The following is a 57671-nucleotide window of genomic DNA, read 5'->3' as shown; positions in this document are numbered from 1 at the left end:
TTCCCTACTAGCAGCGCCGCCAAGCTTATTGGCCCAGCAAGCTGAACCCCGGGTGAGCGACCTGGTGTTGATCGTGCCGTTTGAGAATACTTCCAGCGCCGCGGGCAGCGAGTGGATCAGTGAAGCTTTTCCTGAAGTCCTGGGCGCCCGGCTTGACTTGGGTCCGCTGTTTGTCTTCAGCCGCGATGACCGCCTCAGCGCCTTCGACCATCTGGGCCTTCCCGCCAGCGCCAAGCCGTCGCGGGCCACCGTTCTCCAGGTAGCGCAAGCCTTAGACGCCGACTTCGTGATCGTCGGCAGCTATCGCGTGGCGGGAACCACGCTCACCGCGCGCGCCCAGGTCATGGACGTCAACAATCTGCGCCTGAGTCCGGAGCTGTCCGAGTCCGGGCCGCTTGAAGATCTCGTCGCTTTGGAAACCGCGCTGGCCTGGGACGTGCTCGACCATCTCAAGCGGACGCGCAACGTTTCCAAAGCGCAGTTTGCCGCCCAGTTTCCGCCGATCCGCAAGGACGCCTTGGAAAGTTACGTTCGCGGCATCGTAGCCGGCAACCAGCAGGAAAAAATCGCAAGGCTGAAAGAGGCCGTTCGTCTCGATCCTGGTTACGCCCTCGCGCTTCTGCAGCTGGGCAAGACCTATTACAACGCCCGCGACTACGCGTCAGCCTCAACCTGGCTGGCCAAGATACCCGTCGCCCAGGCGCACGGCAATGAAGCCCAGTTCTATCTTGGCCTCGCGTCTTTTTACGCCGGCCAAATGGACGCCGCCCAAGCCGCGTTCAGTTCGCTGGCCTCCCGTTTGCCGCTCACGGAGGTCACCAACAACCTGGGCGTGGTGGCTGCCCGCCGTGGCGACCGCCGCGCGCGCGGTCATTTTGAAAAAGCCGTCCAGACCGATCCTAACGACCCCGACTATCACTTCAACCTGGCGGTGGAACTCTATCGCGAAGGCAACACCCAGGAATCTGCACGCGAGCTTCGCCAGGTATTGGCCGCTCAACCGGACCCTGAAGCCAACAGTTTTCTTGACGCCATCAACGCCGGCACGGCGCCGTCGCGGCTTCCTCTGGAACGCATCAAACGCAACTATGACGAATCCGGCTTTCGCCAACTCGCCCTGGAGATTGACAACGCCAATGAAGCCCGCCTGGAAAAAGCTGACGCCGTCACCCACGCCGCTTTTCATGTGCAGCGCGGCGCGGAACTGCTGGAACAGGGATTTTTAGGCGAAGCGGAAAAGCAGTTTCGCGAAGCCGTGATGCTGGATTCTTCCAACGCCGGGGCCCACGCCGGGCTGGCCCGCGTTCTGGAAAGTTTCCAGAATCCTTCCGCCGCCCGCAGTGAAGCGCTCATGTCGCTCAAGCTGAAGCCTTCGGCGGACGCTTATTTGCTGCTGGCGCGGCTGGATTTGGCGGAAAATGATCCAGCCGCCGCTGAACAGAATGTAAACCACGCTCTGCAACTCGAACCCGGGAGCGCCGCAGCCGCCGCGCTCAAGCGCGACATTGCCTCGGCACTGTCGAAATCGCCATCCCGGTAGCTGTGAGGTAACCACCATGCGCGTCCGTCTAACGTTGAAACTCGCTGCTCTTCTGGCCTTTAGTCTTGTCTCCCGCGCCGGCTTGGCCGACGTGCTGAAGATTGTGGTGGATGACACCATCCATCCCATCATGGCGGAGCACGTCGAACGCGCGGTGCAACAGGCGGTAAGCATCCACGCTGACGCGCTGCTGATTGAGATCAACACTCCCGGCGGCCTGATGAGTTCTATGGAAGCCATCGTGCACGCCATCCTCGATTCGCCCGTGCCGGTGATCATTTATGTAACGCCTTCCGGCGGCGGCGCCGCATCTGCCGGGTTCTTCATCCTGGAATCATCGGACGTTGCCGCCATGGCGCCCGGCACCAACACCGGAGCGGCCCATCCCGTTCGCGGTGACGGCCAGGCCATGGACCCGGTCATGAAGGAAAAGATTGAGAACTACGCAGCATCGCTCATGCGTTCCTATGTCACCAAGCGCGGACGCAACGTGGAAGTGGCGGAAAGCGCGGTGCGCCAGTCAAAGTCCTTCACTGCGGAAGAGGCGCTGAAAGATCATGTGATTGATTACATCGCCAAGAACCAGGCTGATCTGTTCCAGCAGATTGACGGCAAGACTATCACTCGCTTTGACGGAACCAAGGTGGTCTTGCACGTTGCCGGCAAACCGGTTCGCCTCTTCGAAATGACCGTGCGGCAGGAGATCCTGACCTTCCTGATGGACCCGAGCATTTCCTTCTTGCTGTTCGCCATAGGCGCCCTGTGCATCTACTTCGAATTCAACCACCCCGGCGCCGTCATCCCCGGAGTAGTGGGCTTCATTGCCATTCTGCTGGCGGTGTATGCGCTGAATATGCTGCCGTTCCGCTCCATCGCACTCGTGCTCATTCTGTCCGCCTTTGTGCTCTTCGCCCTGGAAGCCAAGTTTCATACTCATGGCGCGCTTACTACGGGCGGCATTGTAGTGATGGTGCTGGGCGCTCTGCTTCTGGTCGATGGCCCCATTCCCCAGATGCGCGTCAGCTGGTGGGCCGCGCTTTCTGTCAGCGTCCCGCTGGGATTCATCACCGCGTTCCTGATGACCATCGCCATCCGCGCCCGGCGCAACAAGTCCATCATGGGCGAGCGCGCGTTGATCGGAGAATTGGCCGTCGTCCGCTCTCCGCTCACGCCCTCCGGCAAAGTCTATCTGCACGGCGAACTCTGGGACGCCGTGGCCCCCACCAACGTTCATACGGGAGGCCATGTGGTTGTGCGCGACGTACACAATCTTGTTCTACAAGTAGAGGAAGAGCCGCCGCCCAGGTCGCGCGCGTGATATCGTTTTTCTTTACTTTTTTTCAAGTGGCTGCCCGGTGCCATTAGAATCCGGTGCGCAGGTTAACCTGATCGTGCGGAGGTCTCCGTGCCCTGGTATTTCATCGCGATTCCCATCGCTATTGTTCTATTGTACGTCCTCAACTGCATCAAGATCATGCGCGAATACGAACGCGCCGTGATCTTCCGCTTCGGGCACTTGCAACAGGAAGCCAAAGGCCCGGGCATCATCGTGGTGTTTGCGCCGGTAGACAAGATGGTCCGCGTGGACCTGCGCCAGCAGGCCCTGGAAGTTCCCCCGCAAGACATCATCACCCGCGACAACGTCACGCTGAAAGTAAACGCCGTCATCTACTGGCGCGTGCTGAACGCTCCTCAGGCCGTGGTCCAAGTACAGAATTACTACTGGCAGACCCAGCAGTTCGCGCAGACCACCCTGCGTTCCGTGCTGGGCGAAGTGGAGCTCGATGAACTTCTGGCCCATCGCGACAAGCTCAACGCCCGCATCCAGAGCATCCTTGACGGGCACACCGCGCCCTACGGCGTAAAGGTCTCCAACGTGGAAGTCAAGCAGGTTGATCTGCCGGAGTCCATGCTGCGCGCCATGGCCAAGCAGGCGGAAGCCGAGCGCGAAAAACGCGCCAAGATCATTCACGCCGAAGGCGAATTTGCCGCCTCCCAGCGCCTCATGGAAGCCGCCCACATCCTTTCCGGCGAGCCCATTGCCATTCAGCTCCGCTACCTGCAGACGCTCACCGAAATCGGCGTGGAGAAAAACACCACCATCGTATTCCCCCTGCCGGTGGATATTCTTACCGCCATTACCAAGGCCCTGGAGAGCGTCGCGAAAAAATAATTACCAGGCAAAATCGGATACACTGGGACAAATCTCTCTGGAGTGAAAATGGGCGATCAGGAAACCGATCAGGCGCAGGACACTGAAATCACATTGAGCACCGGAAAATTGCTGGGAATCTTCTTCGGCTTGGCGATAGTCTGCGGGCTGTTCTTTACTCTGGGATACATGCTGGGACACGCCAGCGCCGCCGGCGGCAAGACGGAAATCGTAGGCAGCGTCCCCACCGGTGGTAGTTCCGCGGGCAAACCCTCCGCCACCAATAAAGGCGACTCCAGCCAAAACCCGGCAGCATCAACCAGCACTCCGGCGCCCGCGCAGACTCCTCGCCCCGGCGCTTCCCCGTCGCCCAGCCCGGCCCAGGACGCGTCCAGCACAACCAGCGGGAGCTTTATGGTCCAGGTGGCGGCGGTTTCCAAACAAGAGGACGCGGAAATCCTGGTCAACGCGCTACGCAAGAAGCAATATCCGGTTTTCATCGCCAACGTGCCCGGCGACGCGCTCTTCCACGTCCAGGTCGGTCCCTTCAGTGACCAACGAGAAGCGGAAGCCATGCGCAGCCGTCTGGCTGGCGACGGATATAACCCGATCTTGAAGAAATAGCAGTCAGCAATTGGCAATCAGCGAGCGGAAAACTTTTGGACTAGGCTTTTTCTGAAACCCCGAGCGAAGCGAGGGGGCCCTATCACTACGACGCGCTCTCGGTAACCCATTCACAGGCGGCAAAAAGCTTGAAGTTGTTGGAGGCTATTCCGGCAATAGGGATCCCCCGCTTCGCTCGGGATTGCAGAAGACGCTCTGCAGTAGATCTTTGTGCTAATTGCCAATTGCTAGCTGCTAGTTGCTCAATCCGTATCAAACCTTTGTTCTTTGAACGGATCGCCATACATGTGATAGCCGTTCTGTTCCCAAAAGCCCGGAGCGTCGTGCTCCAGGAACTCAAACCCGCGCACCCACTTCACTGACTTCCACGCGTACAAGTGCGGGACAATCAGGCGCAGGGGATAACCATGATCGGCGGAGAGCGCTTCGCCATCGTGATGCGTCGCCAGGAGCACGCCGTCGCGGTCCAGGTCCGCCAGCGGGACGTTCGCCGTGAACCCCTGCTCGGCGTGGACCAGAACATACTTGGCTTCGGACTTGACTTGCGCCAGCTTCAGAACGTCTTTGAACGCCACTCCGTCCCACTCGTTGTCAAAACGGCTCCAGCGGGTGACACAATGAAAATCACTGCGGCTGTGATATCGCGGCAGCGTGTTGAAGTCATTCCAGGACAGTTTCACTGGGTTCGCCACCAGGCCCCACATGCGGAAGTCCCATCGCGCCGGATCAAAGCGCGGCACCGAGCCATAGTGCAGCACCGGCCACTTCAGCGTGAGCGACTGCCCCGCAGGCAGGCGGCCCGAATCCCGCATTTCCTGCTCTTTCTGCTTGCGTTCATTGCCGGAAAATATGCCCAGGTCGTCCATATCGTGTGCTCGATTGTATGGGATGCGGCGGACGAGGGAAAGATTCAGCCAGGGCAAGCCGCGTCTTTTTGCTGGCGATCAAAGACAAAGGACACCAAGCTCCACGAAGCTGATACTTTGCCTTCGTGTTCCTTCGTGTCCTTTGTGGTTAAGTTCCTGAAGCTCTAGTGCGTGACCGCCACAAACATCGGCGAATCCAGCAGCGCCTGGAAGCTCTTGTCATTGGCCTTGAAATGCACCACCAGCCTGCCGCCGTCGGAATCCACGGTGGTTCCGTCAATCGCTGACTGCTCTGTAGGGTTTGCGCCGGACTTCTTGAACATCAATCCTGCCTTCATGACCGACGAAAGCGAAGCCGCGGTGATATTGTCTGACGTGACTATGTTCAAGTTGAAGTCAATGCCGTGGTCAAAATCCACCGTGTAGCGTGAACCCACCAGGTGCTTCTTCAGCGTGTCATACTCCGCCAGGTCAGCGGCGGGGCCCAGGGCGTTTTTCAGCATGGTCTGCGTGCCTTCACGGTCCAGCACGCTCCACACCGTTCCCTGCTCCACGGAAGCGATCATGTCCGTGATGTCGGGGTTGGCGTTGAGGCTCATGCTGCTGTTGTCGCGTGCGTCCAGCGCGGCCTTGACCGCTGAACTCTCGCCGAACAACATGGTCCAGTCATCCAGAAAAACCATCTGCATGCCGCCGGGCATGGGATAGACAAACGATCCGTTCACTTTGTTGCTCTTGATCTTCTGTTTCACCAGGCGCAGGACAATCTTCTTGCGCGGGAACTGTCCCTGGGCAATGCCCACGATCTGGATGCCATGGTCCTTAAGGCGGAAGGACGCCAGGGTGATCTGTTCCATGTCGCGGTCCGGCACCACGCCAATGTCCTTCAGCGCGTCCTCAAACTGCTTCATGTTGGCCGGGATGAGTTTGGTCTTCATCTCCATGGCCGTGTCTGAATTCTTCATCCGCCGGTAGTCCACGTTGATGATCTGCTGCACTTCCACCGGGATGACCGACCGTGCGGCCGTGGCCAGCGAAGCGGCGCCCGCGGGCAAGCCGCTCAATACAAGAGCAAAAATAAGAACACACAAGCCTAAACGTTTCATAGTCCTTCTATTCTAATCCGTTTTACTCTGAATTCAGATGCTTCCTTAGGCCCACCAGGATGCAATCTTCGTTACTTTAAGGTATTCACCTCTGGATCTGGCCTACTTTAGAACGCATCTCCTTCACAAATGTTGCGTCTTTTAGCGTGGCCAGGTTGATTTCCACGTTGGAAACCGCCCCTTCGATCGCTGCCCTGGCCAGGGCCAGCGCCACCGTCAGGTCAGACGCCATGTTGGGACTGGTGATGGGCCGCAGTTTCTCCGCGATGTCCGCCACCTCGCGCACCTTTTGCGCCGTTTCAAAAGGGACTGTAGTTGCTCCCTTCATCGCCGATTCGATCATCAGGTCGCCGTCGGTTGCCGTCTTGGCGGCTTTGTAGGCAGCCATCACCTGGTTGTAGCTTTCCGCGTCGGCATCAATCGCGGCTTTCAACTCTTCGCGCAGTTGCGCCAGCCGTGCCAGCGCCTGGCTCAATTCGGCTTCATATTGAAGATAAGCTTTCTTGCCGCGTGACATCCCGGCGACCATGCTGGCCAGCGCCGCGGCCATGGCTCCCGCGGCTGCCGACGCGCTTCCTCCACCCGGTGTTGCTGTGGGCGCTGCCAACTGTTCGATGAACGGTTCAACTCCTGCGCGCAGTCCGCCGGCTGCGACCGTTCCGCTCATCACGCCGGCCAGCCGGTTTTCCAATATCAGCGACGAATCAAAGTTCTCCACCTGCAGAAACCACTCTGCAGCTTGCTCCAGCGCTTTTTTAGGAATCAGCCCGACAATCTCGCTGCTCAGCGGCGTCACGCCATAACGCGCCGCTTCCCGCTTCACGAACTCGAAGGCGCGGGCCACCGGTGTCTGCTCAAAATCGGTCAGGTTCATGGACACCTGGGCCAGCCCGCGGACCTCAAATCCCGCGGCTTTCACATAACGCAGCCCTCCGGAGGAAAACCGTATCGCCTTGGCAATCTTCTTGGCGATATCAACATTCGTCGTGTTGAGAAACACGTTGTACGCGATGAGCGCCTTGCGCGCACCCACCACCGTCGCGCCCGCCGTGGGATGCAGTTTGGCTTCGCCGAAGTCCGGATTGCGCGCCGGATTGACCTGTATATCGTCCCGCAGGCCTTCAAATTGGCCCCGACGAATGTTCTCCAGGTTCTGCCGCTCCGGGCTCGTCGCCGCCGCTTCGTAGAGATAGACAGGAATCTTGAAGCGCTTCCAGATTTCCTCTCCCACCTTGCGCGCGATGGCCGCGCAGTCTTCAATCGTCACGCCCTCAATGGGAATGAACGGAATCACGTCCGCCGCGCCGATGCGCGGATGCGCGCCCTGATGCTTGGTCAGGTCAATCAGCTCCGCCGCTTTGCCCACGCCGCGAATGGCCGCTTCGGCAATCGCCTCGCGATCGCCCACCAGCGTGATCACGCAGCGGTTGTGGTCGGAATCCATTTCGCGGTCGAGCAGATAGACGCCCGGCACTTTCATGGCGTCCACAATGGCGTCAACCACCGCTTTGTCGCGGCCTTCAGAGAAATTCGGAACACATTGAACCAGAGAAGACATAACTGGAGAGGATAGCAGAATTGCCAAAAGCGCCGGGATTGCCAAGATTGACAAATGCTGAGACAAGTATCGGCGTTCACGCACAGGCCCGTGTCACGACAGGCAAGTTCAGGTCTAGTTTCTGACCCATATCAATTGTCAATTTTGGCAATCTTGGCAATTCTGGCAATGGCTTCACTTAAACCAATTCATCCCCACCATAAACTGCACCGTGTTCACCCCCGGGTTAGGCACCGAGAGTCCGGCATTCGAAATGTGTTCATAGCGGACGCTTGCTGTAAAAGCCCGTTTCTGGCTGTTGAAGAAATGCACGCCCAGCGCTGCGTGCGTCAGAAAATTCACGTGCGAAGTGTTGAGCGGCACGTCATGACGGCTGAAAAGCACTCCTCCGCCCAGCTCCAGGTACGGGACCGTGCGTTCCCCACGGGTAAAGTTCCACTTGAGGTTTAGCGGGTTAAATGCTGCCCCATAAGCATCTTTAGCCGGATTTGGCTGCAGTACGTAATAGACCGGCATCAGGTCCGCCGACCACTCAAACTTCCCGCGCACGAACCCGGCAAGGTGATCGTCCGTCAGCACTTTGCCCAGGCGAACGCCGGCATCAAACACCTGCGTGTCTTTCGTCCCGCCGGGGACGCTGAATCCTCCGCTGGCCCACACGCCAATGTCCCAGGGCTGGCCGTCCAGCGGCCTGGAAGATTGCGCGCCAGCGATGCCTGCAGCCACCAACAGGAAGACAACCGCAGCAATTCCACCACGGAGACACGGAGACACGGAGAAAAATGATGACAATGGCCGCTTCAAGAACAAGGGACTCACCTCACAGAACTCAGACGGAAAAGACTACCAGCTTGTGCGTCAAAACCAAAAGGCGGCCCGCAGGCCGCCTCTGGCGAAAGCGTCTTGTCCTACCCCGCAACTTCTTCCAGCTGTTTCTGGTCCACGTCAAAATTGGAATACACGTTCTGTACGTCGTCGTGGTCTTCAATGGTCTCCAGCAGACGGATCATCTGGTTGGCGGCTGCGCCTTCCAGTTTCACGTACGTCTTCGGAATCATTCCCACTTGAGAATGCAGAACTTCAGCGCCTGACTTCTTCACCGCTTCCAGCACGGTCTCAAAAGCGCTGGGCGGAGTGATAATCTCCCAACTGTCGCCATCGTCGTTAAGGTCGTCCCCGCCCTGCTCCAGGACAATGTTCATCAAGTCGTCTTCTTTAGATTTGGCCTTGGAGACGATGATGGAGCCCTTCTTGTGGAACATCCAGGCCACGGAGCCGGATTCACCCAGGTTCCCGCCGCCCTTGGTAAACATGTGACGGATGTCGCTCACCGTGCGGTTGCGGTTGTCCGTGGTCACTTCCACCAGCAGTGCGACGCCGCCAGGGCCGTAGCCTTCGAACAGAATTTCTTCGTAGTTCACGCCTTCCAGCTCGCCGGTGCCGCGCTGGATGGCGCGTTTGATGTTGTCCGCCGGCATGTTCTCCGCCTTGGCCGCGGCCACCGCCCCACGCAGACGCGGGTTGCCTTCCACGTCACCGCCTCCGCTCTTGGCGGCCATGGTGATTTCCTTGATCAGACGGGTGAAAATCTTGCCGCGCTTGGCGTCCAGCGCGCCCTTTTTGTGCTTGATTGTGGCCCATTTTGAATGGCCAGACATGTGGATAACCTCAAAGAATCAAAGATTTATGCGGCCGACCAGGGGAGCGGCAGACGCTAACAAGCGCATGAAAACAAAGTAGATTATAGCATGGAGTCCGGCTATGATTCCGCCATGAAGTTGCAGGAATGGGAACGCGACATTATCAACCGGCAACGCAACATCGTGTTTCCTGATACCGTGCTGAATGATGCCCGCTTCTATCGGCACATTATCCGCTTCAAAATGAGCCTGAACCCGGTCCAGCGGTTGGGCGTGCTAGCGCTAAGCGTCTCGGCAATCATGGCGGGATGGTTCCTTCTTGTCAACGCCATCATCGCCTTTCGCGACTACAGAGAGTGGCTAGCCGGGTTCATGACGGGCGGCGTTTCGCTAGGGACCTTGATCCTTGGCTTTCTTCTTGCCTATCGCGGCCTCACCGCCGCTTCGGCTCCACGACCTCCTCGGTGGTGGCTCAAACAGCAATCAAGACGGCCCTGAATGCGCGCCGGTGGAATTGCTTTCTCCTGTCACCACAGTGTGTTTAAATAAAATTATGAAATTCGGCGTCATCATCTTCCCCGGCTCCAACTGCGACCAGGACAGCTACCACGCAGCCATCACTGCCACCGGACAGCAAGCAGCGTTCCTGTGGCACGAATCGCACAACCTGGAAAACTGTGACGCCATCATTGTCCCCGGCGGCTTCGCCTACGGCGACTACCTGCGCACCGGCGCCATCGCCAAATTCGCGCCCATCATGGACGAAGTCCAGAAATTCGCCGCCTCCGGCGGGCTGGTCATCGGCATCTGCAACGGCTTCCAGATCCTATGTGAAGCCGGACTGCTGCCCGGCGCGCTCATGCGCAACGCCGGGCTCAAATACATCTGCAAGTTCGTTGACCTCCGCGTGGAAAACGCTGAAACGCCGTTCACCAACGCCTGCAAACAAGGCGACGTCCTGCGTATCCCTATCGGCCACATGGAAGGCAACTACTATTGCGACGCGGCGACTCTGGACGCGCTCAAGCGCCAGAACCGCATCGTCTTCCGCTACGCCACTCCCGACGGCCGCATCACGGCGGAAGCCAATCCCAACGGGTCCTTAGATAATATTGCGGGCATCTGCAATGAAGGCCGCAACGTCCTGGGCATGATGCCCCATCCTGACCGTTGCAGCGAAGCGTTGCTCGGCTCCGACGACGGCGCCAAGATCTTTAAGTCGATGGCCAACGCGCTAGTGACAGCGCGCTAACGCAGCTCAGACCCTTAGCGATCCACGGAAGCCCCGGGCGGCATAGTAAGATTCCGCACCGTTGTGATACACGAAAACAGTGTTGTAGCGGCGATCACAAAAGATGGCGCCACCGAGTTTTCTGATATCAGAAGGCGTTTTCACCCAGCTCGACGTCTTCGTATCGAAATTTCCAAGCTTCTGCAACTCTCGATATTGTTCTTCCGTGAGGAGTTCAATGCCCATGGCCGTTGCCATATCAGTAGCGCTATCTTTTGGTTTATGTTCTTTCCTTGACGCCAGCGCTTCACGGTCGTAACAAACGCTTCTGCGATCTTTAGGACTTTCCGCTGAACAATCATAAAAAATGTATTCGCCCGTCTTTTTATCATGACCAACAACGTCCGGTTCACCGCCAGTTCTTTCCATTTCATGGAGCGACCACAGCTTTTCGGCGTTCGGCTCCAGCCTTGCCTGCACTTGAGCCCATGCAAGCCCTTTGTGGCGGTTCATGTTCTTCTCAAAACGGGCTTGCAATGTTCTGAGCAGTTCTTCACGTTGTTTTGGTGACAAGTCCTTTTTAGTGCTGTTACTGTTTCGCGCTCTTGTTGCTCTCATAGTTGTCGCTTCCCGCGTTTCTCATTTGTTCTTCCGCCGCGCCCAGCCACAGGGGATTCTTTCGCTTGTCTTTGCGCTTCGATCAATTCGCAGTTTCCAATAGGGTTCCGATCACCAGATCACGCGATCACCCGATCTCCTCAAATCCCTTCCCCATCGGCGCCCGATCCCGTCCACGCCTCTTTGTTCACAACGTACGGCATTCGCGTTCTGTCACCGCCGTAATTCCCTTCCAGGACATCCAGCAAGCCCTGGACGCACCGTCCCGCCATCCCTTTTTTCGGATCAACGGACAAGCGCGTAATCCTTCCCGCGCTAGCAAAGTGCGGATATAAGCGGCAGCGGTCTTCGATCTCCGGGTCTAGCAACGGCGATTCAGAAGACAGTGGCTCGTGTTCAAACACGTCCAGCGCCGCTCCGGCGATCCATCGCTCTTTTAGAGCTTTCGCCAGCGCAGCTTCATCAATCACCGGACCGCGCGCGGCATTGATCAAGTATGCGTCTTTGCGCATGAGCTTCAGCGTACGTTCGTTGATCAGGTGGTAGGTGGGCATTTTGCCTTCGCGAACCAACGGAACATGCAAGCTCACGTAGTCCGCTTCGCCCAGCGCCTCATCCAGGCTCACGTATTTGATCCAGTTCTTTTCCTTCACCATCCCAAGCTTGTGGCGCAGGTCCATCAATTCCTGCATATCCGCCGCAAACCGGTGGTTTTGGTATACCGGATCGTAGCAGAGGACGTTCATGTCAAAGCCGGTACACTTTTTGATCAGCGCCAGCCCGATTCTTCCAGTGCCAATGATGGCGATGGTCTTCCCCGTGATCTCATCGCCCAGGAATGGAAGAAACGGGTGCCACGCGCCCCATTTCCCTTCGCGCACCATCTTCTCGCTGTCCCACAAGCGGCGGGAGAGCGCTCCCATCATGAAGAAAGCAAATTCCGCGGTGGTGTCGTTTAGGACTTCCGGCGTGTTGGTAAAGGGAACGCGGTATCGATTGGCGTCCGCGCGGTTGATATTGTCGAACCCCACGGCTATCTGCGAGACCACTTTCAGCGTTCCTTCGCCGGCCTCAAAAACCTCGGCATCAATGGGATCGCGCAGCGTGGTGATCAGTCCGTCCACACCGCTGCGTACTTTCTCCACGATCACGCTCTTATGCGGCGCTTCCGGACCGGGATAGATTTCCAAGTCGCACCCTTTTTCGCGCAGAAGATTTTCGGCGGCATCGCCGATGTGGCAGGTGGCAAAGATTCTGAATGAATTTGACATGAAAGTTCTTCGCCGCTGATTTTCGCAGATGAACGCTGATTGAAGCAAAGCTTGGCCGCGAATGACGCGAAATCAAGCAGGCGGCGGAATTGCACTGATAACGCCCCTGCGAGGCCCACATAAAAGCAAAAGGGCAATTTGGAGCCGGATCCAAATTACCCAATTACCAACTTACTCAATTACCAATTTCCCTAGAGGTTTTTCTTCGCCCAGCCGCCGATGAGGTCCAGCGCCTTGTCCAGGTTCTCCATGGAGTTGGCGATGCTAAATCGCAGGTAGCCTTCGCCAAACACGCCGAACGCCGTGCCGGAAAGGCATGCCACGCCTGCCTCGTTGAGCATCGCGTCCGCCAGCTTTCGCGAATCCCATCCCGTCTTCTTGACGTTGGGGAACGCGTAGAACGCGCCGTGCGGCAGCTTGCAACTGAACCCGGGAATCTGGTTCAGTCCGGCGATGAACTTGTCCCGCCGCGCCTTGAACTGTGCGCACATATGCCTCACCGACGCCTGGTCGCCCTTGAGCGCTTCCATGCCCGCTATTTGTGTAAAGCCTGCGCTGCACGAGTTCACGTTGGTCATCAAGCGGCCAAAGTGTGCGGCCAGGTCTTTGCGCATCACGCCGTAACCCAGGCGCCAGCCGGTCATCGCGTAGGTTTTCGACCAGCCGTCCAGCATGATCACCCGGTCGCGCCATCCCGGCAGCGACATGAGCGAGTGGTGCTGGCCTTCAAAGATGAGGCGGCTGTAAATTTCGTCGGAGAGGACCATGATGTCGCGGTCGCCAATGGCCGCGGCAATGTCTTTCACGTCCTGCTCGGTGAGCACAGAGCCTGTGGGGTTGTGCGGCGAATTCAGCACAATCAGCTTGGTGCGGTCGGTGATCAGGTCGGCCAGCTCGTTCGGGTCCAGGCGGAAGTCCTTCTCTTCGCGCATCTGCAGCGGGACCGCCTTCGCGCCGGTAAAGTTGATCAGCGACTCGTAAATCGGAAATCCCGGATTGGGATAGATGACTTCATCGCCTTCTTCGACCAGTGCCGTGAACGTGAAATAGATCGTCGGCTTGCCGCCCGGGACGATGACCACTTCGTCCGCCGTGACCTTCACCCCGTGCGTGCGGGTAACTTCGTCGGCGACAGTCTGCCGCAGCTCCGGCATGCCGGCCGAAGGCGAGTAGTGCGTGTAGCCTTCGCGGATGGCGTTGATCCCGGCTTCCACCACGTTCGCCGGCGTATCGAAATCCGGCTCGCCGATTTCCAGGTGAATAATCTCTCTGCCCTGGGCCTCCAGGGCACGCGCCTTGGCGAGAACTTCAAAGGCGGTTTCTGATCCCAACCGCGACATGCGTTTGGCCAGTCGCAGCTCAGTTTGCGTGGAAAGTCCTGTGCTCATTTTTTGCTCGTATGATTTCCAGACTGTTGTTTAGATGTTATTCGTTAACGGCCTGTTCCTGGCTTTGCGACCGCAAAACGTGCGCCACCGTGTACGGTACGCGGCGGCTCGGCTCCTGGAAGTTGCGCACCTGAAGATCGCCCAAAAGACCCAGCGCCAGCATCTGCCCGCCGAAAACGATCAGCACCGCGGCTGAGATCAACAGCGGTCCGTGCTCGCCCATTACGCTCTGGTGCCAGACAAGTTTGGTCAGCATCAGCCACAGCGCAATGCCCATGCCGCTGAGCAGAGACAGCATGCCCACGCTGCCAAACAGGTGCAGAGGACGGTACATATATTTCAGCAGGAAGCGGATGGTGATCAGATCAAAGAACACGCGGACCGTGCGCGAAATCCCGTAGTGCGACGCGCCTTTGGGCCGGTTGATGTTCTTGATGGGAATTTCGCAGATGGAAGCGCCGTACCATGACGCCAGCGCGGGAATGAAACGGTGCAACTCGCCATACAGCGGCAACTGTTGAATAATTTCCCGGCGATACGCCTTGTACGTGGTGCCAAAGTCGTGGATGTCCACGCCGCTCAGCTTGGCCATGGCCCAGTTGGCAATGCGCGACGGGATCCGCCGCATCACAAAATTGTCCACACGCTCTTTGCGCCAGCCGCTTACCAGGTCGTAGCCCTGCTCCAGCATTTCCAGGAATTTTGGAATGTCGTCCGGATCGTGCTGCAGGTCGCCGTCCATGGCGATCAGATACTCGCCTTGCGCGTGCGCGAACCCCGCCGCCAGGGCCGAGGTCTGTCCGAAGTTGCGGCGCAATTTCACCACCACCACGCGGCTGTCAATGGTCACAATCTCGCGCAGCAGTTTGTAGGTGCGGTCCACACTGCCGTCGTCCACAAAGACCAGTTCAAAGGTCTCGCCCGTGGCTTCCATCACGGCCTTTAAGCGGTCGTAGAGAGCGGTCACGCTCTCCTGCTCATTGTGAAAAGGTACTATGATCGAGTACTTCGGCATCGAACCAGATTATACCTCGCTTAATTCCGCCCTGTGCAGCAAAAATAAGGGCGAAACAGCGCCTTTCCTTAACATTCAACCCGCCTTCTTTTGGTATTTGGCGCGAATTCGCACCGTACGGTTTAAATCGTCAAATACTTCCAAGACCTTGAGCTTCAAGTCTTTATCCAGGCTGGCCGACTGCAGGAATTCCTGGACTTGCGTCTGTGCTTCGGCTGATTGCTGCCCGCCAATGAACGCGTTCAGCCACGCCAGAACGAAGAAGATCTTTCGCTCCTTCTTCACCTGCGGCAAGGCCTCCAGCGCGGGCTTGAGAAATGGCAAAGTCAGTGACGATTGGTTCCACCAGTTGAACGCCCCCAGGCTCTGCTCCACCCAGTCTTCCGGGCGCGCTGCGTCATGCAGGTAGCCATCGAAGAACTCCTTTTTCGACTTTCCATCCGGACGCGCCGCCGCCGCGACGAATGCATACTTTCTTCCTTCACCCGACGGGTCGCGCTTCTCTTCCGCCACCAGCAACGCTTCCGACTCAGGATCATTCAGCGCCACCAGCCCGGTCACCATCTGCCAGCGGTCCAGCGGACGCACTTCCACTCCCGGCACCTCCAGCTTCCCCGCGAGGATCTGCTTGATCCAATCCCGCCCCTGCGGCGTCTCAGCGACGGCACGCAGCGCGCGGAACCAGACAATCCTCATGTCTTTCTGCGGCGCATGCAGCATCTGGTCGTACGCCAGGGCTTCTGCCTTCGGTACAATCAGCGCGCGCGCATCATCGCTGAGATACTTGTGCAGCGCAAAGATTGTCCGGCCGATCATGCTCTGCGCTAGTGCTTCGTCTTTTTCCGCGGGAAGCGACCTCAGCGCCAGCTCAACGTATTCCTGTGGATCCATCTCCGCCTCGCGCACTGAGTCCCACAACGATCCCCACAGCAGCGTACGCTCAAACACATCAGTAATCCCGCTCATCTGCTCCGTCACTGCTTTGCGGCTTTTCGCGTCCAGCAGAAAGCGGCCGTAAGCGTGGTCTCGGTCGTTGGCGAAGATCCACTGCGGACAAACTGCGCCGGCCTGCTCGAACTCTGTCTTCCCGCGTTGCCAGTCAGCACGGACGACCGACTCCGCGGCGCCATAGTTAAGCAGCACCTGCGTTGCTATGGGCCATGTTCCGCCTTCATTCAACGCGTCATGCTGCGTGAGAAACACGCGGGTCACGCCTTTCTTCGGATCGCACTTCCATTCCACATCCACCTGCGGCATGCCGCGCCGGCGGATGTACGCGTTCGCCCAGTCTCCCAGCTTCTTGCCGGAAACTTTTTCCAACGCTCCTACCAGGTCGCTCCACTCAGCGTTGGCGTAGGCGTGCTCTTTCAGATAGAGCCGCAAACCATCGCGAAACTTGTTTTCCCCCAGCACAAACGCCAGTTGCTTGAGCACGCCCGGCGCTTTGGAATAGACAATCGCGCCGTAGGCCGACTTGGCGTCCTTCAGGTTAGCGATCTCCTGGTAAATCGGCGTGGTCCCCGGCGTGGAATCAATCCCATACGCCGCCGGCTTGATCGCCTGATAGAACCGCTTCCAGATGTTGTCGGTCGGCTTCAGCGACGCCAGCGTCTGGTACGCCATATACTGCGCAAAACCTTCTTTCAGCCAAAGATCGTCAAACCAGCGCATGGTCACCAGGTCGCCGAACCACTGGTGCGTCAGTTCGTGCAGCAGCAGGATGTCGCGGTTCAAGCGGTCGCTGTGCGTTGGCGAGGTGCGAAACAGGATGGATTCTTCCCGCAGAAACGTTGCCCCGGCATGTTCCATACCGCCGTAGGCGAAGCCGGGCAGCAACACCATGTCATATTTGGGAAACGGAAACGGCTGCTGGAAATATTCCGAAAGATACCTCATGCCGTCTGAGGTAATCTGCTGGACCGCGTGGGCTTCCGCCTCCGCTTTGTCCAGCTTCGACTTGCGGACGTACAGCCCCGGCATTCCCGGAACTTCGTGGACTTTCTGGAACGGTCCTGCGGCAAACGCAAACAGATATGTGCTGATGGGCTTGGTTTCGGCAAATTCTGTCCGACGCAATCGCTCACCAACTCCGGCATTAGTTCTTTGCACCGCTCCATTGGAAATCACAATCCACTCTTCGGGCGCGGTCACCGTCAGCGTGAACTTGGCCTTCATGTCCGGCTGGTCAAAGCACGGAAACGCCATCTCGGCATCCATGGGCACAAACAGCGTGTAGATGTATTCGCTGCCGTCGTCCTTGTCTTCGAAACGCGTGAAGGCCTTCCCTGCCGGCGCTACCGGTGCGGTGAAATCAATCTCCACCACGTTTTCGCCCAGCTTAAGCAGCTTGGCCGGCAGCTCGACGTGTCCATTCTCCATCGCCGCCGGCGCCGCTTGCCCGTTCACGGTCAGGCTGCTGATGGCCCCTTCGCGGAAGTCGAGCAACTCCGGCAGGATACCGCGTGCGTCCGCATTCTGGACGAACCGCAGCTCCTCATGTCCGCTGACCGACGCCGCCTTCGGGACAAGCGTGTAGCTCAGCCGGTAGCGAACATCAGAAACCTGCTGCGCCCGCTGCCGCGCCAATTCTCGGGGAATCCCGTCCGGAGCACCAACAGCCTTGGCAGCCCAGCCCGTGAACAGGATGAGGAACAGGCTCCCAATCCTGGCAGTCTTGGCAGTTCTCGTCATCTCTCGCATCAAACCCCTGTCCTGTTTTCCGATTCCGGCGATCGCGTTGCGATGTCGGCGATCCCGGCGATGTGGCCGCTCCGCGGCCACCCCCTCCCCGTTCATCCCCGAAAAATAAGGACTTAGCTCCAAACATCCCCGGAGTCATCCCCTGGTCCCTCCCCGGCGACGGACTACCCATCCCCGGGGATACCTAAATCCCTATAAGGTGCTGTAAATAAAAGAGTTATTATACATCAGGAAGGACTTAACGTCAATCGCAAAAGGGTACATCGGCCTTTCCCTGCGAGCGGAGCTATGGCCCGCCAAGTTTCTACTTTGCAGTGTATCCGCAAGGAGACACAACCTACTTCATTGACTCCCGCCCCCGCATCTGTTTAAATCTACTGATTCAATATGCAGTCTTACTGCGCCAACCCGGCGTCCGCCTCCAACATGGCTATGGCCATGTGCATGTGTTGTTGTATGGGGCGAGCGACCGGTGACGCGTAATCTTTTCTAAGTTTCACGAGATTTCGAAAGTCAGGGGCCGCTCAAGCTGAGCGGCCTTCTTCTTTTCCGGCTGCTCATGCCAGATGCGGTCCTCAACCAATGAGGAAAGCATGTCCAAACAACCTATCGCGATTTACTACGAACATCCGCACTGGTTCAAGCCGCTGTTTGCTGAACTGGAACGCCGCGGGACGCCCTTCATCCGCGTCAACGCCGCTCAGCATCACTTTGACCCTGCGCAGCTCAACGGCGAAGGCAACTACTCGCTGATCTTCAACCGCATGAGCCCCTCTGCTTATCGCCGCGGCCACGGCCAGGGCATCTTCTACACGCTGTACTATCTCGCGCATCTGGAGCAGCGCGGCAAGCGCGTGGTGAACGGCCAGAAGGCTTTTCGTTACGAGACCTCCAAGGCCCTTCAGCTCTCGTTGCTGGAATCGCTCGGGCTTCCTTATCCCAAGACGCGCGTCATCAACTCCCCGGCCGACGCTCTGGAAGCCGCCGACGGTCTGCGCTTCCCCATCGTCGTCAAGCCCAACATCGGCGGCAGCGGCGCTGGCGTCAAGAAGTTCCAAACGCGTGAGCACCTGGAAGAATCCGTCCACGCCGATCCTGCCAGCCCAGCGGCCCTCGACCTCGGCCTCGACACCACGGCCCTTGTCCAGGAATTTATCCCGGCGCGCGGCGGGCACATCGTCCGCGTTGAAGTTGTTGATTGCAAGTTTCTCTACGGCATCAAAGTCCATCTCACCGGCGAGACCTTTGACCTCTGCCCGGCGGACATCTGCCGCACCACCGGCGGCCAGGAACTGAACCGCGCCGCTTGCCCCGTGGACGCCCCCAAGAGCGGCCTGAAAGTGGAAGGCTACACTCCGCCGGACGCAGCCATCCGTGGCGTGGAGCGCATCATGCGCGAATCCAACATCGAAGTCGGCGGCGTCGAGTACATCATTGACGACCGCGACGGCCAGCTCTACTTCTACGACGTCAACGCCCTCTCCAACTTCGTCGCCGACGGCCCCCGCGTCGTGGGCTTTGACCCCTTTGTCCGCCTCGTGGACTTCCTCGAATTCGAAGCAAGGGAGGCTGCATAATGCGCTACGGATATTGGCTCCCTGTTTTCGGCGGCTGGCTGCGCAACGTTGAAGATGAAAACATGCAGGCCACTTGGCCGTACATCAGCCGCCTCGCCCGCCGCAGTGAAGAAATCGGTTTTGATCTCACACTCATCGCCGAACTCAATCTCAATGACATCAAAGGCCCGGAAGAGCCCTCGCTTGACGCCTGGTCCACCGCTGCCGCTCTGGCCGCCGTCACCCATCGCCTTGAGCTGATGGTCGCCGTCCGGCCCACCTTCCACAACCCTGCGTTGCTGGCCAAGCAGGCCGCCAACATTGATCACATCAGCAACGGCCGCCTCTCCCTCAACGTTGTTTCTTCCTGGTGGGCGGAAGAAGCCCGCAAATACGGCGTGCAATTTGACCAGCACGATGACCGCTATGCCCGCACTTCCGAGTGGCTTGACGTGGTTGATCAATCGTGGAAGCAGGACCACTTCAGCTACCACGGCAAGTACTACCGCGTGGACGATCTCGTCCTGCAGCCCAAGCCGGTCTCGCGACCGCGTCCCGTGATCTACGCCGGCGGCGAATCGGAAGCCGCCAAGAACCTGATTGCCCAGAAGTGCGACGCATACGTCATGCACGGCGACCCGCCGGAGAAAATTCGCGAAAAAATCCGCGATCTCTCCGCCCGCCGCGAAAAACATGGCCTGCCACGCATGCAGTTCGGCGTGGCCGCCTACGCCATCGTCCGCGACAGCGAAGAAGAAGCCCAGCAGGAGCTGCGCCGCATTACTGACGTGAAGCAGAACGCCGCCGGCTACGGCAACTACCAGCAATGGCTGGCCAACACCCAACTGGAGCAGCGCGTTTCGCTCGAAGACTATTCCGTATCAAATCGCGGGCTCAGGTCCGGGCTGGTCGGCACTCCGGAGCAGGTGTCTGAGCGAATTGCTGAATTTGAAGAAGCCGGCGTGGACCTGCTGCTACTGCAATTCAGCCCGCAACTTGAAGAAATGGAGCGATTTTCCCAACAGGTGATTCGCCGCGGCGCCCGCCCCGCCGCCAAAGTGATTGATGACTTCGCGTCCCGCGAACTGAGAAGGGCGGCCATCGGTTGATCGAAAGGCCGTTTGCCGTCTTGCTCAGGCATTCTGGCAGGCTGAGAAGTTAGCTCCTTCCGGCCTGCCAGCGTGCAAAATGTTTTAGAACTATCAAATCATCATTAGACGCGTTGCGTAGGTGTTCGGTACTCGCGGCCCATCAATCACCCATGTCATCCTGAGCGCAGCGCCACAGAGATTTTTCTTTTTACGACGCTGACCGGCGCGGAGTCGAAGGACCTATGCATTTTCATTTCCGAGAAGGCTGCCTTCCAACCACCATCTTCAAGCGCCGGAGGCGCCAGATGAGTTAGCCCAGGCCGGAAGGCCTGGGTGACCAGCACAAATACAACGAAGCCCCATAGGGGCGGCACGCCTTACTGATTCCCAAACAGCCCTCTCAACTCATCCAGACTCACTTGTGTAAAATCCGTAACCACGCAATCTGCTCCAGCCTGCTTCAGCAGCGGCCCCCGGCCATTGGCGGCAATCGCCAGGCATTTCATCGCCGCCCTTTTTGCGCCTTCCACTCCCGCCACCGCATCCTCGCACACCAGGACGGACTCCGCCTTCACGCCCAGCTCGCGGGCCGCCAATTGAAACACCGCCGGATCAGGCTTGCTTGCGGCAACGTCATCGCCGGTCACCACCGTGCGAAAGCGCTTCGCGATCCCCAGTGCATTCAGCGTATGCTCAACGCGAGCTCGCCCCGCTGAGCTGGCCACCGCCATGGGCAATCCGGCTGCTTCCACGGCATCCATGAACCCTCCCAGCCCTGCAATGGTTTTGAGTTCCGTCGCTGTTTCGCGATAAAGCGTGGCCTTTCTTTCCCCGTACTCTTTCAACTCATCTGCGCCCAACTCGCCCAGAAAATGCCGCAGGATCGTGTCTCGCTTGTGCCCGTCCAGCACGAACGATAAATCACCGTCTGAAACCTTCTTCCCCAGGGACGCGAACAAAGTTTTCCACGCCATCACGTGCACCGGATGGCTGTCCACCACTACCCCGTCCAGATCGAAAATCACTCCCGCCAACTCCACTCTCGTCTTCCTCACAATCCCGGCCATGACTCTTGCGCTGCCCGGTAGTTCTCTAGCGTGCCAACATCCATCAGGTAGCTCGATATCCGGTATGCCGCCATTCGCCCTACAAGCCTTGGCAACACATCAAACCCAATATCCGCAGGACGCCGCCCTGGAATCGCGTCAAAAATCTCCTGGCTGGCGACCATCACGCCGCCGAACGCCCAGTTGCTCTCCGGATGAGACGGTTTCTCCACGAAGCCACGCACAATCCCGCTCTCATCCGCAGAAACGATCCCGCAACGCGAGGGATCTGCCACCTGGGTGATTCCCAATGTCACCGGCAATCTCTTCTCCCGGTGAAACTCCCACAGCGCACTCAAGCTGGCGTTGGTCAACACATCTCCGTAGAACACGAAGAAAGCACCTTCGCCGGCAACCAAGCCGCGATTGTCCGCCAGCGTCCCCGCGCTGCCCAGCAGCTCCGGCTCTTCCGCCACGCTCACTTGCACAACGCCCGCGCGGCCGGCGACAAACTCTTTGACCTGTTGCGCGTGCGCATGGGAGTTTACCAGCGCTTCACGCACGCCCGCCGCTTCACAATGGCGCAGCCAAATCTCCAACAGCGGAACGCCCTGAATAGGCAGGAGGCACTTGGGAACTTTGTCCGTCAGCGGGCGTAGCCGGGTTCCGTTGCCTGCCGCGAGAATGAACGCTTTCATCGCGACGAAGCGGCTCCCACGTTTTTCACCTGCCTCTGCTTCCAGCGCTTCTGTTGCCAATCCCAGGCCGATTCCAGTATTTCCCTGAGCGACGAATGCTCCGGCTTCCACCCCAGCTCGTCCATGATCCGCCGCGGACTCGCGCACAGCGCCGGCGGATCGCCCTCCCGCCGTGCGGCGACGCGAACCGGAATTTGCCGCCCGGTCGCCTCCTCCGCCGCGACACACAGCTCGCGCACCGAGTAGCTCACGCCGGTGCCGATGTTGTACGTCCGCATTCCCGGCTGCCCCATTTTCTGCAACGCGCAGATGTGGGCGCGCGCAATGTCCACCACGTGAACGTAGTCCCGCAGGCAAGTGCCGTCGGGCGTATCGTAATCATCTCCGTAAATACTGAAGCTGGCTCTCTCCCCGGCCGCCGCTTCCAGCAGCAGCGGGATGACGTGCGTTTCCGGCTCATGCCGCTCTCCCAGTTCCGCCGTCGCCCCAGCCGCGCTGAAATAGCGGAATGCGATTGCGCTCCATCCGTAAGCCCGCGCGTACCACTCCAGTATCTGTTCCATCATTAGCTTGGTCAGCCCGTAGGAGTTCATAGGTCGGAGCGGGCTTTCTTCTTCAATCGGGACTTTCTCCGGCGCGCCATACACCGCGGCCGACGACGAAAACACAATGTTGCGAATCCCCGCTTCGCGCAGCACCTCCAGCATGGCGATTCCCGCCGCAACGTTCTTCTCGAAGAACACGCCGGGATTGCTCACCGACTCCGGAATCAGCGCCTTCGCTGCGAAATGAAATACGACGTCAAAGTCGTTGCGGCGGACAACCTGCCGTAATTCGCGCCGGTCGCCGACGTCAAGCTGATGGAACTCTGCGCCGCGCGCCACTGCATCGCGAAATCCGGTGGAAAGGTCATCCACCACCGTCACGCGGTGTCCCTGGCGCAACAGTTCGGCGCAACACACTGAGCCGACGTAGCCGGTGCCTCCGGTAACCAGAATGTTTGCCATCAGCCGGCCCTCGGCCCGCGAATGACTCGGGCCGGCGTCATCGCCAGAATCTTTAAGTCCACCAGCAATGACCAGTTCTCAACGTAGTGGACTTCCATGGCCACGCGCTGCTCGTATGTCGCGTTGGCTGCGCCGCTGACTTGCCAGTAGCCGGTCAGCCCGGGCTTCATGCGCGTGAAGATCCACGCCGCTTCGCCAAATTTATCAAGCTCCGCGCGGGTGATCATGCGCGGCCCCACCAGGCTCATCTGTCCTGTGAGCACGTTCCACAACTGCGGCAGCTCGTCCAGACTGCTCCTCCGCAGGAACGCCCCCACGCGCGTGACTCGCGGATCGTCTTTCAACTTGAAGTTGCTTTCAAATTCTTCGCGCAATTTCGCGTCGCGCTGCAGGATGGCATCCGCATCCACGCGCATGCTGCGAAGTTTGAAAGCATCAAACTCGCCCGCCAGCCCTACCACCCGCCGGCGATGGATCGCCGGGCCTCCATCCTGCAATTTCACCAGCAGCGCCAGCATTCCGATGACCGGAGCACACACGACCATCGCGATCGCCGCGCCGGCAACGTCCACCGCGCGCTTCAGCAAGCGTGCGCTCGCCGCGCTCGGCCTTTCTCTGGCCTGCGGATTGGTTTTCAGCCTTTCCGTCGCTGCTACCGGCACTTAAGCTCCAAGATGAAAAGATGCCGAGCGTCTCACGCGCGTTTTCCCGAGATCCCACCGCGACACGCCCGATGATATACCGCTATTGTCTCCATCGCTGCCCTGTTCCAGGAAAACTCCGCAGCGCGACGCAGAGCAGCGAGCCGCCAGCGGTCGCGCACGGCGGGACTGGTCATCAGCGCCGCAGCCGCCGCAGCCATGCCTTCCACGTCCATCGCCTGAAACACCTGCGCGCCCTGTCCTGCGACCTCCGCCAACGCTCCACCGTTGGAGGTAATCACCGGACAGCCGCACGCCATCGCCTCCACCACCGGCAACCCAAAACCCTCATAGAGCGAAGGCATGATAAATAGTTCCGCGTGACGGTACAGCATGGCCAGCTCCGTAGCGGAAACGTAACCCACTCGCGCCAGGTTCAGCTGAGGCCAGCGCTTCTCTCCGCCTGCGGCATCCAGCCCATCGCACACGCCGTACACCGCAGTCTGAAATTTGACGCCCGCAATCTCCCCCGCCGCTTGCAGCGCCCGTAGCGCGCTCTCCAGGTTCTTGGTGCTCCAGTTGCGCGCGCTGGCTGCCACAGTGTAAGGCTGCTTTAACGCGTACTTGTCCCACAACAATTTCAGTTCTGAGGCATTGCGCTCGGGACGAAACTCCGCCGCCGACACAGCATATGCGATCGTCGTAATCTTGTCCGGCTTCACTTTCAGGATTCTCTCCACGTCGCGCGCGGTGTGCGATGACCCGGCAATCACCTGGCTGGCTACTCGCCCCGCCCTCCGGTACCCCGCTTTCACCATCTCCCGCTTGGGCCACGCGTAGATGGGAAAGAGAAACGGAATCAGGTCATGGATGGTCACCACCACGGGACACGGCGCATTCAACGGCGAAGGATAAAACGGACTATGAAAAACGTCCAGCCGGTCATCGCGGCAGCGCCGCGCCATCGCGCGCATTCCGCCTAGCGAATACTTCCCCGCGTCCACCGGGATCCGCTCCAGCGGCAAACGCTCCAGCCCGGGCACCGGATTGCCCGCGTCGTCGTACACCACCAGATGCACGTCCGTCTGCAATGGGGCCAGGGCGCGGAGCAATTCAGCCACGTACGTGCCCACGCCGGAATCGTTGTACCAGCGCGCATCAAAACCTACGCGCATTGTCCCGCTCATGGCCGCTCGTCTCCGGCCGCGTTTTTCACCACACAATATTGCTTGCTCACAAACCCTCGCGCCGGTTCTTCTTCCAGGTAGCGCAGGTGGCCGCTGAAGGAAGGATCGCAAGAGTTCGTCAGCCGGACGTCCAACACCTTGGCGTTGTTGTGCTCGACCAGTTGGCGCACCGCGTTTTCCGCGATGCAATGCATTTCCATCGCGAAGCTTTCCTGCCGTCCGGCCAACCTCTTGAGGCGCGACCGCAGAGCCAGCTTCTGTCGTATGCGCGTGAACACCCCCGCGCGAAAGCGGTCCGGTATCTGAAACACCAGGACTCCGCCGGGCTTTAACAGGCGGACCATCTCGCCCACGTAGCTCTTCGCGTACTTCTCCGGAATATGCTGGAGCACAATGCTGGTATAGATAAAACCAAAATGATTCTCCTGAAATGCTTCCATGCGCTCGGCGTCGTTCACCAGGAAATGGCAGTGCGGAAGATCGCGGTTGTACTCTTCCGCCAGTTGAATCATGCTGGGCGAAATGTCCACGCCCCAGCACTCCTCAAAACGGCCCGCCAACGCGCGCGTCAAGCGGCCAACGCCGCATCCGAAATCCAGGGCCGGTGATTTCCAGTCGGGCTCAAGCCCCAGTGACTGCATACAATCGAGAACGCGGTCAATTTCCTCGCGTCCCGTCGCAAACAATTCCTCGGGCGTCCAGCGATTGCCCTTTTTGAGCGGATCGGTGCAGATGGCCCACAACGGGTCCGTCTGCGCGAATCCTTCCCAGTTTCGTTTGAGCTGCTGTAACGGGTCCATATCAATCGCGTAACACAAATCAATTTGAGCGCAAGGACGACGGCGCCGCTTCCTGACGGGAGCCGGCGGCGTTCAACAGGCCCAGCACCAGAAAGAACAACGCGGCAAACTGCGGCGTGGTGTGAAACATGTAATCCACCAGGCCGTGCAACAGCACACCGGCAATCCCGGCGAATGCGGCAAATCCAATCACGCCTTCCATGTCTCCCTGGGCCCGGCGCCGAATGCGCAAGGCCAGCCGCAGCGCGATCACCATGAAAACAGCGAAAGCCGCGAAACCCATGATTCCGGTTTCTGACAGCAACTCCAGGTACAGATTGTGCGCGTCCAGGACCGCGCCTTCCGGCAAGCCGATCACGCCGCCCAACGATTCCCGCAGATTGCCAAAGCCGATCCCCGCCAGCGGTGCTCCCGTGAACACGCTGGCAGCGCCGGCCCAAACTCCCAGCCGCGTGATCGCGGTGTATTGGTCCACGCCGGCAAGCCGCTCAAACACCATACCCACAACCACCGCGCACGCTGCTTCCATCGCCAACAGCGCGCCTGTCCACTGAATTCGCAGCTTGCGCGTCGGCACAAGAAAATACGCGCTCAACAAAAGGATTCCGGCATAGGTCAGCAATCCGCCGCGGCTTTGGGTCAACAAGAGAGCGATGCTGCTGAAGACGAAGCACATCACGCTGAGCCGCCGCAAAACAACGTCGCGTGCGCGTAACGCGAAGCCAATACAAAATGGAATCACCAGGTTCAAGTATCCGGCCAGCCCGTTGAAGTGGCTCAGGAATGAGGTGATGCGTCCCGACCACGGAGGATTTTTGAGAAGCTCATCCTGCACGGGATACAGCGCGTCGTACAACCGCGAGTAGTCGCCAACGGCGACCTGGTAAAAGCCAAACGCGACCACGCACAGCGTCGAAAGCATCAGGGCCTTGGCCACGCCGGCAAAATCATCATCACTCCTGACCCAATCGCTGATCACGTAGTAGAAGCACAGGTATGAGGCCAGGCGCATCAGTTCGCGGGCTGCCGCGCCGGTCGGCGCGTTGAATACCACGGCGGAACAAAACGCGACGGCGCAATAGCCCAGCATGGCCCAGGTCATGCGGCCGGAAAACAGCCAGTTTCGAATGGACTCCCGGTTGCGCAAGCGGCTCACCAGCGCTCCGGCGAACAAACAGACGCGAAGCAGCGTTCCCAGGTCCTTGATGACAAAGTCCCAGCTCAGAAACGGCGCCACCGGCAGGAAGAAGACCACGGCCAACAGCAAAGGCTTGAAACGGACACTGGCCAACACCAACGCCACCATCCCCAGCGCCAATGCCAGCACCAGAAGGTTCGCGTAAGACGCCACCACCAGGGACACCGCGGCCACCGCGATGATCACCGCCATCCGGCTCGATTGCCTCTTGCCGGGAAGCGCTGTGGTCATGGTCTCGTCCATCATTGCCTCACGCAGTCGCTCATTTTGGGTTCGTCTCCCGGTGCGGCGTTCAGCAACACTCGCAGCGTTTCTTCCGCGCAGCGTTCCCAACTGAACGCTTCTGCCCGCTGCAGTCCTCTCTGCTGCAGCTCGCGGGCCAGCGCAGCGTCGCAGAGAACAGATTGCATCTGCTCCGCCATTTCTTCCACTGAAGTTGGATTAAAATACCGCAGCGTCTTCCCGGAAACTTCCGGCAAGCAGGACGTTCCCGACGCGATCACCGCCGCGCCGCAGGCCATGGCTTCAATCATCGGTAAACAAAAACCTTCGTATAACGACGGTATCACCACCAGCGACGCGCCCTTGATCAGCGCGGCCAGTTCAACGTCAGCTAAAGCTCCGGGCAACAGCACCCGCCCGCGTGCGTGTTCATGCCCCTGGGCAGCAGCTACCACGCCCTCATACTGCCAGCCCAGCGGCCCCGCCAGCACCAGGTCAAGCTCCATACTCGGGTTCTTCTCCAACAGCAGACGATACGCCTGAATCAGTCTGACCAAATTCTTCCTGGGTTGGATAACGCTGTGATGAAACACATATGGCCGGCGAATCCCCAGTTTTTCGCGCAGCACGCGCAGCTTTTCGGCATCAACTGGCGCCGCGTTGAACACGCTGCGGTCATATCCGTTATAGACCACCGATATCTTCTCTCCGGCCACGCCGTATGTCTTGATCAAATCTTGCTTGGAATACTCGGAAACGGTGATGATGGCCCGCGAGAACTTTACCGCGGCCCTCATAAGCGACCGCAACATGAAGTTGACTCGGCCCGAGTGCGAAGGCATCACCGTGGGCGTGGTGTCATGGATGGTCGCCACCACCGGCACCTTGCCCCAGGCCAGAGTATTCGAGGTCGGAGAAAACAGCAGGTCGGCATGCGAACGCGCCGCCGCGCGATTAGCGCCCGCCAACCGCCACAGCCGATCGTTCCGCACCATCGGCGCTGCAACCAGTTCAAAGCCCGGGCTCGGCTGGAAAAGTTTGTCGCCGTTCACGTTGCCGGACGGCCGGAAGAGACAAAACTCCACTCCCGCATGCGAGGCAGCCAGCTTATGAAATTGGGCGACCAGGTTCCGCGCATACACGTGCGTTCCGTGATGACTGAAGCGGCTGGCCAGCACCCAAGGATCAATGGCGATTCTCACCGGGACTTGTCTCCTCAACGATCAACGACGCGCGCTGCGTCTTCGACGATCATCACCGTTCGGCGCTCACGCGCCGTGGGCTTGATGGGCTGTGGCCGCGGAACAGATCACGCAGCAACTTGTTGGCGCACGCCGCCACCCAGCGCGCGATCATACACGGCCAGTACCAGGGCCGCTGCGGTCTCCCAGCGGAAGCGCCGGACATTCTTGCGACCTTTCTCGAGTAGCGCTGTGCGCAGCTCATCGTCGCTGAAGGCGCGATGCAGGGCTGCGCCGAATTCTTCCGGGTTGCGAGAGTCGGCGTAGAGGGCCGCATCGCCGGCGACTTCCGGCAAAGATGTTTCCCTGGCGCAGACCACCGGCACGCCGCACGCAATGGCTTCCAGTACGGTAAAACCAAATCCCTCGTAAAGCGACGGGCACGCGTAGACTCGCGCTCCCGAGTACAGCGCAGACAGGTCGGCGTCGCTGACAAACCCAGTAAAGATCACGCGCTCCGCAACGCCCAGCTCGCCGGCCAGCTTACGCAACTCTGCTTCACCTTCATTCAAAGGGCCGGCCAGCACCAACTGCACTGAGACGCGACGGCGCAGAAGGCTCTGAAACGCGCGCAACAGCCCGGCATGGTTCTTGCGTGGCTTGTAAATGCCCGTATATATAAGGTAGTCGCCTTCAATGCCGTAGCGCGTGCGGACGCCCTGCAGCCTGGCTTCGTCGCTAACTGGCTGAAAGAGCGGATCAACCCCAGGATAGATAACATCTATCTTCGCGGCGTCGGCATGCAGATAACGGATCAAGTCACTCTTAGAGAACTCGGAATCAGTGACGATCCGGCTACTGCGCCGAGCAGCCGCCATCATCATGCCGCGGTAATACCATCGGCCCAGCCGAGACGACAAGTCGTCCGGACAAGCCAGGTAAATCACATCGTGCAAAGTTACCACCGTGGGACAGCTCCGCAGCAACGGCAGATTGAAGTGCGGCGCGTGCAGCAGGTCTACTCTGTGGCGGCGCAACATGGCGGGCAGCTCAATCTGTTCGCGCAATGAGTAATACTTCAGCGGAGTAATGATTCGCTCCACGCGGGAGGATGCGCCGGCGACCATCTCTTCCCCGCCGGGCGGCAAAATCAACAGGTAATCGTTTTGCGGCGCCAGCGCAAGCACGGCTTCCGTTAGGCCCTTCATGTACCTGCCGATACCGGGGTTGTGGATTCTCCGCAGATCAAATGCGATTCGCATGGATTGATGACTGGCGGCAGCAGTTATCTGCCGAACCGTCCTGCTGCCGCGGCCGCTTCTTGTTCGGCCCGCAGCGTCTCCCGCATGGCGGTGAAGATGGAATGCAGGATGGCGTGATGCATGTCTTCAATCATCCGCATGTCGTCCGACGGCACCACCGCGCAAATATCGCACAAGGACTTCATCGCCCCGCCATGGAACCCGGCCACGCCCGCCGTACGGGCCCCCATCGCGCGCGCCGTCTTCAACGCCAAAAGAATATTGGGCGAGTCGCCGCTCCCGCTGATGGCCAGGGCCACGTCGCGTTCCTGGGCAAAATTCTTCAACTGTTCAGAGAACACATGTTCGTAACCGTAGTCGTTGGCCAGCGCCGTCATCACCGGAACGTTATCGGTAAGCGCCATTACTTTCATGCGTCGCGCCGACGTCTGCTCCCCCAGCCCCTTGTTCATGTCGCAGGCCATGTGCGAAGCGGACGCGGCGCTGCCGCCGTTGCCGAAGACAAAAACTCTCCTGCCTTCCTGCAATGCCTCCAGGAAGGCGGCAGCGATCTGATCAATGGCCTGGTAGGGCAGCGCAGGGATCAACTGCGCCATTTTGCGAAAGTAAGGTTCAACGCTGCTGGCCGGCTTGGCCGGGAATCGCCGAAACGGGTTGATATTTCTCAGGGGCACTCGGGTTGTCGCTCCGCTGACTTCGATATCAAAACAATTACGAATTCCCTCGCCTGAATCTTGCGGCAAAGCTGTGGACGTCACTCCCAATCTCCTTCGCCAACTGCCGCCGCGGATCGTGCGCCGGCACGCGGTCCCACGCCGCTCGGCCCAGGGTCCAGGAGCAAGCCATGAACAGACCTAGCATCATGCTAGCGCTCACCACCAACGTCCGTATGGGACCTGATTTCTTTTCCGGCGGCAGCGCCGGGTCCATGGTTCTCACCATGGGAAGCTCTTTGGCTTCCTGGATCTTCGCCATCTCGTATTGCTGCGTCAGGAACTCGTACACCGTTTCCTGGATTTTGGTTTCCCGGTACAGATCGGCGTAGCGCGTGCCCAGGGCCGGCAGCGTTCGCATGGAATAAGGCACCGTGCCTGCTGCTTCGACCGTGCCTTGCGCCGACACGGAGCTTCCAACCATCTTCTTGAGTTGCGACTGTAGTTCGCTGATGTGTGCCCGCAAGGTGCGGACTCGGGTATTGTCTGCGGAATATATCTGTTCCAGGCTCCGCAATTCGGATTCCCTGGCGATGAGCTCTCCCTGCAACCGTGCCGCCGCATCCATCATGGCGCGACTTTGCGACTGCGGATCCATAACACTGTTTTTGCTGGAGAACTGCGTCAGCTCTTCGGACGCTCGCGCCAGATCCTGCCGGGCGCCTTTGAGGCGGTCTTCCAGGAAGATGCGTTCGCGATGCGCGTCAGACGCATTCAAGTCGGCGGATGCGCGGTTGAGTTCCTGGATGTAGGCATTGGCGATCGCGGCTGCCATCCGCTGGTCGTAGTCGGTGACCGTTACCGTGATGACGCCGCTCTTCTTGTCTTCTTCAATGTCAGTGAATGCCGCGAGCTTCTTGCGCGTCTTGAAGCGGCTGCCTTTCAGCGAGGGGAATCGGCCGGCGCCCATCCAGTAGTGCGTTTGCAGATCGAAGCGGTCTATCAACCGGTCGCGTACCGTCTGGCTTTTCAGGACTTCCACATAGAACGCGCCGGGAGTCTTGGCGCCCAGCAGACTCGCCGCGTCAAGCCCCAATCCCAAACTTGAACCCGTGGACGCAGCGCTGCTGTTGGCGATCCGGCTGAGCAGGCCGCCCATCGCCATGCTGCCCGAGCCTTCGCTGGGGACCACCTTGACCACGCCTTTCCAGTGCACCGGAAGCAGCAACGCCACCACCGCCGACAACACCCCGGTCATCCATGTAACGCGCCACAAGAATCGGCGGTCGCGCCACAGCAAACGCAGTTTGGACACAAAACCTGCGCTTTGCTCCCGGCGTTCCCATCCTTCCGGCTTCCCGATCTCCGGTCCCAGCGGAGGTTCATAGATCGGGATGGGGGCGGAACCGCTAGCTTCCACGTTTGAATCTCCAATGCGGCGAATATGTTACTTGAAACGACGCGGTGAAATCATTCTGCTTCTGTCCCGCGCTCAACAACGGAAAATTCCACCACTCGTGTTGCAGGAACGCTGAAACCGAAACGCTCTTGCGGAAACTCCATTCTGACTTGAGATAGATGTCGCGCAGGTTGCCGCCGCCCAGGAACATATCGTCGGCGATCATGCTGCGGTACCCCAGTTGCACGGTTTTGTCGGATGCGAACCAATAGGTGCTCGATCCCCGCAGAGAAATTCCCTGCCGCCCCACCGTCCCGTTTCCGATGACGTTGCCCTTGTTGGTGTAGCCGTCCAGGTAACGCGTGTTCCAGTAGAAGAAGCCGCCCACCGGCGTTTGGATCAACCCAGGCAGGTTGGTATAGGAGGCTTCCACACGCAGGTCGAGATGCGGAAGACCTGGCACCTGTGACATGTAGAGCCCGGGCGTGTGCGCAGCGCGCCGCGGATAGCCGATGGGAGATATCTCATCCTCCACAAACGAATCGTCATACAGCGTAAGCCAGTTGCGGAATCCCGGCAGGCGATAGCTGAAGTCAAATGTAGACCGGCGGTCGCCTGGATCGTGCCCCCGCCCGGCCGCGTTCGTGGTGGAAAGCAACGCGTGGCGCATGGACCCCACGGTGATCGGGAAGTCCGGTCCGCCGAAAACTCCGGTGCGTCCCACGCCGAACTCAAAATTTGGAGTCGGCTTGAAGTTGATCTTGGTGCCGTTCACCATCGGCTGCCGGGACAACGTCCGGCCCAGGCTGACCACGTCGCCCAGCGGCCCCTGTGTGCTGATGTAGTGATGCCCGGTCATCTTGCCCACCCAGAATTCCGTGCGGAACGGCCCCAGGTATTTCAAGAAGCCCGGCAACTGCTGCGGCGCCGTCTGCGATACGCGGAGCATGTACATGGGTTCGACGTTGGTGCTTTGCAGGAAAGGATCTTGCGTGGGTGACAGCCACAAACTTTGTTTGCCAAACGATGCCTGCCATCCCTTGATGTTCAGCATCACGTAGGTGTCCAGCAACCGGGGCTGGCTGAATGCTGCGATGGGCGCGGCCGTCTGCCCCAGGACCTTGAAGTCGGTAAGCAGGGTCTGGTCCAGCACTGCTTGTGAGACTCCCGGTGCCGAAGGAGCGTGTTCATACTCCCCGCGAAGGTAGAATCCCAGCGCGCCGCTGGAACCGCTGGCGGTAAACCCGGCCAGCCCGTTGAATCCCTTCTGGTACGGACGCCCGTAATCATTCACGATGGTCTGTCCAAAATGGTAGCCATCCGTGAGTGGTGTACCGGAGATATTGGTGGCGCGCGCGTATACCGAGTCAATCGCTACATCGTTGCGCAGCGTGTCGTTCAACTCTGGAGCAAACTCCCGGGCCAGCGCGGCATACACGCGTGAGCCTTCATCGCCAGATTGTTCGTCCACCTCGCCTTCGGCTTCTTCCAGGAGCCGCGCGCACTCCGCCCGCGTCCAAGGACGCAAGCCGGCAAACCCGCTGTTGACGGCGCCCAGCGCCGCCAGGCGGTCAAACGCCGCATACACCCAACTGTCCATGGGGACATACGGCGACGAGCGGTGCGCGATGGACCCGCCTTCCTCCTGGCCGTCGTGATGAAACGTTCCCCACATCCCGCCCGCCAGATCACCCTGGTGGTGCGAAAAATAGACATGGCGGCCAATCATCCAGCCCATGGCGCTGCTTACTACCGCGTCGCTGGTGAAGTGCTGCTTGCCCGTCACGCGCGTCACGCTTACGGCAGTCGCCAGGCCGTAGCTGAGCACCTGCGTCAACACGCCGGGATATTCATGCGCCAGCACCGTGGCCGCCGACCACGCTACCACGCTGTGGGCCGAGGGAAATGAAGAATTCAAAATCGAACTGCTCTGGAAGAATTTGCCCTGTCCGGCTCCGTCCTGAGGACGCTGGCGTTGCGTGGCCAGTTTGAAAACTTCCACCACCACCCCGGCGTCCGCAGCCGCTTCCATGGCCAGAATGCCGGTTTCCCGCTGCCGGTCGTCTTCCCGAATCCTTCCCAGAAAATACAACCCACCGGTCCCCGCGAGAATTACCGCTACCCCTCCATTCGAGGCCGTACTGGAGCGTTTGAACAGCGTTCCGGTATTGGAGAGCCGCGAAGAAAACTCCGCATCGGCGTTGATCATTCCGAACGTCACGCCGGCCATGGGAGCAAGCCAATTCAGATCACTCACGCGAGCGTGCAGTGGGCTGGTCCATATGTCTTTTTGGTCTTGAGCAAAGTTACGCAGAAATCCCTTGGGCGAGGCACTGGCCGGTGACCGCTCTTTCTCCACCGGCTTTTTCTCCGCCGGAGGCGCAGGTTTTTCCGGGAGCTGGCTGCTGGCCGGGGCCTTGGCAGGATCATCGGCCTGCTGAACGGGTTTCCCGTCTGACTGCTCCGTGGGTTTCACAGTTTCCTGGCCCCATCCAGTGCTAACCAGGGCAAGAACGAACGCGAGCAGAAGAATGCATGAGGGCCGGGGTAACGCCATTGGATTCAATTTTGCAAACTCCGTTTAGAAAGTCCTGATCACGCTGACAGCCACTGCCGCGCCAGAGAGCAGCGATATGGTCTGGCTCACGTTTTTGAAAATCCCGCTGCCGCCGGAGATTTTGTCAGGCACGTAAATCGTGTCTCCCGGCTGCAGCACCGCGCTCATCACGTTGCCGGACCACCATTCGCCGGAGCCCTTGCCCACCACCGTACCGTTCGCGCGGATGACGAAGATGTCCTTCTTGTTGGCGATGCTTGTGGGACCGCCCGCCTGCCGCAGGTACCATCCCGCGTGTTTGCCCGCGCTGTAGGTAACTGCCGCCGGGTTGTACACCTGGCCCGCCACCATCACAAAATTCGGCCGCTTGGGGATATAAAGCGTGTCGCCGGGGCGGACTTCAACGTCCACAAAGGTATTCCGCCACTTGTCCACGTCGGCCGTAATGTGGATGAGCATGCGCCCGCTGGGCGCAATCTGCCGCAGCCGTTCGATGAGTTGCTGGTTCTGCCGGGTGGCTGGAGTGCTCACCGTTCGCACGCCGCCGGGCGAAGCCTGGTCTTGCAGCTTGCCGATCATCTCTTCGCGGTTCTTGGCGGAAAATTCGCGGACTTGCGCGCGCTCCAGAATTGCGCCGTAAGGGTACGCGTCCGCGCTGAAGCCGCCCGCGCGCTTCATGATCGAACTGAGCCGCTCGCCCTGCTGGATGCCGTAGCGCCCAGGATGCAGCACCTCGCCGGTCACTGCAATGGCCCCGCCAATATCATTCCATCCGCCAATCTGTCCGATGGTGAGCACGTCGCCGGGCTTGAGCAGGACGTCCGTATCGGCTTCCCCGGCGAGCGCGCGGCCAATGGCCACTTGCCGATGTTCCAGCTCTACGCGCTCACCCTTGAGGATGGAATAACTTCCCAGGTCGGCGGACTCACGGTAAGCGCTGCGTTTGAAGCCTCCCGCCAGGCGCAACAGCTCCGCCGCGGTCATGCGGTCAGAGAGCGGATACTCGCCGGGACGCAGCACCTCGCCGTAAATGGAAACCTTGGGCGCATCCACTTCATAGCGGCCAAAGATTCGGATGGTGTCAAACGGCCGCAAGCTGGGAGCGGACGTCCGCTTCTCAATCACGTCGCGCACGTTGAACCCGATGATCGCCGGGTTCAGGTCCGGCGGCTGCAGCCGCACAATTTCCGCGCGCTCTGCGGGTTCAGGCAGCAGGTCGGCAAAAGACGAAATCAGGTCCGTTACTTTTTCACCTTCTTTAAACGGATATTTGCCCGGACGGAACACGTGGCCGGTGAGATACACCGCTTCATTGCTGTGAGGGAGTATCGGCGAGACGGTGATGGCATCGCCGTCTTTGATCTGGACGCGCTTGAATGCGTCCAGCGCGGCTGCTGCGTCGCCGCCTTGCGGCAGGTTGACGGTCAGCATCTCCTTGCGCTGGTGGGCCTCAATCCTCTCCACCGTAATTTTGGCCAGCGAGCCCGAAACCGGCACGCCGCCGGCCAGTTCCAGCGCCTGGTCCAGCGACTGCTCGTTGCGAATCTCATAGATCGCCGGCCGCCGGACCGTTCCTGCAATCGTCACCTGCGCACCGGCCGGAGGAACCAGAATGCTGTCGCCTGATTCAAGGTGCACCTGCGCGCCGGTCACGCCTTTCAGCATCAGATCGTAGAGGTCAACTTCTTCCTCCAGCTTTTTGCCGCGAAAATGCCGGACCAGCCGGTACGAGCCTGTTTCCGTGGGTCCGCCCGCCGCGATCAGCGCGCTCAGCGGCGTGGACAAAGAACTGATGTCATACGCCCCGGGATTCTTCACGTCGCCCACCACGTACACCCGAACGGTGCGCAGCCGGCCCACCGTCACTTCCACATTGATGTTCTTGAACTGGCGCTTCAGCGCGCGGGTAATGCTCTCCTGCACTTCTCCCAGGCTGCGTCCCGCAACCACTACCGCGCCGGCTTCGGGAATCAGCACGCGGCCTTCGCGATCCACCGTGAGCTGCAGGCGCTGCGTGCTCAGTCCCCAATACTCCACCACCAGCTCATCGCCGGCGCCAACGATGTAATCCGGTCCCACGGGGATGTCTGATCCAGCTTTCTCTCCGGACTTTTCCGCGGTGGCCACGCTGTTGCGAAACAGCGCCGCGCCGAACCGCTCCAGCGTTGCCGTCGGATTCAGCGCCTGGGTGTAAAGGTCGCGCATGGCCGGCAGGTTGCGCAACGGATACTGGCTCTGCGGCGTCGCGCGCTCTTTGCCTTCGCGGACCTCACGCTGGACCTTCTCGCCTTGCCCGCGCTGCGCGCCCGTTTGAGCGCCGGCCCCACTCGCCGGCTGGCGGGCTTGCGATGGCGCCCCGGCTTCCGGCTCGGTAACCGCATATCCGCGACGCTTCAACTCGTCACTCATCAAGTGGCGCACGCGATCATCGGAACGTATCTGGCCGAACAGACGGTCGTCGGTAATTTCCCGCTCGGTAACCGCATAGCCGCGGTCGCGCAACTGGCTCACGATTTGCGCTTTCGCGTCCGCCAGCAGCTGCGGGTCCTCTTGCAGAATCTGGATGATGTCTTCCGCCGGCAGATCAGCCTCTTGCGCTTGTTGCTGCTGTTGCGGCTGCTGGGGTTGCGACTGCTGCGACTGTCCCATCGCCTGCAGCCCCCAGGCGCAACACAACAAAACCATCGCCACGGCTTGCAGACGGCCCGACCGAATCAAAGCTCTCAATGAAATCAAATCTTTCCCCTGAAGGTCCATGCAGGCTTGCGCTTGCAAGACCTGGCTAGTCAGATGTTTTCAGCAACTTGCGGACGAAGAATTCCGGTCAATTGTACGGGAAACGTCCCGCATGCGGCAGTCTTTCTCTTCTTGCTCCGGATTTCTCCGCCGCCTTGCGCGCCACAAGACTAAATGAAGAACTTGGGCTTGGCAGAAAACTTGCGAGCTGTGGGATTCATGGCAGGCTTCAGGAGTTGCTAAGAGCGCGGATTCGACACGCCGTGATCGCTGCGCCGCGACGCGATGGTAGGATGGTTGCTCTCGGCGGTCTTACGATGCGATTCCCGCCGCCGCGACAAAGTTTGGCGATGCAAAAGTTAATGCAAAGCTTGAAGGCCCGCCTGTTCCTCATGTCCGCCGGACATTACTCCAACCATCGCTTCTACGGAGCCTATAAGGACGGAGAACTCCGGCGCGCTCTGGACTCGCCCTTCCCATCTGGGCAACTCCCCGCAGGTTACGGCCGCTGGCTGGACGAACGCCTGGTGGAATACCCGTGGATGTTGAACGAGTTGTCGCAAGAGTCGGCTTATCTGCTGGATGCAGGCTCAACCTTAAACCATCACTTGATCTTGAGTCGGCCTCAGTTGTGCGGCAAGAAAATCACCATCATGACCCTGGCTCCAGAAGAAGACTGCTTCTGTCGCCAAGGTGTCTCCTATGTCTACGGTGACCTGCGCCACACTTTCTTTCGCGACGAAGCCTTTGACTGTGTGGTCAGTCTTTCCGTGCTCGAGCACGTGGGGCTGGACAATTCCCGATACGTCGGCAGCGCCGTCCATTCGGAACCAGACCCGGAAGGCTATCTCGCAGCCGTGGCGGAATTCAGGCGGGTGTTGAGGCCCGGCGGCTCGTGCCTGATCAGCGTCCCCTTTGGTAAGCAAGACGTCCGCACCTGGCTCCAGGTTTTTGACGCCGCGATGCTGGACCGCCTGATTGCCGCTTTTCAGCCCGCGTCGCACACCATCACCTACTTCCGCTACACGCAAAAAGAGGAATGGCAGCGGTCGAGTCAAACTGAGGCCGCAGACGCCCTCTATTTCGATCTCAACTCGGACACGCCCTGGCCGGGCTGTCCGGCGGGCGCAGGCGCCGTCGCCTGCCTGCACCTGAAGAAATAATTCAGCGGTAGTTGGTCGTGCTGCTCACTCGGATGTTGAACGAGCAATGCAGGACGCCGTCACTGCCCTTGGTCAGCGCTTGCACGTTGGCGAACTTGCCCAGCGCGGCCGAAGAATCTATCTCCGCGCGCTTGATGAATTGGTCGCCCGCGAACAACAGTTCCGGCGTCCATTGCAGCGGAAATCCCGCGCCGTACACGTGAAAGTGAATGTGCGCAGCGATGCTCCGCCCGGGATAGGGCGCCGGACGAATGGTGCGGAACTCGTAGCGACCCTGGGCATCGGTCTTGGCCCAGCCGTGCAGGCGCGCCACGCGGTTGGCGTCATTGTGATATTCGCCGGTAGCGTCCGTTTGATACGCGTACACGATGATGCCGGCGACGGGGGTGACTCCGTCGGGGGCAAAGACTTGCCCGGAAACCACCAACCGCTCGCCCGGCTCATTGGCTTCGCCAATGACGCCCACCGAACTCACGTTAGCCGGCGGCGGAGGAGTTGGCGGAGGACCGCTAGCGAAGGCTTGAGCGGTCAACCACGCCGCCAGGCCCAAGGTTCCGGTCAGCCAGAAACGCATTTTGCTGGAAATTCTCATAGCGTTGCTTCCTTTCGTCGCAGAGTCAAGCTCTCACGCGCTCGTCGCCACAGCCTTGCCGGCTTGCAGACGTGCCGCATTTGAGGCAAGGACGCGCCTCCCACCGGCACTGTTAACCCCTGCCGTCAAAACAAAAAGCTTCAAAGTTGCGGTTAACACCTGTTATGGTTTTTCCGTCCTTCAAACGTGCCATGCCTGTGTCCGCTGAAAACTCCGTGGGGCAAGAAACACCCCGGTTGCGCCAACTGGTGGCCGACGCGCAGCGGGGCGACATGAAAGCCTTCGGCGAGCTCTACGCGCGTTTTTCCCGCATGGTGCACGGAACTCTGCTGGCGCGCGTCCCACCCGCGGACGCGGAAGACCTGGTGCAGGAGGTATTTCTGGTGGCGTTGCGCAAATTGAAGACCCTGCGCGACCCCGCGGCGTTCGGCGGATGGCTGATGACCATCGCCCGCAACCGCGCCATGGACTTTTATCGCGAGCAGAACGGCTCAGTGGAGATAACCGATCAGCATGCGCGTCACGAGCCCAAGACGCAGGCCGCGATGGTGGCCGCTGCGGTGCTCAAGATCATCCAGCACCTGCCGGAGGCCTATCGCGACACGCTGGTCATGCGCCTGGTGGAAGGCATGACCGGGCCGGAAATTGCCGAGCGCACCGGCTTGAGCCATGGTTCCGTGCGGGTGAACCTGCATCGCGGCATGGAGTTGTTGCGGCACGCGCTGAGAAACGAGGCCGGCCTGTGAACGAGAAGTATTTATGGGACCGCAGCGGCGAGCCCGATCCCGAGATCAAGCAACTGGAAGATGCCCTGGCGCCTTTGCGCCTGCGCGAGTGTCGTCCCAAGTTCACCCCGCCGCGCAAACCGACCTTCCTCGAGCGGATCAAGGCCGGTTCGCAGTTGGATTGGGGAACGGCGGTTGCTCTGGCTGGTTGCATCGCATTCATTGCAACCATGGTCTTCCTTCTGCGCCACTCCGCCACGCCTCCCGCTTCGCTCTGGGACGCGCAGACCACCGCGGGCGCGCCCGACCTTGGCGGCAAAGTTCTACAGCGCGCGTACCTGGCTCCCGGCGTCTGGCTCACTACCGGCAACAACGAATCAGTCCACATTGACGCCAAAGACATCGGCGAAGTGGAAATCGGCGCCAACAGCCAGGTCAGCCTGGTGGAAGCCACGCCGGAACAACAACGTCTTTCTCTTCGCTACGGCAACATGCACGCCCGCATTTATGCGCTTCCCGGCCTCTTTGTGGTGGACACGCCTTCAGCCCGCGCCATTGACCTGGGCTGCGAGTACACCCTCAACGTTGACCGCGAAGGTCGCGGCGAGCTGCGCGTCTCCAGCGGATGGGTATCCCTCAACAGCAATTCTCCCCAAGCGCTGGTTCCCGCCGGCGCCGTGGCCAAAATCGCCGCAGGCGGCGCGCTGACGGCGCCTTACTTTGAGGACTCGAGTCCCGCATTCCAGCAGGCGGTGGTGGATTTTTCGTTTATCAGCGACGCGTCGCTGCGCCACCCGGCCCTCACCATCCTGTTGCATGATGCCCGCCAGCGCGACGCCTTCACTCTTCTCAACCTCTTCCCGCGCGCCAATGAGAGTGAGCGACTGGAGGTTTTCGACCGCCTCAACCGGCTGGTTCCCGCTCCACCCGGCATCACGCGCGAGACCGCCCGCAACTGGCAAGTCAATTCCATGGACGCCTGGTGGCCGGTAGTCCATCAGGCGCTGGGCCTGAGCGAGATCAAGAAGGGCAGGAAAAATCCGGAAAAGCCAGGCAAATAAAGCCGCCACTCTGCAGCTAGGTCAAGCTACTTCCTAAACCGAAATTTCCTGGTAGCTGACTTTGCTCCCCGCGTCGCCTGGACGAGCACGGCGGAATCGCGCTGGACGTCGTCCGTCAGCGGCACCGTCAACGCAACGTTGCCCTCAGCATCTGCCATCGCATGTGCCAGGCCCTCTGCGCCTGCAGGTGAGCACGGCAAAGCAGCCACTGCGGCCCCGCTGGCCGGCTGGCCTGCGTCCAGCACTTGTATGTGGAAGACCAGCGACTCGCCCTGATTCTCCGGCGACGAAGTCACCCACTTCAGCGCCAGGCCTGAGCCACCCACGTCCTGCACGGCGACGCCGCCGCTCAGTGCCGAATCCATCCGGCCGCTCTCCACGGCGTCCAGCACTGCTCGGTGCTGCGCTTTCAGCAGCTCATGCATCGTCTGTTCGGCAAAGCCGGGCTGCAATGTCATATGCGCGTAAGAAGCCGCATGCTTTCCTACGCACTGCCCTTTCACAAAGACCAGGGTCTGCAATAGCAGATCATTCTGCCGGGCTTCGCTTTGGACGTGGAACACCTGGTCACCGTGCTTAACGTCAGTATTGAAGCCGAAGATGGTCATAGCAGCGTAGCCGCGCTCAATTGGCAAGGAGCCTTGCGTCGCAAAATCTCTTGTCGGAAATCGCTTTCTGTGAGCGACATTTGGGAAACATTAACATCGTGCAAATTCAAGGGCTTGACACCCCTGCGAAGGGAAATTACATTCGAATGTTTAGCCCGCAGTGGCTGGCGCATTATATACAGGCTTATTCATGCCGGACAATAACTACTTCGCCCGTTACATCCCGTTGCTGATCCAGGTTGTGGTGGCCCTTGCCCTGGCTGGAATCATGGTCCTTCTCTCCACGCTGGTGGGGCAACACAAATGGAACCGCGCCAAGAACACCGCCTATGAATGCGGCATCAACCCCACGGGCGACGCGCAATCGCGCTTCACCGTAAAGTTCTACATGGTGGGCATGCTTTTCATCCTGTTTGACGTGGAAGCGGTCTTCCTTTATCCCTGGGCGGTGATCGCCCGCGAACTCAAGATGTTCGGCTTCTGGGAAATGCTCACGTATATCGGGCTGGTGATGGTGGGCTTCTTCTACATCTGGAAAAAAGGCGTGCTTGACTGGAACAAGCCAGAGAGGACTGAAGGCTGATGGCCCTGGCCCCTGCAATCACTGATCTGGAGCAACTCAAGGACCGTCCGCTGGTGGCCGCGCTGGTGGCCTGGAACCCGGCCGCGGTCCAGGGCGCAAAGTTCGATCGCGACGAACTCTCCATCTACGTCGCCCGCGAAAACATCCGCGAAGCTTGCGCCCAGCTCAAGTCCCAGGGCCTGACCGACTTTATGTCGGACCTGACCTGCGCGGACTTTTATCCCCGCGAACCGCGTTTTGAGCTGGCTTACCACCTGCTCTGCATGAAGAACAAAGCCCGCGTGCGTCTCAAAGTCAAGCTCAGCGGCGATGATCCCGTGGTGGAATCCATTACCGCGGTCTGGCCATCGGCCAACTTCTTCGAACGCGAGCTCTTCGATCTGTTCGGCGTGCGTTTCCTTGGTCACCCCTATCTCCGCCGCATCATGATGCCGGAAGACTGGGAAGGCCATCCTCTACGCAAAGATTACCCCGTGGAGGGCTACCGCTAATGGGGCATCTCACTTCCACTCCGGTCATTGATCCCGCCGGCGACAAGACCATGATTCTCAACATGGGCCCGCAACATCCATCCACGCACGGCGTGTTGCGTTTGCTGTTGGAGATTGACGGCGAAGCCGTGGTCCGCATGATGCCGGACATCGGCTTTCTCCACACCGGCATTGAGAAAACCTGCGAAGCTAAGTTTTATCAGCAAATCGTCCCGCTCACTGACCGCATTGACTACCTCTGCCCCATGGTCAATAACCTGTGCTACGTGCTGGCCGTGGAAAAGCTGCTGGGCTTGGAGATTCCTCCACGCGCCACCTGGATGCGCGTGCTACTTGCCGAACTGCAGCGCATCAGCTCACACCTGGTCTGGCTGGGGACGCACGCCATGGACATCGGCGCCATGACGGTCTTCCTCTATTGCTTCCGTGAACGCGAAGAGCTGCTGAAGATCTACGAGATGGTCAGCGGCCAGCGCATGATGACCTCTTACTTCCGCATCGGCGGCCTGGCGCTGGAAGCGCCTCTCGGTTTCTTTGAGAAGGTGAAGAAGTTTCTCGACACGTTCTCCGAAAAGATTGACGAATACGAAAACCTGCTTACCGGCAACCGCATCTTCATTAACCGGCTGAAGGGCGTTGCCCAGATCAGCGCGGAAGACGCCCTGGCCATCGGCATGACAGGCCCGGCCCTGCGCGCCAGCGGCGTGGACTTTGACCATCGCCGCGACCTTCCTTACTGCGGCTATGAGAACTTCAAATTCAAGGTCCCTGTCTCCCAGGATGGCGACGTCTGGGCCCGTTACGTCTGCCGCGTACAGGAACTGCGCGAATCGCGGGAAATCTGCGTACAGGCATTGGAAGGCATGCCTAAAGGTCCCATCAAAGCGGACGCACCCAAAGTCGTTCTGCCCGATCGCGAGAAGATGAAGACCCAGATGGAAGCCCTCATCTATCACTTCAAGATCGTGACCGAAGGCTTTGCGGTCCCGGCGGGCGAGGTTTATCAGGCGATTGAGTCGCCGCGCGGAGAGATGGGCTACTACGTGGTCAGCGACGGCACGGCCAAGCCCATGCGCGTACACATGCGTTCGCCCTCGTACGCCAACCTGCAAGCCCTGCCGCAGATGTGCGAAGGCAAGCTGATCGCCGACGTGGTGGCCGCGATCGGGAGCATTGACATCGTCCTCGGGGAGATTGACCGGTAATGGCCGTCATATCTGAGAAGCTTGACAAATTTTTCGACGAAAAGATGAAAGAGTACCCGACCAAGCGCTCCTTCCTCGTCCCGATGTTGATTTATAGCCAGGATGAAGTCGGGTGTGTCAGCGATGATGTGATTTCGCATCTGGCAAAAAAGACCGAGTTGACTGAACTTGAGGTCCGCAACGTGGTCAGCTATTACTCCATGCTGCGCACCAAGCCCATCGGCAAATTCAACGTGCAGGTGTGCACCAACATCTGCTGCATGCTGCGCGGCTCTGATGAACTTTTTGAACATTGCAAAAAGACTCTGGGCATCGGCCACAAAGGCACAACGACAGACGGCGTGTTTTCCCTGGAAGAGGTCGAGTGCATCGGCGCTTGCAGCTGGGCGCCAGCCGTCCAGGTGAACTATGACTTTCATGAGAACCTGACGGTAGACAAAATGGACCAGGTGCTGGAGAGTTACAGAAAGAAAACGAAACAGTAGTCAGGATTGCCAGAATTGCCATGATTGCCAAAATTGATGATTTGGCGCTGTCTTGGTAAGACAGTTCTGAGCGACAAGCAAGGAGAGGCCGCCCTTGGATAGCAGAACGGAGCAGCTTCGCACGCGAACCAAGGAATTCGCAGTCCGTATTGTTCGTCTGTTTCGTTCGTTACCGCCAGCTACAGAGGCGCAGATTATCGGGAAGCAGTTGTTACGTTGCGGTACAGCGGTTGGAGCCAACTATCGGGCTGCCTGCAGGGCACGCTCAAAAGCAGAGTTTGTTTCGAAGATCGGAATAGTAACGGAAGAGGCAGACGAGTCGGCTTTCTGGATTGAGTTGCTGTCTGATCTAAAGATCATGAGGAAAGAGCGTCTCGAAGATTTGTTGAAGGAATCCCGGGAACTCACAGCAATATTTTCAATTTCCCGGCAAACAGCAAAACAGAGATGAGCTTTCAAATCATCAATTTTGGCAATTCTGGCAATCTTGGCAATTTTTTTCGCGGCAATTTTGGCATTGTTGGCAATTTCCAACTGAGAAACGAAAGGTAATGGCGGAACTAACCTCCCATCCCGACGAAGTACGCATTGTCTCCAGCCGCTTTGGCAAAGGTGCGGCCGATATCGAGCAGTATCTGAAGCTTGACGGCTACAAGGCCGTGCAAAAAGCCCTCAAGATGCAGCCCGACGACATCATCAATGAGGTCAAGACTTCAAACCTCCGCGGGCGCGGCGGCGCAGGCTTCCCCACCGGCATGAAGTGGAGCTTCGTCCCCAAGGAATCCGCCAAGCCGAAATACATTCTGGTCAATGGCGACGAATCCGAGCCCGGCACCTGCAAAGACCGCCTGATCTTGGAGCACGATCCTCATACCGTCATCGAAGGCGTGATCATCGCCGGCCTGGCCGTGGGCGCCAAGATCGGCTACATCTATATCCGCGGTGAATACCGTTACCTGGTGGACATCACGCGCAAGGCGCTGGCTGACGCCTACGCTAAAGGTTTTCTGGGCAAGAACATCTTCGGCAGCGGCAAGGATTTTGACGTTTACTGGCACACCGGCGCCGGCGCCTATGAAGTGGGCGAAGAGTCCGCGCTGATGGAATCGCTGGAAGGCAAGCGCGGCATTCCCCGCATCCGTCCTCCGTTCCCTGCGGTGGTTGGGCTTTGGGGCGGACCAACGGTGATCAACAACGTGGAGTCCATCGCCTCGGTCCCGCACATCATCATGATGGGCGGCCAGAAGTTTGCCGATTACGGCCCTCCCAAGAACGGCGGCACCCGCCTGTTCTGCTTGAGCGGACACATCAACAAACCGGGCGTGTACGAATTGCCGCTGGGCTACCCGATGAAGAAACTTATTTACGAAGTCGGTGGAGGCATCCCCAACGGACGGAAACTCAAGGCCGTGGTCCCCGGTGGCTCTTCCACCTTCCTGCTCACTGCGGAAGAAGCCGAGGGCATCAACTGCGACTTTGATTCCTTCGCCAAGCGCGGCGAATTTCTCGGTTCCGGCGGCGTGGTCATCCTGGACGACCAGACCTGCATGGTCAAATTCGCGCTGCGGGTAATGAAGTTCTACCAGCACGAAAGCTGTGGCTGGTGCATTCCCTGCCGCGAAGGCACGGACTGGCTCAAGAAAACGCTGACCCGCTTCCACAACGGCGGCGGATTGAAGAAGGACATTGACAACATCAAGTACCTGGCGCAGAACATGCTGGGCCGTACGTTCTGCCCGCTAGGCGACGCCGCGGCCATCCCGACCATGTCCATTGTGGACAAGTGGCGCGGCGAGTTTGAAGCCCATCTGGAAGGCAAGCCATGTCCGTTTGAGCCCAACGCCCAGATCAGCGAGTTGCCGGTGCTGTCACACTGAGAACCATGACCACTTTGTCCAACACGGTCTCCTTGGCAGCCGATAACCAAAGGCTGGCAGCATTGCTGCGTGAAAGCCGCGAGCGTTTCCTCTTGAGCTTGGCCGATGTGTCGGAGGAAAGCTGCCTCCACCGTCCTTCGTCTGGGTGCTGGTCCGTGCTGGATTGCGCCGAGCACGTCGCGGTGACGGAAACCTTTATGCTCGGCCTGCTGAAAGGGCCGCGACGTCCGCGTTCCGCCGATGCCCCCAACCGCGAGCAAATTTTTCTGGAGCGCGTGGCCAATCGCAGCAGCAAAGTTGCGGCGCCGGAAAGGGCCCATCCCAGCGGGCGCTTCCCCACACTGCACGCGGCGCGAAAACTGTTTGAAACCTCTCGGGCCGGAGCCATCCTCTTCGCCGAGCAAAATAACGAAGATCTCCGGCGCACGGAGGTCCCTCATTCGCTCTTCGGAGAAGTAAGCGCCTATGAATTGTTGATTATCATGGCCAAGCACGCCGAGCGGCACGCCGCACAGATTGAAGAGATCAGGAACCGCCCGGCATTCACGAAAGCACAGTCACCAGGAGCTAGCGCAGAAAAGGACCTATGCCAGACGTAACAATCACGGTTGATGGGAAAAAAGTCACCGCGCCTGCGGGCACGCTGTTGATTGAGGCCTGCAAAGCGGTGGGCATTGAAGTGCCGTCCTTCTGTTACTATCCCGGTCTCTCCTTGCAGGCCGCCTGCCGCATGTGCCTGGTGCGCATTGAGAAGATGCCCAAGCTGCAAACCGCGTGCACCGTCCCCATCACCGACGGCATGATCGTCACCACGGAATCGGATGAAGTCCGCCAGGCGCGGAAGTCCATGATCGAACTGCTGCTGGGCAACCATCCGCTGGACTGCCCGGTGTGCGATGCCGGCGGCGAATGCGAACTGCAGGACATGACTTTCAAGTACGGGGCCGCCGAATCGCGCTACATGGAAGGCAAGCTCCACAAAGAAGAACAGCAGTGGTCGCCGGTGGTCTTCTTTGACCGTCCGCGATGCATCCTGTGCTACCGCTGCGTCCGCGTATGCGGTGAAGGCATGGACGTTTCCGCCCTCGGCGTGCAACTGCGCGGGTCGAGCTCAGTGATTGCTCCCAACATGCAAGATCACCTGGAGTGCGAAGAGTGCGGCATGTGCATTGATATTTGCCCGGTCGGCGCGCTCACCTCCGGCTCGTACCGCTATAAGACGCGTCCGTGGGAGATGAAGCACGTGGGCACCGTCTGCACGCACTGCGGCGATGGCTGCAAGACCACGCTGGGCGTGCGCCAGGCAGATACCGGAGCGGAGATCATCCGCGGCGACAATCGCGACAAGAGCGGCATCAACGGTGATTTCCTGTGCATCAAAGGCCGCTACGCCTTCGACTTCACTGAACACAAAGACCGTCTGCGCCAGCCGCTGGTCCGCAAAGAGGGCAAGCTCGTGCCGGCCACCTGGGAAGAAGCCATTGACCACGTCGCCAAACGCTTGCGCGAGATTCGCGACAGCAAGGGCGGCCAAGCGATTGGCGTGATCGGCTCCAACCGCACCACCAACGAAGAAAACTACCTGCTGCAGAAATTCGCCCGCACCGTGCTCGGCACCAACAACATTGATCACCACCGTACAGCCGATTTCGCCGCTTTCGCGCGCGCTCTTGCCGGCAAGACCAACGCCACCGCTACCATGCGCGACGTGGGCAACGCTCCGGCGATCCTGTTGATCGGCAATGATCCCACGGAGCAGCATCCGCTGCTGGCGTGGAGCATTCGCACCGCCGTCCGCCTGCACCAGACCAAGCTCTATGTTGTGAATTCGCAGCCCATCAAGTTGCGCCGCCAGGCCGCCGGCTTTATCCAGGTGGGGACGGGCAAAGAAGGCAAGATTGCCGCGTTCCTCAACGGCGACGACGCAGCCGCCGGGTCGCTCACCAGCGCCGGCGTCACCAATGACACGCTGAAGAAATTCCGCGACGAGATCAAAGCGCTCAAAGACCTGGTCATCATCTTTGGCTCTGAAGTCCGCGGCGCGGACGTTGCTGCTCTGGTGAAGTTTGGCTCCGGCATCAACGCCAAATTCATCTGCCTGGGCGACTACGCCAACTCGCGCGGCGCCGCCGATATGGGCTTGTTCCCTGACCTGCTACCCGGTTACACAGCTCTTACGTCAGCCCAGAAATTCAGTGCCGAATGGGGAACGCTCCCCGCCACCAAAGGCCTCGCCTTGTCGGAAATGATTCAGGCGGCGAAAGACGGCAAGCTGGCCGCCCTGTATGTTGTCGGCTCCAACCCGGTTGCCGACTACAGTTTCGACCCGGCGGCGCTCAAGAACACACTCATCGTCGCCCAGGAATTGTTCCTGACGGAAACCGCATCGCTGGCGGAAGTCGTGCTGCCCGCGGCGTCGGCCTACGAGAAGTCCGGCACGTTTACCAATACCAGCGGTGATGTGCAACTGCTCAAGAAGGCCGGCGACGTGGCCGGCGTCCGCAGCGATTTTGAAATCATCGTTCGTGTGGCTGAGCGCATGGGCGCTGACGTCAAGAAGCTGGTTCCCTTCGGCGGCGGCGTGCACGCGGACATGGGACAGACCCGCGGCGTGCAGTCCGGCGAAGCGGACCGCCACTCGGTGTGGCTGACAGCCAACAACATGGAGCCGCGTACCAGCCCGTTTGACTCGATGGCCATTCTGGACGAGATCCAGCGCCTGGTTCCGGGCTACGAATTCTCAAGATTGAACCTGCTGGCCGGCAATGACCAGCACTCGACCGCCACCGAACACAGCAACGCCGGCGCGGCCGACGGCCTGGTACAGATTGTTCCCGCCAATGACACGTTGTTCACCTCGGGAACGCTGGGTCGCTACTCAAACATGTTGAATTCCGTTCTTGAGAGCAGGAGCGGCGTGCCGGCAGACAAGAAAGAAGTCATGGCGGATTAAAGCAATTAGCAATTAGCAACTGGCAAATAACAATTGGCAACTCGCAGTCGCCGTTCGGCTTTTGGCTCTTGGTAAGGCTTGAAATAGACTCTGGACTAATTTTGTACCAGCGCCGAAGGCGCGGAATAACGGTAGCCCAGGGCGTAAGCCCTGGGTAGGTGAGCCAAAAGATGCAGAGCCCCGTAGGGGCGGCACAAGTGCAAAGAAGATTTGTTGTTTGCGGCTCAGAAGAGAGATTCAGTTCGTCGCCGCCATTAGGGGGCGGTAGCAGCCAAAACGTGGACACAAAAACTTTCATCATCGTGGCAGTGATCAAGATCCTGCTGATCCTCTTTGTCATGCTGACCGGCGTGGCCTACACCACCCTGCTGGAGCGCAAGCTGGTGGCCCGCATCCAGAACCGCTGGGGCCCCACGCGCGTAGGCCCGTTCGGCCTGCTGCAACCGCTGGCTGACGGCATCAAATTCATCCTGAAGGAAGACCTGGTGCCGGACAACGTGCATAAGGGCCTGTACATTCTGGCCCCGATGCTGGCGCTGGCCATGTCCCTGATCTCGATTGCCATTATTCCTTTCGGCGAATCCATCACCATTCGCGGGATCAGCATCCCGCTGCAGATTACCGGCATGGGCGCGGCGGGCGGCCTGAGTGACATCAACATTGGCCTGCTGATTATCTTGGGAGCAACTTCCATCGGCGTTTATGGCATCGCCCTGGCTGGATGGTCGTCGAACAGCAAGTATTCCCTGCTCGGATCGCTCCGTGCCAGCGCGCAGATGATCAGCTATGAACTGGCTCTAGGACTATCGCTGGTGGGAATCCTTCTGCTGGCGGGCAGCCTGAGTCTGCGCGAAATCGTGAACGCGCAGTCAGGCACCTGGATGGTCGGCAGCTTCAACACCCATCTGCCGCACTGGTACATTGCTCCACAGTTCATCGCGTTCTTTATTTATCTGATGGCCGCTTATGCAGAGACCAACCGCATCCCCTTTGATCTGCCGGAAGCCGAAACCGAACTCGTCGCCGGATACCACACCGAATACAGCTCCATGAAGTTTGCCATGTTCTTCATGGCTGAATATCTGAACATGTTTACCGTGGGCTGCCTGGCCACGCTGTTGTTCTTCGGCGGATGGCACGGCCCGGCGATCCCCGGAGCGCCGCCCATCGTCGCGGCGCTGCTGCCGGTGTTCTATTTCGCGGTGAAAGTTTTCTTCTTTATCTTTCTCTATATCTGGATTCGCGGCACGCTGCCGCGCTTCCGTTATGACCAGCTGATGGCATTTGGATGGAAGTTCCTGCTGCCGCTGGCGATTGCCAACATCATTGTCACCAGCTTCATCGTGGCCTGGAGGGCTTAAAACCGAAATGGTTCACCAGGTACTATTCATCGTCTTCGGACTGATCTGCGTGGCCGGCGCTGTGAACCTGCTGGTCCAGCGCCACCCCATCAACAGCGCGCTGTCGCTGGTGGTGGTGATGGCTTCGCTGGCGCTGATTTACCTGCTGCTGGGCGCGGAGTTTGTCGCAGCCATCCAGGTGATCGTTTACGCCGGGGCCATCATGGTTTTGTTCGTTTTCGTCATCATGCTGCTCAATGCCGGCGCGGAAGAGCGCAGCAAGGGCAGCGTGATGGCGTTGCTCATCGGCGTGCCCGGCGTGATCGTTTTGGGCTGCCTGGTGAGCTGGACCATGCTCACCACGAGCAAGGGGCTGAGCGGCGTCAGCATCAGTGCAGGCGACTTCGGTGAGACCCATCCCATCGCCCGCCTGCTCTTCAAAGACTTTCTGCTTCCGTTTGAAGTCACCTCCGTGCTAATCCTCATCGCCATCATGGGCGCGGTAGTGCTGGGAAGGAGGGAAAACTAAGTGGTTCCTCTCTCCTGGTATCTGACCCTCAGCGCGGTGCTGTTTTGTCTGGGCGTGCTGGGATTCCTGCTCAAGCGCAACATCATCACCATTTTTATGTCCATTGAGCTGATGCTCAACGCCGTAAACCTGACGTTTGTGGCCTTCGCCAATTATTGGAATGCGCACGGCGGACTGCTGCCCAGCGGCGCAAAGATTGTCGGCTTGAGCGGCCACGTGTTTGTTTTCTTTGTGATGGTGGTGGCTGCTGCGGAAGCGGCGGTGGGACTGGCGATTATCATTGCGGTGTTCCGTACGCGTGAGACTTTGAATGTTGACCGGGTAAACCTGCTGAAACTATGACCGACAACTTATATCTCTGGGTCATTCCGCTGCTGCCGCTGGCCGGCGCGGCCATCAATGGCCTTTTCGGACGCCGCTTCAAGAACGGCATGGTCTCCTTTGTAGCCTTGCTGTTTACCGCGGTCTCGTTCGGCTGGGCTTCGTGGGCGGTATGGAAGGCGTGGCCGGGCGGCGCGATTGCTCTGCCCTACATTGAGAACCACGGCGCTTGGATTTGGACCACAGGCTTTTCCGCGCCATTTGGCTTCTATCTGGACCAGCTCTCCATGATTATGGTCCTGGTGGTCACCGGCGTAGGCTTTCTGATCCATATTTATGCCGTTGGCTACATGGCGCATGAAGGCGGGTATTACCGCTTCTTTGCCTACCTGAACCTCTTCATGTTCTTCATGCTGACGCTAGTGCTTGCCAATAACTATCTCTTGATGTTTGTGGGATGGGAAGGCGTGGGGCTCGCGTCATATCTGCTGATCGGCTTCTACTTCCTCAAGGACTCTGCGGCCGACGCCGGCAAGAAAGCCTTCATCGTCAACCGCATTGGCGACTTCGCGTTTCTGATCGGCATGTTTCTGCTGATTCAGCATTTCGGCACGCTGGACTATGACGGCGTGTTCAACGCGCTGAAGGATTCTTCAAAGTATCCCGTAGAAGCCGGCTTCGGCTTTCTGACCATCACCGCGCTCTGCCTGATGTTTGGCGCCACGGGCAAATCCGCACAGGTCCCGCTCTACGTCTGGCTGCCGGACGCCATGGAAGGGCCCACGCCGGTCTCGGCCTTGATCCACGCCGCGACCATGGTCACCGCGGGCATCTACATGATCGCCCGTTCGCATGCCATCTTTAATCTAGCGCCGCATGCGCTGGAAATTGTGGCCATCATCGGCTGCCTCACCGCCATCTTTGCCGCCACCATGGGCATGGCGCAGACGGACATCAAGCGCGTGCTGGCTTACTCCACCGTCTCACAGCTCGGCTACATGTTCCTGGCGTGCGGCGCGGCCGCATACTCCGCCGCAATCTTTCACCTGATGACCCACGCGTTCTTCAAGGCGCTGCTCTTCCTTGGCGCGGGATCGGTCATTCATGCTCTGAGCGGTGAACAGGACATGCGCCGCATGGGCGGACTCAAGAAACTGATTCCTAGAACGTTCTGGGTGATGACCATCGCCACCATCGCCATCGCCGGCATCCCGCCGTTTGCCGGGTTTTTCAGCAAAGACCAGATTCTCGGCGAAGTCTATAAGAGCCCGACCGCGGGGCCCATCATGTGGATTATCGGCGTGGTCACCGCCGGTATCACTTCTTTTTACATGTTCCGACTGTGGTTTATGACCTTCTTCGGCGAGCGCCGGCCTGACGCCGATCTGGGCGATGCCCACGCAATCGCAACTCATGCCGCACCCGCCGCCGCCGCCGCCGCTCACGGTCACGATGACGACCACGGTCATGGCGTGCACGAATCGCCCTGGATCATGATTGGGCCGCTGGTGGTTCTGGCGATCCTTTCATTCGTCGGCGGCTGGGTGGGCGTACCGGCCTTTATGAAAGGTCACAATGAGATTGAACATTTCCTGGCGCCAGTGATGACTTCAAGTTCGGCAGTCGCCGGTGAAAGCGTGGAAGCCGCCCACGCTGGTCTTACGCAGGAGACAGCAAAAGAGAACGCTAGCGAAGAGTGGCTGCTGGCCGGCACATCGGTCGGCGCCGCGCTGCTTGGCTTGTTCTTTGCCTGGCTGCTCTACTTCAAGAGTCCGGGCCTGCCCGACAGAATCACAGGCAAAATTCACGGCATCTACCTCACTGTCCTGCACAAATACTACGTGGACGAAGGCTATGGCCTGCTGCTGGTCAAACCCTTGCTAGCCCTCTCGACTGTCGTCTTCTGGCGCGGCGTGGACCAGGGCGTGATTGACGGCCTGGTGAACGGAGCGGGCTCCACTTCGCAAGGCATCGGCAACGAGCTGCGCCGCATGCAATCCGGCAACATCCGTTCCTACGCCGCCTGGGTGGCTTTGGGCGGCGCAGCGGTCATCGCCTACATGATCTGGCTGGGGGTGCAGAAGTGAACGGTTCCATCCTTACACTCGTCACGTTCCTTCCCACCATCGGCGCGGTGCTGATCATGCTCATGCCGCGCAATGATCGCCTGCTGCGCTGGGCTGCTCTGATCTTTTCCGTTGTCACGTTCCTCTTCTCGTTGCACCTGGTCCGGTTCTTCGACTACGGCCAACATGGGTTCCAGCCGCAGTTTGATACCAACCACGCCTGGATTGGCCAGGCCATCCACTACCACATGGGCGTGGACGGCATCTCGATGTGGCTGGTAGTGCTCACCACGTTCCTGGTGCCCCTGGGCGTGCTGGTTTCGTGGAAATCAATTCATGATCGCGTGAAGGAATTCTTCGTCCTGCTGCTGGTGCTGGAGACGGCGATGATCGGCGTCTTCTTGGCGCTGGACATGTTCCTCTTCTACGTTTTCTGGGAAGCCACGCTGATTCCCATGGCCTTGCTGATTGGCATGTACGGGCATGGACGCCGCGTTTATGCCGCCGTGAAATTCTTCCTGTACACCATGGTCGCTTCCGTCTTCATGCTGGTGGCCATCATCTACTTGTACACGCACAACCCTGCGCACAACTTTGAGTACGCAGCGTTTCGCGACCTGATTGCCGCCAACGGCGTCTCAGCTTCTACGTTGCAGTGGCTCTTTCTCGGATTCTTTGTGGCGTTTGCCGTGAAAGTCCCTCTGTTCCCACTGCACACCTGGCTGCCGGACGCGCACGTGGAAGCCCCCACCGCCGGCTCCGTCCTGCTGGCCGGCGTGCTGCTCAAGATGGGCACATACGGCCTGTTGCGATTCAACCTGGGCATGTTCCCCGACCAATCCCGCAACAACGCCTCGTGGATCATTGTTCTGGCCATCATCGGAATCATTTACGGCGCGCTGGTGGCGCTGGTCCAGCCGAACCTGAAGAAGCTGATTGCCTACTCTTCCGTCAGCCACCTGGGCTTCGTGGTGCTGGGCATCTTCACCTTCACCCAAGCCGGAATTGACGGCGCGGTGTACCAGATGCTGAACCATGGCATCTCCACCGGAGCGCTCTTCATGCTGGCCGGCATGCTGTACGAGCGCAAGCACACCTACGAATTCAAGGAATTCGGCGGCCTGGCTACGCCCATGCCGGTGTACGCCACGTTCTTTCTCATCGCAGTGCTGTCCTCCGTCGGGCTGCCGCTGATGAACGGCTTCGTCGGCGAATTCCTGGTGCTCAGCGGCGCGGCGCAGAGCCATCCGCACGGCATGCTCTACGCTTCCTTGGCCACCAGCGGCGTGATCTGGGGCGCGTGCTACCTGCTCTGGATGTACCAGAAAGTTTTCTACGGCCCGATCCATCACGACGAAAACAAGGCCCTGCCGGACCTGGACGCGCGCGAGCAAATTTCCCTGTGGCCGGTGGCGGTGATGGCCCTGGTGATGGGCGTGATCTCGCCTTACTGGATGAAGAGCATTGATCCCGCGGTGGCCGTTGTCAAGGCCGGCAAGAACGCGCCAGCAACTCCCATTGCAGCAGTATCAATTTCGGCGACACCAATTTCGGCTACGTCAATTTCGGCAACATCAGCGGGTGGACAGAACCGGGTTGAGGAAAACCGGGTTGAGGAAAAACGATGAACCCGATTCAAACCATCGACTACATTCGCATCCTGCCTGAGCTGGTGCTCACCGCGTTTGGTATCGCGGTGATGATGATTGACCCGCTGCTGAAGCCGGGCGCAAGCCGCAAGAGCCTTGGTCTGTTATCTCTGCTGGGCTCGCTTGGGGCGATTGCAGCGGCATTCTGCCAGATGGCCTGGCTGGCCCGCGATGCCAGCTTCAGCACGCCGGGCTGGTTCGGCATGGTCCGCGTGGATAGTTTCTCCATCTTCTTCCACATTCTGATCCCGGCCATCTCCGCAGTCTGCATTCTGGCGTCGCTCGAATACCTGGAAGTTCAGAAGATGAACAGCGGCGAATACTACGCCCTGATTCTTTTCGGGACCGTGGGCATGGTGCTGATGTCGTCCGCCGTAGAGCTGGTGCTGATCTTCATCGCGCTGGAAATCTCTTCTATTTCCACTTACGTTCTGGCCGGCTATCGCCGGCGCACTGCTTCCAGCACGGAGTCGGCGATCAAGTACTTTCTGCTGGGATCGTTTGCCACCGCCTTCTTTCTGTATGGCGTGGCGCTCATGTTTGGAGCCACAGGATCCACCAACCTGCTGGACATCCCAAAAGTGCTGGGCGAGCAGGTGAACGCCGCTGGGACTCCGGGCGTTCTGGCGTTCATGGCGGTCGCGCTCATGATCGTGGGACTGGGCTTCAAGATCGCCTCAGCGCCCTTCCACATCTGGACGCCTGACGTTTACGAAGGCGCACCGGCGCCAGTCGTCGCGTTGATGTCCACCGCGCCGAAGGCGGCGGCGTTTGCCGTGCTGTTGCGCATGCTTTTTGCCACTACCAGCACCAAATGGTTCTGGCTGATATGGATCTCCGCCGCGCTCTCCATGACGCTGGGCAATTTCGGCGCGCTCATGCAGAACAACGTGAAGCGCATGCTGGCATACTCTTCCATTGCTCACGCCGGCTACATCCTGGTTGCTTTTGCCGCACAGAACAATGACGGCATCTGGGCCGCCATCTTCTATACCGCTTCCTACGCGGCCATGAACGTGGGCGCGTTCGCGGTGATCAGCCACGTCTCCTCCACCGGCGAACGCTACGTCACCATGGACGACTATGCCGGCATGGGCAAACGCTCTCCGCTGCTGGCCTTCACGCTCACGGTTTTCCTGCTGTCACTGATCGGCATCCCGGCCACGGCGGGCTTCCTGGGAAAGTATTACGTTTTCACCTCGGCCCTGTCCGGCTCCGCTTCTGCGACGCATCCGCAGGCGCTGATTTGGCTGGTGATTATCGGCGTGATCAACAGCGCGGTGGCTTCCTACTATTACCTGCGAATCATCGTGGTCATGTACATGCGTGAACCTACAGTTGACGAAGCGCCGGCCAGCCCCTCAGCAGCCATGCGGCTGGCGTTGATCGCGGCGGCGATTGCCACCATCTGGCTGGGCGTGGCGCCGGGACGTGTGACCAATTCAGCCGCACGAGCAGCGCTCGATCTGGCCCCGGACCGCAAACCTACGGTGGTTTACATGCTAAAGACTGTGCCCAGCAATGCTGAACCGGCGAGTCTGACGGTTACTCCGGAAAAATAACCGCTTCGCCTCGCGCCACTTGATCACTCCGGCGTCACAGCTCCGGGCATCATGGTTCCGGTTGAAAGACTGCCAGCACGGGGCCATCAACCACAGCCAGAGTTCCTTGCGGGGAAATCGCGTAATAAGAGTTTTCACTTCTCACCGGAACGGACATGACGGTCTTCGCGGTCGCCAGATCATAGACTTCAATCAGCATGGGTCGCACCAGATTTGGACTCCCCACTTGAGGCCGGAAGGGACCCATATCGTAACGGCCGAACCCCACAGCCAGGTATTTGCCGGCCCCGGTTGCTGAAGCGGCAACGCCTTGAGAAACGTTTTCCGCCACGGAAAGCAGGTTGTATCCACTCGCCGCCCGCACCAAAACGTTTCCGCAACCATAAAAGACGATGCGCTCTTGTTGCAGTTGGTCCATCTGTACCTGGCAGCCTGCCGCTGGGTCCCACTCCGGGTTCAGAGTTGACCACTGGCCGTCAAAGCCCATGCGGACGAAATGCTGCTTCCCCGGGGGCTCCTGTGGGTTCGCGGCCAGCAGATAGCCGTCCCCTGCGGACCACCAGTTGAGGTAGTGCGGAACGGTGAATGACTTGGCCGGCTGGAGGGTGTCCGCGTTCAAGATCTCAAATTCCGCCACGCCCAGCCTGTCTGCCGCGATCGGAGGCGGCAGAGCGGGAGAAAAGATCTGCTGGTGGACCAACGCCAATTCTTCCCCGTTGGGCGACACGCCAATTTGCCAGCCTTCCGCCAAGGCCTTGCCTTTCAAAGGAAGTTCCCGCGAAGCCAGCTTCTCAAAATCAGCGGAGTAGAGATACAGGAAGTCACCTGCGCGGACAGCGAATTTTCCGTCACGCGTGGCGATGATTTTCGAAAACCCGGAGGTGGTGGGGATTTTCAATGACTTGATCTCGTGGCCGTCCTGAGCGTCCAACACTTTGGCTTCCAGGGTAAAACTGGTTCCAGGGACTTGCCCTTCGAGAAGCACAGGCCCCTCGGCCGGGGCCACCTGGCTTACCTGATACACCAGCAATCGCTCCGGCGAAAGAAACAGCACGTCATGCTGTTTCATCCAGGTGGACTTGGAGGCGCTGGTGAAGGTGGAAAAGCCGTATTCGTCGTCCAGATCAAGCCGCCAGCGCAGATGGGCCTTGACGCCGGGCGCGGCAGCAGCCACAGTTCCAGTCTTGCCCTCAGACGCAGGCTGGCCCTCATAGACCTTCAGCTCATCTCCCTCGATGACCGCCAGCGCTCCGTCGGGAGAAACCGAGTAGTAGAAATTCCCTCGCTGCAAAAAAACGTGCAACCGTTCGGCCCGGCTGGTCACGTCATGGACAGCGATGTATGGGCGTCCGGTCTCTTCCGGAACCAGCACTTCGGCAAAATAACTTCGCGCGCCGGCCACCGACGCAATGAATTCGCCGGGCCGCGAAGGATTGGACAATACTACGGCCCCGGAGTTGGACACCAACAGCAGATCATCGCAATCGTAGGCGGCGATCAGGCCTCGCTCCAGCGCCA

The 57671-nt window shown here is 59.4% G+C and carries 51 protein-coding genes (1 of these 51 cut by a window edge); 25 read left to right on the top strand and 26 right to left on the bottom strand.

All coding sequences use genetic code 11. The annotated features are described in order from the left end of the window. Positions 1-28 precede the first annotated feature (28 nt). The 4 genes from LAO20_06200 to LAO20_06185 all read left to right on the top strand — a co-directional run bounded on the left by LAO20_06200 (position 29) and on the right by LAO20_06185 (position 4316). On the top strand, positions 29-1540 hold the full coding sequence (locus tag LAO20_06200; GenBank protein ID MBZ5531004.1) for a tetratricopeptide repeat protein: 1512 nt from the start codon (positions 29-31) through the stop codon (positions 1538-1540). Between the two features lie 16 nt (positions 1541-1556). Continuing rightward, positions 1557-2858 (top strand): nodulation protein NfeD, encoded by a 1302-nt coding sequence (locus LAO20_06195; protein MBZ5531003.1) that lies wholly within the window; start codon positions 1557-1559, stop codon positions 2856-2858. 156 nt (positions 2859-3014) lie between these two features. Further along, the gene (locus LAO20_06190; GenBank protein ID MBZ5531002.1) at positions 3015-3713 is read left to right on the top strand and encodes a slipin family protein; all 699 of its coding nucleotides are present in this window, start codon (positions 3015-3017) and stop codon (positions 3711-3713) included. A gap of 48 nt (positions 3714-3761) precedes the next feature. After that, entirely contained in the window at positions 3762-4316 is a 555-nt protein-coding gene (locus LAO20_06185) for an SPOR domain-containing protein (protein ID MBZ5531001.1), read from the top strand. 242 nt (positions 4317-4558) lie between these two features. Here LAO20_06185 and LAO20_06180 read toward each other — a convergent pair whose 3' ends face one another. The 5 genes from LAO20_06180 to LAO20_06160 form a co-directional block, all read right to left on the bottom strand. Then, the gene (locus LAO20_06180; GenBank protein MBZ5531000.1) at positions 4559-5182 is read right to left on the bottom strand and encodes a sulfite oxidase-like oxidoreductase; all 624 of its coding nucleotides are present in this window, start codon (positions 5180-5182) and stop codon (positions 4559-4561) included. Between the two features lie 164 nt (positions 5183-5346). Continuing rightward, the gene (locus tag LAO20_06175) at positions 5347-6288 is read right to left on the bottom strand and encodes a hypothetical protein (protein MBZ5530999.1); all 942 of its coding nucleotides are present in this window, start codon (positions 6286-6288) and stop codon (positions 5347-5349) included. Between the two features lie 85 nt (positions 6289-6373). Next, positions 6374-7846, bottom strand: a complete 1473-nt coding sequence (gene ftcD, locus LAO20_06170) for a glutamate formimidoyltransferase (protein MBZ5530998.1) — start codon at positions 7844-7846, stop codon at positions 6374-6376. Positions 7847-8020: 174 nt separating this feature from the next. Continuing rightward, positions 8021-8638: an acyloxyacyl hydrolase gene (locus LAO20_06165; GenBank protein MBZ5530997.1), complete on the bottom strand. Its 618-nt coding sequence runs from the start codon at positions 8636-8638 to the stop codon at positions 8021-8023. Between the two features lie 116 nt (positions 8639-8754). Further along, positions 8755-9504: a YebC/PmpR family DNA-binding transcriptional regulator gene (locus tag LAO20_06160; GenBank protein ID MBZ5530996.1), complete on the bottom strand. Its 750-nt coding sequence runs from the start codon at positions 9502-9504 to the stop codon at positions 8755-8757. A 90-nt stretch (positions 9505-9594) separates the two neighbouring features. Between LAO20_06160 and LAO20_06155 the strand changes: the two genes are divergently transcribed. Together LAO20_06155 and purQ are read left to right on the top strand one after the other, a co-directional pair. Next, positions 9595-9984 carry a hypothetical protein gene (locus LAO20_06155; GenBank protein ID MBZ5530995.1) on the top strand — a complete coding sequence of 130 codons (390 nt, stop codon included), beginning with the start codon at positions 9595-9597 and terminating at the stop codon, positions 9982-9984. Between the two features lie 55 nt (positions 9985-10039). Then, positions 10040-10738, top strand: a complete 699-nt coding sequence (purQ, locus tag LAO20_06150; protein ID MBZ5530994.1) for a phosphoribosylformylglycinamidine synthase subunit PurQ — start codon at positions 10040-10042, stop codon at positions 10736-10738. 6 nt (positions 10739-10744) lie between these two features. Here the strand turns inward: purQ and LAO20_06145 are convergent, their stop codons facing one another. The 5 genes from LAO20_06145 to LAO20_06125 form a co-directional block, all read right to left on the bottom strand. Next, positions 10745-11335, bottom strand: a complete 591-nt coding sequence (locus LAO20_06145; GenBank protein ID MBZ5530993.1) for a DUF4256 domain-containing protein — start codon at positions 11333-11335, stop codon at positions 10745-10747. A gap of 140 nt (positions 11336-11475) precedes the next feature. Then, entirely contained in the window at positions 11476-12606 is a 1131-nt protein-coding gene (locus LAO20_06140) for a D-glycerate dehydrogenase (GenBank protein ID MBZ5530992.1), read from the bottom strand. 191 nt (positions 12607-12797) lie between these two features. Beyond that, positions 12798-13994 carry a pyridoxal phosphate-dependent aminotransferase gene (locus LAO20_06135; GenBank protein ID MBZ5530991.1) on the bottom strand — a complete coding sequence of 399 codons (1197 nt, stop codon included), beginning with the start codon at positions 13992-13994 and terminating at the stop codon, positions 12798-12800. A gap of 37 nt (positions 13995-14031) precedes the next feature. Continuing rightward, on the bottom strand, positions 14032-15009 hold the full coding sequence (locus tag LAO20_06130) for a glycosyltransferase family 2 protein (protein MBZ5530990.1): 978 nt from the start codon (positions 15007-15009) through the stop codon (positions 14032-14034). Between the two features lie 75 nt (positions 15010-15084). Then, positions 15085-17700: an ERAP1-like C-terminal domain-containing protein gene (locus LAO20_06125; GenBank protein ID MBZ5530989.1), complete on the bottom strand. Its 2616-nt coding sequence runs from the start codon at positions 17698-17700 to the stop codon at positions 15085-15087. A 602-nt stretch (positions 17701-18302) separates the two neighbouring features. On the opposite strand from LAO20_06125, the gene LAO20_06120 reads away from it, so the two are divergent. Further along, positions 18303-19286 (top strand): hypothetical protein, encoded by a 984-nt coding sequence (locus tag LAO20_06120; protein ID MBZ5530988.1) that lies wholly within the window; start codon positions 18303-18305, stop codon positions 19284-19286. After that, positions 19286-20374 (top strand): LLM class flavin-dependent oxidoreductase, encoded by a 1089-nt coding sequence (locus tag LAO20_06115; GenBank protein MBZ5530987.1) that lies wholly within the window; start codon positions 19286-19288, stop codon positions 20372-20374. Before LAO20_06120 ends, LAO20_06115 begins: the two co-directional genes overlap by 1 nt. A 359-nt stretch (positions 20375-20733) precedes the next feature. Here LAO20_06115 and LAO20_06110 read toward each other — a convergent pair whose 3' ends face one another. The 13 genes from LAO20_06110 to LAO20_06050 all read right to left on the bottom strand — a co-directional run bounded on the left by LAO20_06110 (position 20734) and on the right by LAO20_06050 (position 36934). Next, a complete protein-coding gene (locus LAO20_06110) occupies positions 20734-21411 on the bottom strand; it encodes an HAD family phosphatase (protein MBZ5530986.1) in 678 nt (225 codons plus the stop codon). Beyond that, the gene (locus LAO20_06105; protein ID MBZ5530985.1) at positions 21408-22100 is read right to left on the bottom strand and encodes a nucleotidyltransferase family protein; all 693 of its coding nucleotides are present in this window, start codon (positions 22098-22100) and stop codon (positions 21408-21410) included. The genes LAO20_06110 and LAO20_06105 overlap by 4 nt, the downstream gene beginning before the upstream one ends. Then, positions 22097-23107 carry a UDP-glucose 4-epimerase GalE gene (galE, locus tag LAO20_06100; protein ID MBZ5530984.1) on the bottom strand — a complete coding sequence of 337 codons (1011 nt, stop codon included), beginning with the start codon at positions 23105-23107 and terminating at the stop codon, positions 22097-22099. The genes LAO20_06105 and galE overlap by 4 nt, the downstream gene beginning before the upstream one ends. Next, complete coding sequence (locus tag LAO20_06095; GenBank protein MBZ5530983.1) at positions 23107-23769, bottom strand: sugar transferase; 663 nt, start codon at positions 23767-23769, stop codon at positions 23107-23109. The genes galE and LAO20_06095 overlap by 1 nt, the downstream gene beginning before the upstream one ends. Positions 23770-23801: 32 nt before the next feature. Further along, a complete protein-coding gene (locus LAO20_06090) occupies positions 23802-24935 on the bottom strand; it encodes a glycosyltransferase family 4 protein (protein MBZ5530982.1) in 1134 nt (377 codons plus the stop codon). Beyond that, positions 24932-25735 carry a class I SAM-dependent methyltransferase gene (locus tag LAO20_06085; GenBank protein ID MBZ5530981.1) on the bottom strand — a complete coding sequence of 268 codons (804 nt, stop codon included), beginning with the start codon at positions 25733-25735 and terminating at the stop codon, positions 24932-24934. Before LAO20_06085 ends, LAO20_06090 begins: the two co-directional genes overlap by 4 nt. Positions 25736-25754: 19 nt before the next feature. Continuing rightward, the gene (locus LAO20_06080) at positions 25755-27179 is read right to left on the bottom strand and encodes an O-antigen ligase family protein (GenBank protein MBZ5530980.1); all 1425 of its coding nucleotides are present in this window, start codon (positions 27177-27179) and stop codon (positions 25755-25757) included. Beyond that, complete coding sequence (locus LAO20_06075) at positions 27176-28357, bottom strand: glycosyltransferase family 4 protein (GenBank protein ID MBZ5530979.1); 1182 nt, start codon at positions 28355-28357, stop codon at positions 27176-27178. The genes LAO20_06080 and LAO20_06075 overlap by 4 nt, the downstream gene beginning before the upstream one ends. 107 nt (positions 28358-28464) lie before the next feature. Then, positions 28465-29598 carry a glycosyltransferase family 4 protein gene (locus tag LAO20_06070; protein ID MBZ5530978.1) on the bottom strand — a complete coding sequence of 378 codons (1134 nt, stop codon included), beginning with the start codon at positions 29596-29598 and terminating at the stop codon, positions 28465-28467. Between the two features lie 23 nt (positions 29599-29621). Next, a complete protein-coding gene (locus tag LAO20_06065) occupies positions 29622-30272 on the bottom strand; it encodes an SIS domain-containing protein (GenBank protein MBZ5530977.1) in 651 nt (216 codons plus the stop codon). 37 nt (positions 30273-30309) lie between these two features. Further along, positions 30310-31671 carry a lipopolysaccharide biosynthesis protein gene (locus tag LAO20_06060; protein MBZ5530976.1) on the bottom strand — a complete coding sequence of 454 codons (1362 nt, stop codon included), beginning with the start codon at positions 31669-31671 and terminating at the stop codon, positions 30310-30312. Continuing rightward, complete coding sequence (locus tag LAO20_06055; protein ID MBZ5530975.1) at positions 31661-34126, bottom strand: phosphatase PAP2 family protein; 2466 nt, start codon at positions 34124-34126, stop codon at positions 31661-31663. Before LAO20_06055 ends, LAO20_06060 begins: the two co-directional genes overlap by 11 nt. Positions 34127-34231: 105 nt before the next feature. Beyond that, on the bottom strand, positions 34232-36934 hold the full coding sequence (locus LAO20_06050) for an SLBB domain-containing protein (protein ID MBZ5530974.1): 2703 nt from the start codon (positions 36932-36934) through the stop codon (positions 34232-34234). Between the two features lie 371 nt (positions 36935-37305). Here LAO20_06050 and LAO20_06045 point away from each other — a divergent pair, with 371 nt between their 5' ends. After that, on the top strand, positions 37306-38106 hold the full coding sequence (locus LAO20_06045; GenBank protein MBZ5530973.1) for a class I SAM-dependent methyltransferase: 801 nt from the start codon (positions 37306-37308) through the stop codon (positions 38104-38106). 1 nt (position 38107) lies between these two features. Here the strand turns inward: LAO20_06045 and LAO20_06040 are convergent, their stop codons facing one another. Continuing rightward, positions 38108-38698, bottom strand: coding sequence for a hypothetical protein (locus LAO20_06040; protein ID MBZ5530972.1), 591 nt, complete (start codon positions 38696-38698; stop codon positions 38108-38110). A gap of 191 nt (positions 38699-38889) precedes the next feature. Here LAO20_06040 and LAO20_06035 point away from each other — a divergent pair, with 191 nt between their 5' ends. Together LAO20_06035 and LAO20_06030 are read left to right on the top strand one after the other, a co-directional pair. Continuing rightward, on the top strand, positions 38890-39444 hold the full coding sequence (locus LAO20_06035; protein MBZ5530971.1) for a sigma-70 family RNA polymerase sigma factor: 555 nt from the start codon (positions 38890-38892) through the stop codon (positions 39442-39444). Beyond that, the gene (locus LAO20_06030) at positions 39441-40484 is read left to right on the top strand and encodes a FecR family protein (protein MBZ5530970.1); all 1044 of its coding nucleotides are present in this window, start codon (positions 39441-39443) and stop codon (positions 40482-40484) included. The genes LAO20_06035 and LAO20_06030 overlap by 4 nt, the downstream gene beginning before the upstream one ends. A gap of 26 nt (positions 40485-40510) precedes the next feature. Here the strand turns inward: LAO20_06030 and LAO20_06025 are convergent, their stop codons facing one another. Then, on the bottom strand, positions 40511-41119 hold the full coding sequence (locus LAO20_06025) for a hypothetical protein (GenBank protein MBZ5530969.1): 609 nt from the start codon (positions 41117-41119) through the stop codon (positions 40511-40513). Positions 41120-41282: 163 nt separating this feature from the next. Between LAO20_06025 and ndhC the strand changes: the two genes are divergently transcribed. From ndhC to LAO20_05955, 14 genes are all read left to right on the top strand, one after another. Beyond that, positions 41283-41675, top strand: coding sequence for an NADH-quinone oxidoreductase subunit A (gene ndhC, locus LAO20_06020; GenBank protein MBZ5530968.1), 393 nt, complete (start codon positions 41283-41285; stop codon positions 41673-41675). Then, a complete protein-coding gene (locus LAO20_06015; GenBank protein ID MBZ5530967.1) occupies positions 41675-42166 on the top strand; it encodes an NADH-quinone oxidoreductase subunit C in 492 nt (163 codons plus the stop codon). Before ndhC ends, LAO20_06015 begins: the two co-directional genes overlap by 1 nt. Continuing rightward, positions 42166-43371: an NADH dehydrogenase (quinone) subunit D gene (nuoD, locus tag LAO20_06010; GenBank protein MBZ5530966.1), complete on the top strand. Its 1206-nt coding sequence runs from the start codon at positions 42166-42168 to the stop codon at positions 43369-43371. Before LAO20_06015 ends, nuoD begins: the two co-directional genes overlap by 1 nt. Further along, positions 43371-43856: an NAD(P)H-dependent oxidoreductase subunit E gene (locus LAO20_06005; protein ID MBZ5530965.1), complete on the top strand. Its 486-nt coding sequence runs from the start codon at positions 43371-43373 to the stop codon at positions 43854-43856. The genes nuoD and LAO20_06005 overlap by 1 nt, the downstream gene beginning before the upstream one ends. Before the next feature lie 94 nt (positions 43857-43950). Next, positions 43951-44307, top strand: a complete 357-nt coding sequence (locus tag LAO20_06000) for a four helix bundle protein (GenBank protein ID MBZ5530964.1) — start codon at positions 43951-43953, stop codon at positions 44305-44307. A 100-nt stretch (positions 44308-44407) separates the two neighbouring features. Continuing rightward, entirely contained in the window at positions 44408-45733 is a 1326-nt protein-coding gene (gene nuoF / locus LAO20_05995; protein MBZ5530963.1) for an NADH-quinone oxidoreductase subunit NuoF, read from the top strand. Between the two features lie 14 nt (positions 45734-45747). After that, positions 45748-46332 (top strand): DinB family protein, encoded by a 585-nt coding sequence (locus LAO20_05990; GenBank protein ID MBZ5530962.1) that lies wholly within the window; start codon positions 45748-45750, stop codon positions 46330-46332. Then, positions 46320-48686 carry an NADH-quinone oxidoreductase subunit NuoG gene (gene nuoG, locus LAO20_05985; GenBank protein ID MBZ5530961.1) on the top strand — a complete coding sequence of 789 codons (2367 nt, stop codon included), beginning with the start codon at positions 46320-46322 and terminating at the stop codon, positions 48684-48686. The genes LAO20_05990 and nuoG overlap by 13 nt, the downstream gene beginning before the upstream one ends. Positions 48687-48856: 170 nt before the next feature. Then, complete coding sequence (gene nuoH, locus LAO20_05980; protein ID MBZ5530960.1) at positions 48857-50047, top strand: NADH-quinone oxidoreductase subunit NuoH; 1191 nt, start codon at positions 48857-48859, stop codon at positions 50045-50047. A gap of 7 nt (positions 50048-50054) precedes the next feature. After that, the gene (locus LAO20_05975; protein ID MBZ5530959.1) at positions 50055-50555 is read left to right on the top strand and encodes an NADH-quinone oxidoreductase subunit J; all 501 of its coding nucleotides are present in this window, start codon (positions 50055-50057) and stop codon (positions 50553-50555) included. Further along, on the top strand, positions 50556-50897 hold the full coding sequence (nuoK, locus tag LAO20_05970) for an NADH-quinone oxidoreductase subunit NuoK (protein ID MBZ5530958.1): 342 nt from the start codon (positions 50556-50558) through the stop codon (positions 50895-50897). After that, positions 50894-52963, top strand: coding sequence for an NADH-quinone oxidoreductase subunit L (nuoL, locus tag LAO20_05965; protein MBZ5530957.1), 2070 nt, complete (start codon positions 50894-50896; stop codon positions 52961-52963). Before nuoK ends, nuoL begins: the two co-directional genes overlap by 4 nt. A 56-nt stretch (positions 52964-53019) precedes the next feature. Beyond that, positions 53020-54570, top strand: coding sequence for an NADH-quinone oxidoreductase subunit M (locus LAO20_05960; protein MBZ5530956.1), 1551 nt, complete (start codon positions 53020-53022; stop codon positions 54568-54570). Further along, positions 54567-56153 carry an NADH-quinone oxidoreductase subunit N gene (locus tag LAO20_05955; GenBank protein MBZ5530955.1) on the top strand — a complete coding sequence of 529 codons (1587 nt, stop codon included), beginning with the start codon at positions 54567-54569 and terminating at the stop codon, positions 56151-56153. The genes LAO20_05960 and LAO20_05955 overlap by 4 nt, the downstream gene beginning before the upstream one ends. A 49-nt stretch (positions 56154-56202) precedes the next feature. On the opposite strand, the gene LAO20_05950 is transcribed toward LAO20_05955, so the two are convergent. Beyond that, positions 56203-57671: the 3' portion of a hypothetical protein gene (locus LAO20_05950; protein ID MBZ5530954.1), read on the bottom strand. It continues 733 nt past the right edge of the window; the window shows 1469 of its 2202 coding nt (coding positions 734-2202); its start codon lies off the right edge, out of view — the gene reads right to left on this strand; it ends in the stop codon at positions 56203-56205.

The sequence above is a fragment of the Terriglobia bacterium genome, from assembly GCA_020072815.1.
Lineage (GTDB): Bacteria > Acidobacteriota > Terriglobia > Terriglobales > Acidobacteriaceae > Angelobacter.
Note: the sequence above shows the minus strand (reverse complement) of the source record. Positions and strands in the feature narration are given on the sequence as shown.

Excerpts from the sequence above, each read along its gene's own strand:
- LAO20_06195 (MBZ5531003.1), top strand. The coding sequence starts at position 1,557 with ATGCGCGTCCGTCTAACGTTGAAACTCGCTGCTCTTCTGGCCTTTAGT.
- LAO20_06190 (MBZ5531002.1), top strand. The coding sequence starts at position 3,015 with ATGCGCGAATACGAACGCGCCGTGATCTTCCGCTTCGGGCACTTGCAA.
- LAO20_06185 (MBZ5531001.1), top strand. The coding sequence starts at position 3,762 with ATGGGCGATCAGGAAACCGATCAGGCGCAGGACACTGAAATCACATTG.
- LAO20_06180 (MBZ5531000.1), bottom strand. The coding sequence starts at position 5,182 with ATGGACGACCTGGGCATATTTTCCGGCAATGAACGCAAGCAGAAAGAG.
- LAO20_06175 (MBZ5530999.1), bottom strand. The coding sequence starts at position 6,288 with ATGAAACGTTTAGGCTTGTGTGTTCTTATTTTTGCTCTTGTATTGAGC.
- ftcD (MBZ5530998.1), bottom strand. The coding sequence starts at position 7,846 with ATGTCTTCTCTGGTTCAATGTGTTCCGAATTTCTCTGAAGGCCGCGAC.
- LAO20_06160 (MBZ5530996.1), bottom strand. The coding sequence starts at position 9,504 with ATGTCTGGCCATTCAAAATGGGCCACAATCAAGCACAAAAAGGGCGCG.
- LAO20_06155 (MBZ5530995.1), top strand. The coding sequence starts at position 9,595 with ATGGAGTCCGGCTATGATTCCGCCATGAAGTTGCAGGAATGGGAACGC.
- purQ (MBZ5530994.1), top strand. The coding sequence starts at position 10,040 with ATGAAATTCGGCGTCATCATCTTCCCCGGCTCCAACTGCGACCAGGAC.
- LAO20_06145 (MBZ5530993.1), bottom strand. The coding sequence starts at position 11,335 with ATGAGAGCAACAAGAGCGCGAAACAGTAACAGCACTAAAAAGGACTTG.
- LAO20_06140 (MBZ5530992.1), bottom strand. The coding sequence starts at position 12,606 with ATGTCAAATTCATTCAGAATCTTTGCCACCTGCCACATCGGCGATGCC.
- LAO20_06135 (MBZ5530991.1), bottom strand. The coding sequence starts at position 13,994 with ATGAGCACAGGACTTTCCACGCAAACTGAGCTGCGACTGGCCAAACGC.
- LAO20_06130 (MBZ5530990.1), bottom strand. The coding sequence starts at position 15,009 with ATGCCGAAGTACTCGATCATAGTACCTTTTCACAATGAGCAGGAGAGC.
- LAO20_06125 (MBZ5530989.1), bottom strand. The coding sequence starts at position 17,700 with ATGACGAGAACTGCCAAGACTGCCAGGATTGGGAGCCTGTTCCTCATC.
- LAO20_06120 (MBZ5530988.1), top strand. The coding sequence starts at position 18,303 with ATGTCCAAACAACCTATCGCGATTTACTACGAACATCCGCACTGGTTC.
- LAO20_06115 (MBZ5530987.1), top strand. The coding sequence starts at position 19,286 with ATGCGCTACGGATATTGGCTCCCTGTTTTCGGCGGCTGGCTGCGCAAC.
- LAO20_06105 (MBZ5530985.1), bottom strand. The coding sequence starts at position 22,100 with ATGAAAGCGTTCATTCTCGCGGCAGGCAACGGAACCCGGCTACGCCCG.
- galE (MBZ5530984.1), bottom strand. The coding sequence starts at position 23,107 with ATGGCAAACATTCTGGTTACCGGAGGCACCGGCTACGTCGGCTCAGTG.
- LAO20_06090 (MBZ5530982.1), bottom strand. The coding sequence starts at position 24,935 with ATGAGCGGGACAATGCGCGTAGGTTTTGATGCGCGCTGGTACAACGAT.
- LAO20_06085 (MBZ5530981.1), bottom strand. The coding sequence starts at position 25,735 with ATGGACCCGTTACAGCAGCTCAAACGAAACTGGGAAGGATTCGCGCAG.
- LAO20_06080 (MBZ5530980.1), bottom strand. The coding sequence starts at position 27,179 with ATGATGGACGAGACCATGACCACAGCGCTTCCCGGCAAGAGGCAATCG.
- LAO20_06070 (MBZ5530978.1), bottom strand. The coding sequence starts at position 29,598 with ATGCGAATCGCATTTGATCTGCGGAGAATCCACAACCCCGGTATCGGC.
- LAO20_06045 (MBZ5530973.1), top strand. The coding sequence starts at position 37,306 with ATGCAAAGCTTGAAGGCCCGCCTGTTCCTCATGTCCGCCGGACATTAC.
- LAO20_06040 (MBZ5530972.1), bottom strand. The coding sequence starts at position 38,698 with ATGAGAATTTCCAGCAAAATGCGTTTCTGGCTGACCGGAACCTTGGGC.
- LAO20_06035 (MBZ5530971.1), top strand. The coding sequence starts at position 38,890 with ATGCCTGTGTCCGCTGAAAACTCCGTGGGGCAAGAAACACCCCGGTTG.
- ndhC (MBZ5530968.1), top strand. The coding sequence starts at position 41,283 with ATGCCGGACAATAACTACTTCGCCCGTTACATCCCGTTGCTGATCCAG.
- LAO20_06015 (MBZ5530967.1), top strand. The coding sequence starts at position 41,675 with ATGGCCCTGGCCCCTGCAATCACTGATCTGGAGCAACTCAAGGACCGT.
- nuoD (MBZ5530966.1), top strand. The coding sequence starts at position 42,166 with ATGGGGCATCTCACTTCCACTCCGGTCATTGATCCCGCCGGCGACAAG.
- LAO20_06005 (MBZ5530965.1), top strand. The coding sequence starts at position 43,371 with ATGGCCGTCATATCTGAGAAGCTTGACAAATTTTTCGACGAAAAGATG.
- nuoF (MBZ5530963.1), top strand. The coding sequence starts at position 44,408 with ATGGCGGAACTAACCTCCCATCCCGACGAAGTACGCATTGTCTCCAGC.
- nuoG (MBZ5530961.1), top strand. The coding sequence starts at position 46,320 with ATGCCAGACGTAACAATCACGGTTGATGGGAAAAAAGTCACCGCGCCT.
- nuoH (MBZ5530960.1), top strand. The coding sequence starts at position 48,857 with ATGCAGAGCCCCGTAGGGGCGGCACAAGTGCAAAGAAGATTTGTTGTT.
- LAO20_05975 (MBZ5530959.1), top strand. The coding sequence starts at position 50,055 with ATGGTTCACCAGGTACTATTCATCGTCTTCGGACTGATCTGCGTGGCC.
- nuoL (MBZ5530957.1), top strand. The coding sequence starts at position 50,894 with ATGACCGACAACTTATATCTCTGGGTCATTCCGCTGCTGCCGCTGGCC.
- LAO20_05960 (MBZ5530956.1), top strand. The coding sequence starts at position 53,020 with ATGCTCATGCCGCGCAATGATCGCCTGCTGCGCTGGGCTGCTCTGATC.
- LAO20_05955 (MBZ5530955.1), top strand. The coding sequence starts at position 54,567 with ATGAACCCGATTCAAACCATCGACTACATTCGCATCCTGCCTGAGCTG.